50 protein-coding genes, 1 tRNA gene, 1 other RNA gene and 1 pseudogene (2 of these 53 cut by a window edge) are annotated in these 57,010 nt (G+C 72.7%); 17 read left to right on the top strand and 36 right to left on the bottom strand.

Features of this window, described 5'->3' with window-relative positions; genetic code table 11:
* From ABTX81_RS04750 to ABTX81_RS04760, 3 genes are all read left to right on the top strand, one after another.
* Positions 1-620, top strand: partial view of a transaldolase family protein gene (locus ABTX81_RS04750; RefSeq protein ID WP_350541516.1) — the 3' portion only. The gene continues 367 nt to the left of window position 1, outside the view; 620 of the gene's 987 nt are visible here — the last part of the coding sequence; the start codon falls outside the window, past its left edge; the stop codon is at positions 618-620.
* A 21-nt stretch (positions 621-641) separates the two neighbouring features.
* A complete protein-coding gene (locus tag ABTX81_RS04755; RefSeq protein WP_350541517.1) occupies positions 642-1,946 on the top strand; it encodes an MFS transporter in 1,305 nt (434 codons plus the stop codon).
* Between the two features lie 146 nt (positions 1,947-2,092).
* Positions 2,093-2,737, top strand: a complete 645-nt coding sequence (locus ABTX81_RS04760; RefSeq protein WP_350541518.1) for a DUF4937 domain-containing protein — start codon at positions 2,093-2,095, stop codon at positions 2,735-2,737.
* A gap of 75 nt (positions 2,738-2,812) precedes the next feature.
* Here ABTX81_RS04760 and ABTX81_RS04765 read toward each other — a convergent pair whose 3' ends face one another.
* Positions 2,813-4,012 (bottom strand): serine hydrolase domain-containing protein, encoded by a 1,200-nt coding sequence (locus ABTX81_RS04765; protein ID WP_350541519.1) that lies wholly within the window; start codon positions 4,010-4,012, stop codon positions 2,813-2,815.
* Positions 4,013-4,240: 228 nt separating this feature from the next.
* Between ABTX81_RS04765 and ABTX81_RS04770 the strand changes: the two genes are divergently transcribed.
* Positions 4,241-4,969, top strand: a complete 729-nt coding sequence (locus ABTX81_RS04770; protein ID WP_350541520.1) for a GbsR/MarR family transcriptional regulator — start codon at positions 4,241-4,243, stop codon at positions 4,967-4,969.
* A gap of 214 nt (positions 4,970-5,183) precedes the next feature.
* On the opposite strand, the gene ABTX81_RS04775 is transcribed toward ABTX81_RS04770, so the two are convergent.
* The 3 genes from ABTX81_RS04775 to ABTX81_RS04785 form a co-directional block, all read right to left on the bottom strand.
* Positions 5,184-5,390 (bottom strand): DUF397 domain-containing protein, encoded by a 207-nt coding sequence (locus ABTX81_RS04775; RefSeq protein WP_350541521.1) that lies wholly within the window; start codon positions 5,388-5,390, stop codon positions 5,184-5,186.
* Positions 5,391-5,533: 143 nt separating this feature from the next.
* Positions 5,534-5,737: a DUF397 domain-containing protein gene (locus ABTX81_RS04780; RefSeq protein WP_350541522.1), complete on the bottom strand. Its 204-nt coding sequence runs from the start codon at positions 5,735-5,737 to the stop codon at positions 5,534-5,536.
* Complete coding sequence (locus tag ABTX81_RS04785) at positions 5,734-6,561, bottom strand: helix-turn-helix domain-containing protein (RefSeq protein WP_350541523.1); 828 nt, start codon at positions 6,559-6,561, stop codon at positions 5,734-5,736. Before ABTX81_RS04785 ends, ABTX81_RS04780 begins: the two co-directional genes overlap by 4 nt.
* Positions 6,562-6,673: 112 nt before the next feature.
* On the opposite strand from ABTX81_RS04785, the gene ABTX81_RS04790 reads away from it, so the two are divergent.
* The 3 genes from ABTX81_RS04790 (at position 6,674) to ABTX81_RS04800 (ending at position 9,317) form a co-directional block, all read left to right on the top strand.
* Positions 6,674-6,928: a hypothetical protein gene (locus ABTX81_RS04790; protein ID WP_350541524.1), complete on the top strand. Its 255-nt coding sequence runs from the start codon at positions 6,674-6,676 to the stop codon at positions 6,926-6,928.
* A gap of 187 nt (positions 6,929-7,115) precedes the next feature.
* Positions 7,116-7,604 (top strand): NUDIX domain-containing protein, encoded by a 489-nt coding sequence (locus ABTX81_RS04795; protein ID WP_350541525.1) that lies wholly within the window; start codon positions 7,116-7,118, stop codon positions 7,602-7,604.
* 390 nt (positions 7,605-7,994) lie between these two features.
* Positions 7,995-9,317, top strand: a complete 1,323-nt coding sequence (locus ABTX81_RS04800) for a UDP-glucose dehydrogenase family protein (RefSeq protein ID WP_350541526.1) — start codon at positions 7,995-7,997, stop codon at positions 9,315-9,317.
* 47 nt (positions 9,318-9,364) lie between these two features.
* Here the strand turns inward: ABTX81_RS04800 and ABTX81_RS04805 are convergent, their stop codons facing one another.
* Positions 9,365-9,583, bottom strand: coding sequence for a DUF397 domain-containing protein (locus ABTX81_RS04805; RefSeq protein WP_350541527.1), 219 nt, complete (start codon positions 9,581-9,583; stop codon positions 9,365-9,367).
* 96 nt (positions 9,584-9,679) lie between these two features.
* Here ABTX81_RS04805 and ABTX81_RS04810 point away from each other — a divergent pair, with 96 nt between their 5' ends.
* Positions 9,680-9,856: a hypothetical protein gene (locus tag ABTX81_RS04810; RefSeq protein WP_350541528.1), complete on the top strand. Its 177-nt coding sequence runs from the start codon at positions 9,680-9,682 to the stop codon at positions 9,854-9,856.
* A 6-nt stretch (positions 9,857-9,862) separates the two neighbouring features.
* Here the strand turns inward: ABTX81_RS04810 and ABTX81_RS04815 are convergent, their stop codons facing one another.
* Entirely contained in the window at positions 9,863-12,562 is a 2,700-nt protein-coding gene (locus ABTX81_RS04815) for a helix-turn-helix transcriptional regulator (RefSeq protein WP_350541529.1), read from the bottom strand.
* A gap of 151 nt (positions 12,563-12,713) precedes the next feature.
* Here ABTX81_RS04815 and ABTX81_RS04820 point away from each other — a divergent pair, with 151 nt between their 5' ends.
* The 3 genes from ABTX81_RS04820 to ABTX81_RS04830 all read left to right on the top strand — a co-directional run bounded on the left by ABTX81_RS04820 (position 12,714) and on the right by ABTX81_RS04830 (position 16,579).
* Positions 12,714-13,091, top strand: coding sequence for a nuclear transport factor 2 family protein (locus tag ABTX81_RS04820; protein WP_350541531.1), 378 nt, complete (start codon positions 12,714-12,716; stop codon positions 13,089-13,091).
* 42 nt (positions 13,092-13,133) lie between these two features.
* Positions 13,134-14,591 (top strand): MFS transporter, encoded by a 1,458-nt coding sequence (locus ABTX81_RS04825; RefSeq protein WP_350541532.1) that lies wholly within the window; start codon positions 13,134-13,136, stop codon positions 14,589-14,591.
* 104 nt (positions 14,592-14,695) lie between these two features.
* Positions 14,696-16,579 (top strand): S9 family peptidase, encoded by a 1,884-nt coding sequence (locus ABTX81_RS04830; RefSeq protein WP_350541533.1) that lies wholly within the window; start codon positions 14,696-14,698, stop codon positions 16,577-16,579.
* On the opposite strand, the gene ABTX81_RS04835 is transcribed toward ABTX81_RS04830, so the two are convergent.
* The 11 genes from ABTX81_RS04835 to ffs all read right to left on the bottom strand — a co-directional run bounded on the left by ABTX81_RS04835 (position 16,558) and on the right by ffs (position 27,572).
* Positions 16,558-16,908, bottom strand: a complete 351-nt coding sequence (locus ABTX81_RS04835) for a hypothetical protein (protein WP_350541534.1) — start codon at positions 16,906-16,908, stop codon at positions 16,558-16,560. The genes ABTX81_RS04830 and ABTX81_RS04835 overlap by 22 nt on opposite strands.
* 263 nt (positions 16,909-17,171) lie before the next feature.
* Positions 17,172-17,963, bottom strand: coding sequence for an SURF1 family protein (locus ABTX81_RS04840; protein ID WP_350541535.1), 792 nt, complete (start codon positions 17,961-17,963; stop codon positions 17,172-17,174).
* A gap of 82 nt (positions 17,964-18,045) precedes the next feature.
* A complete protein-coding gene (locus ABTX81_RS04845; RefSeq protein ID WP_350541536.1) occupies positions 18,046-19,662 on the bottom strand; it encodes a hypothetical protein in 1,617 nt (538 codons plus the stop codon).
* The gene (locus ABTX81_RS04850) at positions 19,655-20,209 is read right to left on the bottom strand and encodes a SigE family RNA polymerase sigma factor (RefSeq protein ID WP_344345760.1); all 555 of its coding nucleotides are present in this window, start codon (positions 20,207-20,209) and stop codon (positions 19,655-19,657) included. The genes ABTX81_RS04845 and ABTX81_RS04850 overlap by 8 nt, the downstream gene beginning before the upstream one ends.
* 352 nt (positions 20,210-20,561) lie before the next feature.
* Positions 20,562-21,638 (bottom strand): aspartate-semialdehyde dehydrogenase, encoded by a 1,077-nt coding sequence (locus ABTX81_RS04855; protein WP_350541537.1) that lies wholly within the window; start codon positions 21,636-21,638, stop codon positions 20,562-20,564.
* Positions 21,635-22,915: an aspartate kinase gene (locus ABTX81_RS04860; RefSeq protein WP_350541538.1), complete on the bottom strand. Its 1,281-nt coding sequence runs from the start codon at positions 22,913-22,915 to the stop codon at positions 21,635-21,637. Before ABTX81_RS04860 ends, ABTX81_RS04855 begins: the two co-directional genes overlap by 4 nt.
* A 299-nt stretch (positions 22,916-23,214) precedes the next feature.
* Complete coding sequence (locus ABTX81_RS04865) at positions 23,215-23,946, bottom strand: DUF5063 domain-containing protein (RefSeq protein ID WP_350541539.1); 732 nt, start codon at positions 23,944-23,946, stop codon at positions 23,215-23,217.
* Complete coding sequence (recR, locus tag ABTX81_RS04870; RefSeq protein ID WP_350541540.1) at positions 23,939-24,538, bottom strand: recombination mediator RecR; 600 nt, start codon at positions 24,536-24,538, stop codon at positions 23,939-23,941. The genes ABTX81_RS04865 and recR overlap by 8 nt, the downstream gene beginning before the upstream one ends.
* Positions 24,539-24,770: 232 nt before the next feature.
* Entirely contained in the window at positions 24,771-25,109 is a 339-nt protein-coding gene (locus ABTX81_RS04875) for a YbaB/EbfC family nucleoid-associated protein (protein WP_350541541.1), read from the bottom strand.
* 128 nt (positions 25,110-25,237) lie between these two features.
* Positions 25,238-27,409, bottom strand: coding sequence for a DNA polymerase III subunit gamma and tau (locus tag ABTX81_RS04880; RefSeq protein ID WP_350541542.1), 2,172 nt, complete (start codon positions 27,407-27,409; stop codon positions 25,238-25,240).
* Positions 27,410-27,475: 66 nt separating this feature from the next.
* An RNA gene (ffs, locus tag ABTX81_RS04885) (signal recognition particle sRNA small type) lies at positions 27,476-27,572 on the bottom strand.
* Between the two features lie 131 nt (positions 27,573-27,703).
* Between ffs and ABTX81_RS04890 the strand changes: the two genes are divergently transcribed.
* Positions 27,704-27,788, top strand: a tRNA-Ser gene (locus ABTX81_RS04890).
* Between the two features lie 190 nt (positions 27,789-27,978).
* Here ABTX81_RS04890 and ABTX81_RS04895 read toward each other — a convergent pair.
* Positions 27,979-28,485: pseudogene (locus ABTX81_RS04895) on the bottom strand (transposase); the annotation flags it as partial.
* A 705-nt stretch (positions 28,486-29,190) separates the two neighbouring features.
* Here ABTX81_RS04895 and ABTX81_RS04900 point away from each other — a divergent pair.
* Complete coding sequence (locus ABTX81_RS04900; RefSeq protein WP_350541544.1) at positions 29,191-31,797, top strand: tyrosine-protein kinase family protein; 2,607 nt, start codon at positions 29,191-29,193, stop codon at positions 31,795-31,797.
* A 378-nt stretch (positions 31,798-32,175) separates the two neighbouring features.
* Here the strand turns inward: ABTX81_RS04900 and ABTX81_RS04905 are convergent, their stop codons facing one another.
* From ABTX81_RS04905 to ABTX81_RS04925, 5 genes are all read right to left on the bottom strand, one after another.
* A complete protein-coding gene (locus tag ABTX81_RS04905; RefSeq protein ID WP_350541545.1) occupies positions 32,176-32,610 on the bottom strand; it encodes a YdeI/OmpD-associated family protein in 435 nt (144 codons plus the stop codon).
* A gap of 11 nt (positions 32,611-32,621) precedes the next feature.
* On the bottom strand, positions 32,622-33,035 hold the full coding sequence (locus tag ABTX81_RS04910; protein WP_350541546.1) for a VOC family protein: 414 nt from the start codon (positions 33,033-33,035) through the stop codon (positions 32,622-32,624).
* 66 nt (positions 33,036-33,101) lie between these two features.
* Positions 33,102-33,596 (bottom strand): helix-turn-helix transcriptional regulator, encoded by a 495-nt coding sequence (locus ABTX81_RS04915; protein WP_350541547.1) that lies wholly within the window; start codon positions 33,594-33,596, stop codon positions 33,102-33,104.
* A gap of 54 nt (positions 33,597-33,650) precedes the next feature.
* The gene (locus ABTX81_RS04920; protein WP_350541548.1) at positions 33,651-34,061 is read right to left on the bottom strand and encodes a VOC family protein; all 411 of its coding nucleotides are present in this window, start codon (positions 34,059-34,061) and stop codon (positions 33,651-33,653) included.
* Between the two features lie 192 nt (positions 34,062-34,253).
* A complete protein-coding gene (locus ABTX81_RS04925) occupies positions 34,254-36,446 on the bottom strand; it encodes an MMPL family transporter (protein ID WP_350541549.1) in 2,193 nt (730 codons plus the stop codon).
* 261 nt (positions 36,447-36,707) lie between these two features.
* Between ABTX81_RS04925 and ABTX81_RS04930 the strand changes: the two genes are divergently transcribed.
* Together ABTX81_RS04930 and ABTX81_RS04935 are read left to right on the top strand one after the other, a co-directional pair.
* Entirely contained in the window at positions 36,708-37,943 is a 1,236-nt protein-coding gene (locus ABTX81_RS04930; protein ID WP_350541550.1) for a sensor histidine kinase, read from the top strand.
* Positions 37,940-38,647: a response regulator gene (locus ABTX81_RS04935; RefSeq protein WP_350541551.1), complete on the top strand. Its 708-nt coding sequence runs from the start codon at positions 37,940-37,942 to the stop codon at positions 38,645-38,647. The genes ABTX81_RS04930 and ABTX81_RS04935 overlap by 4 nt, the downstream gene beginning before the upstream one ends.
* Before the next feature lie 45 nt (positions 38,648-38,692).
* Here the strand turns inward: ABTX81_RS04935 and ABTX81_RS04940 are convergent, their stop codons facing one another.
* The 4 genes from ABTX81_RS04940 to ABTX81_RS04955 all read right to left on the bottom strand — a co-directional run bounded on the left by ABTX81_RS04940 (position 38,693) and on the right by ABTX81_RS04955 (position 43,679).
* Positions 38,693-39,115, bottom strand: a complete 423-nt coding sequence (locus ABTX81_RS04940) for an RNHCP domain-containing protein (protein ID WP_350541552.1) — start codon at positions 39,113-39,115, stop codon at positions 38,693-38,695.
* Between the two features lie 29 nt (positions 39,116-39,144).
* The gene (locus ABTX81_RS04945) at positions 39,145-39,531 is read right to left on the bottom strand and encodes an RNHCP domain-containing protein (protein WP_350541553.1); all 387 of its coding nucleotides are present in this window, start codon (positions 39,529-39,531) and stop codon (positions 39,145-39,147) included.
* Positions 39,532-39,889: 358 nt separating this feature from the next.
* Positions 39,890-40,723, bottom strand: a complete 834-nt coding sequence (locus tag ABTX81_RS04950) for a hypothetical protein (protein WP_350541554.1) — start codon at positions 40,721-40,723, stop codon at positions 39,890-39,892.
* Between the two features lie 1,423 nt (positions 40,724-42,146).
* Positions 42,147-43,679, bottom strand: coding sequence for a PLP-dependent aminotransferase family protein (locus tag ABTX81_RS04955; protein WP_350541555.1), 1,533 nt, complete (start codon positions 43,677-43,679; stop codon positions 42,147-42,149).
* Between the two features lie 162 nt (positions 43,680-43,841).
* On the opposite strand from ABTX81_RS04955, the gene ABTX81_RS04960 reads away from it, so the two are divergent.
* The gene (locus tag ABTX81_RS04960) at positions 43,842-44,330 is read left to right on the top strand and encodes an Lrp/AsnC family transcriptional regulator (RefSeq protein ID WP_350541556.1); all 489 of its coding nucleotides are present in this window, start codon (positions 43,842-43,844) and stop codon (positions 44,328-44,330) included.
* Between the two features lie 46 nt (positions 44,331-44,376).
* Here the strand turns inward: ABTX81_RS04960 and ABTX81_RS04965 are convergent, their stop codons facing one another.
* A complete protein-coding gene (locus ABTX81_RS04965) occupies positions 44,377-45,231 on the bottom strand; it encodes an isocitrate lyase/PEP mutase family protein (RefSeq protein WP_350541557.1) in 855 nt (284 codons plus the stop codon).
* Positions 45,228-46,625 carry a cytochrome P450 family protein gene (locus tag ABTX81_RS04970; protein ID WP_350541558.1) on the bottom strand — a complete coding sequence of 466 codons (1,398 nt, stop codon included), beginning with the start codon at positions 46,623-46,625 and terminating at the stop codon, positions 45,228-45,230. Before ABTX81_RS04970 ends, ABTX81_RS04965 begins: the two co-directional genes overlap by 4 nt.
* 64 nt (positions 46,626-46,689) lie before the next feature.
* Here ABTX81_RS04970 and ABTX81_RS04975 point away from each other — a divergent pair, with 64 nt between their 5' ends.
* The gene (locus ABTX81_RS04975; RefSeq protein WP_350541559.1) at positions 46,690-47,394 is read left to right on the top strand and encodes an ArsR/SmtB family transcription factor; all 705 of its coding nucleotides are present in this window, start codon (positions 46,690-46,692) and stop codon (positions 47,392-47,394) included.
* A 46-nt stretch (positions 47,395-47,440) separates the two neighbouring features.
* Here ABTX81_RS04975 and ABTX81_RS04980 read toward each other — a convergent pair whose 3' ends face one another.
* From ABTX81_RS04980 to ABTX81_RS05010, 7 genes are all read right to left on the bottom strand, one after another.
* On the bottom strand, positions 47,441-47,950 hold the full coding sequence (locus tag ABTX81_RS04980) for a DinB family protein (protein WP_350541560.1): 510 nt from the start codon (positions 47,948-47,950) through the stop codon (positions 47,441-47,443).
* Entirely contained in the window at positions 47,947-48,750 is an 804-nt protein-coding gene (locus ABTX81_RS04985) for a VOC family protein (RefSeq protein ID WP_350541561.1), read from the bottom strand. The genes ABTX81_RS04980 and ABTX81_RS04985 overlap by 4 nt, the downstream gene beginning before the upstream one ends.
* Before the next feature lie 215 nt (positions 48,751-48,965).
* Positions 48,966-51,443, bottom strand: a complete 2,478-nt coding sequence (locus ABTX81_RS04990; RefSeq protein ID WP_350541562.1) for a terpene synthase family protein — start codon at positions 51,441-51,443, stop codon at positions 48,966-48,968.
* A gap of 140 nt (positions 51,444-51,583) precedes the next feature.
* The gene (locus ABTX81_RS04995) at positions 51,584-53,209 is read right to left on the bottom strand and encodes a hypothetical protein (RefSeq protein ID WP_350541563.1); all 1,626 of its coding nucleotides are present in this window, start codon (positions 53,207-53,209) and stop codon (positions 51,584-51,586) included.
* A 5-nt stretch (positions 53,210-53,214) separates the two neighbouring features.
* The gene (locus tag ABTX81_RS05000) at positions 53,215-55,164 is read right to left on the bottom strand and encodes a hypothetical protein (RefSeq protein WP_350541564.1); all 1,950 of its coding nucleotides are present in this window, start codon (positions 55,162-55,164) and stop codon (positions 53,215-53,217) included.
* Positions 55,161-55,958, bottom strand: coding sequence for a TIR domain-containing protein (locus ABTX81_RS05005; protein ID WP_350541565.1), 798 nt, complete (start codon positions 55,956-55,958; stop codon positions 55,161-55,163). Before ABTX81_RS05005 ends, ABTX81_RS05000 begins: the two co-directional genes overlap by 4 nt.
* Before the next feature lie 82 nt (positions 55,959-56,040).
* Positions 56,041-57,010, bottom strand: the 3' portion of a protein-coding gene (locus tag ABTX81_RS05010) for a helix-turn-helix domain-containing protein (RefSeq protein WP_350541566.1). Its footprint extends 377 nt past the window's final position; the window shows 970 of its 1,347 coding nt (coding positions 378-1,347); the start codon falls outside the window, past its right edge; it ends in the stop codon at positions 56,041-56,043.

The raw sequence follows: 57,010 nt of genomic DNA on the forward strand, positions 1-57,010 counted from the left end.
CCCTGACCACCCTGCTCGGCGAGGGCATCGGCGTCCGGACCGGCCCGCTGCACTCCGTCGCCCGCTACCGGCAGGCCGTCCGCGCCCACCTCGACGGGCTCGAACTCGCCCGCTGGCGCGGCCTCGACCTCGCCGGCCTTACCTCCGTCGCGGCCTTCGGCGTCGGCGGCATCGACGTCGAGATCGACGCCCTGCTCGACCGGGCCGGCAGCCACGAGGCCAAGGCCCTGCGCGGCATGGCCGGCACCGCCACCACCCGGCTCGCCCGCGGCGTCCACGCCGACGCCCACTGCGCCGAGGACTCCACCCGCTGGCGCGCCCTCGCCGCCGCCGGCGCCCGCCCGCAGCACCTCGTCTGGACCCAGCTCTACCACGGCGTGCCCGGCCACCGGACCGCCCGCTACCTGGACGCGCTCGCCGCCCCGGGCGCCTGCGTCGAACTGTGCGCGCCCACCCTGGAGGCCCTCGACGGCACCTCCGAGATCCGGACCCTGCGCAGCACCCGCGAGGAGCAGGACGCGCAGGCGTTCACCGAGCGGCTGATCGCCTACCTGCGCTGGTTCGACATCTGCCACGAGTCCGTCCTGCGCTCCCTCGACGCCGCCCACGCCCACCACTGACCGCCCTTCAGGAGTTCGCCCATGGCCCCGCAGCTCCACCTGGACCTCACCCCGTCCCCGTCGGACGCGCTCCCCTCGCCCCCGGTGCGGCGGATGGCCCTCGCCACCGGCGTGGTGGCGCTCGGCGGGCTGCTGTTCGGCTTCGACACCGGCGTCATCTCCGGCGCGCTGCTCTTCCTCAAGGACCAGCTGGCGCTGAACTCCTTCCAGGAGGGCGCGGTGATCTCGGCCCTGCTGCTCGGCGCCGCCGTCGGCGCCCTGGCCGGCGCCCGCCCGGCCGACCGCTTCGGCCGCCGCAAGGCGCTGATCGGCATCTCGGCCACCTTCACCGTCGGGCTGGCGCTGGCCGCGGTGGCCCCGGACTTCTGGACGCTGCTGGCCGCCCGGGCCGTGCTCGGCCTGGCGGTCGGCAGCGCGTCGACGATCGTGCCGCTCTACCTCGCCGAGATCGCGCCGCCACGGCTGCGGGGGCGGATGATCACGGTCAATCAGATCCTGCTGACGGTCGGCATCCTGGTGTCCTACCTGGTCAACCTGGCCTTCGCGGGCGGCGGCGACTGGCGCGCGATGTTCGCCGTCGGGCTGATCCCCTCGGTGGCGATGCTGGCCGGCACCTTCTTCATCCCGGAGACGCCGGCCTGGCTCGACGGCCGGACCTCCCGCCCCCGCGCCGGCCGGCCGCGTGCCCTGCTCACCACCCCCGGCGCCCGCGCCGCGCTGCTGATCGGCGTGACGCTGGCGGCGGTACAGCAGTTCGGCGGCATCAACTCGATCATCTACTACGCCCCGAGCATCATGGCCCGGGCCGGCCTGCCCGCCACCAGCTCCATCGGCTACTCGGTCGCCATCGGCACGGTGAACGTCCTGCTGACCGTCGCCGCCATCCCGCTGATCGACCGCGTCGGCCGCCGCCCGCTGCTGCTCTGGTCCCTCGCCGGCATGGCCGTCTCCCTCACCGCCCTCGGCGTCGTCCTCGGCCCCGCCCACCCCGGCCCGGTCGGCAACGCCGTCGCCCTGGTCGCCATGACCTCCTACGTCGGCGCCTTCGCCATCGGCCTGGGCCCGGTCTTCTGGATCCTCGCCGCCGAGATCTTCCCGCCCGAGTCCCGGGCCCGCGGCACCGGCCTCTGCGCCCTGGTCAACTGGGCCGCCAACTTCGTCGTCGGCCAGGCCTTCCTCCCCACCGCCGACGCGGTGGGCGAGCGCTGGGTCTTCTGGTTCTTCGCCGCCGTCTCCCTCGCCGCCGTCCTCTTCGTCACCCGCCGCGTCCCCGAGACCAAGAACCGCTCCCTGAGGGAGATCCAGTCCGCCCTGGCCGCCCGCTGACAGCCCCGGCCCTGTCACGGAGTAGGACGTCGGCCGGCCCGACCTCCTACTCCGTGGCCGCACCCGCGACCCCTTGACGTCCGGCCGCGAACGCCGCCGATCATGGTCCGGTACCCGGTACCGGATCGCCAGGAGGTCGGCCGCGCTTGTGGGGCAAGTGGATCGAGTGCGAGGTGCCGACGGAGGGCCGGGAGCGGTTCGCCGACGCTCAGCGGGCCTGGGCGGCGATCGGGGACCAGCCCGGGCTGGTCGGGCAGGTGGGCGGGTGGGACCGCGGGTGCGCCCGGGTCCTGGGCCTGTGGGCCGACGAGGAGGCGTACGGGCGGTTCATGCGCGAGCGGCACGACGCGGTGGTCGCCGCGAGCGGCCAGGGCGGAACGTACGCGGCGATCGGGACCGCCGCCGGGGCCGTCGTCCAGGAGATGGCCGGGGACGCGCCCGACCTGTCCCGGGCGATGGAGACCGCCGCCCTGCTGCGCGTCGCCGACTGCCGTCTGCGGCCGGGCCGGGCGGCGCACTTCCTCGATGTGCAGCGGAGGGTGTGGGCGCCCGGGATGGCGGCGTCCGGGGGCATGCTCGGCGGCGTCGTCACCCGACTCGGCCCGGAGCGCTACCTGGTCACCACCCTGTGGTCCGGCGCCGCCGCCCACCGGCGCTACGCCGCCGAGGCGTTCCCCGCCCTGCGCGAGCGCGCGGCGCCCGGGGACGACGTGCGCGCGCTGTCCGGTCACCTGCTGCCCCTGGAGCCGGCGTGGACCGTGCTGCCGGTCAGGCGGCCGGGGCTTCGTTGATCGTGCGGGTCATCCTGTCCTGGTCGGTCAGCGTGAGGGACATGATGGTGTGCTCCTTCGGTGTCGTGGGGTGGTTCAGGCGTCGACGGACTGGTAGACGGTGGTCCAGAAGTCGTGGATCAGCCGGGCCGCGTTCGGGACGGTCATCCCGACCTGGGTGAGCAGGAGGCCGGTGATCCCGTTCTCCGGGTCGGCGTACGTGGAGGTGCCGCTGCCGCCGTCCCAGCCGAACTGGCCGATCGGCGCGTAGTCGCCGCGGTAGGTGCGCACCGCCATCCCGAGGCCCCAACCCCCGTGCTGGCCCTGGCCGTACGAGAGGTGGACGTTGTCGCGGGCCAGGACCTCGCGGGCGGCGGTCTGCTCGGCGGTGAGGCGGTTGGTGGTCATCAGCTCGACGACCGGGCGGGAGAGGATGCGCTCGCCGCCGTGCTTCCCGTGGTTCAGCAGCATCCGGAAGTAGGCGTGGAAGTCGTCGACGGTGGAGACCAGCCCGCCGCCACCGCCCGGGAACGCCGGGGGCCTGCTCCAGCGCCCCGACGCCGGCTCGTCCCAGACGTGGAACTCCCCGGTCTCCGGGTCGGGGGCGTAGAGGGGCGGCAGCCGGTCGATCTTGTCGGCCGGCACGTGGAAGCCGGTGTCCCGCATGCCCAGCGGCCCGAAGACGCGCTCGTGGAGGAAGGCCTCGAACGGCTGCCCCGTCACCCGGGCCACGAGCACGCCCAGCACGTCGCTGGCGATCTGGTACTGCCAGCGCTCGCCGGGGTGGTTCATCAGCGGGAGCGTTCCGAGGTGGCGGATCCACTCGTCCGGCTCGGGCATCGGCTGCGGCAGGTCGGGCGTGAGGCCGTTCTCGATGATCGCGGTCATGATCGGGGTGCCGAGGGCCGTGATGTCCATGCCGATGCCGAAGGTGGAGGTCAGCACGTCCCGGACGGTGACCGGCCGCCGGGCGGGGACGGTGTCGTCGAGCGGGCTGTCGATCCGCTTCAGCACCCGGCGGTCGGCGAGTTCGGGCAGCCAGGTCTCGACGAGGTCGTCCAGCCGGATCCGGCACTCGTCGAGCAGGATCGCGGCGGCGGCCATGGTGACCGGCTTGGAGGTCGAGGCCATCCGGAAGATCGTGTCGCGCGTCATCGGCGCGCCGCCGTCGTGGCTCATGGTGCCGACGGCTTCGACGTGGGTCTCGTCGCCGTGGCCGACGAGGGCGACGACGCCGGGGATGTCGCCGGAGTCGACGTGACGCTCCAGGACGGCGCGCAGCTTGTTCTTGTCCATCATGAGTCTCCCCACTCATTGCTGTTCGAGAACCTCTGAACAATGACGAAGCTACATTGCGTTCATGAATCAGTCAACGCGCAATGGCCAGACACGGCAAGGCATCTAGGGCTTCTATTGCAATGAGCATGAGCCTGAATGCAATGGAGGATGCGATCGCCTTTGCAATGAGTTCCGAGTGAATGCATACTTCGCAGCACGTGGTCGACAGACGGAGGACGAGGACCGATGCCCGGAGGCAGACTCACCAGCGAGGACCGTCAGCGCATCGCCGCGGGCCTGGCCGAAGGACTGGGGTACGCCGAACTCGGGCGGCGGCTGGGGCGGCCGGCCTCGACGATCATGCGCGAGGTCACCCGCAACGGCGGCCCGGAGGGCTACCGGGCGGAGCGGGCGGAGGAGGACACCGCGACGCGGGCCCGGCGGGCGAGGAAGGCCCAGCCGGTGGCGCCAGCCGTACCGGACAGCGGGTACGGGCGGGATCCGGAGGCGGTGCAGGGGTTCATGGAGACCTTCACCGCAATGCTCGCGCAGTCGGGTCTCCCGAAGATGGAGGCGAGGGTACTGGCCGCGATCTTCACGACGGACGACGGCAGTCTGACGGCGGCCGATCTGGTCCAGCGGCTCCGGGTGAGCGCCGCGTCCGTCTCCCACGCGGTGGGCTTCCTCGAACAGCAGGGGCTGGTCAGGCGGGAGCGCGTGCCCGGCGAGCGCCGCGAGCGCTATGTCACCGACGACGAGATCTGGCTCCGCTCCCTGCTGGGGGCGGCGGAGATGAACGAGACCCTGGCGGGCATGGCTCGCCAGGGTGCCGATGTTCTGGGCACGGACACGCCTGCGGGCGCCCGGTTCGCCTCGTCGGCCGAACTCTTCGTCATCATCGGCCAGTCCATGCGGGAGCTGCTGGAGCGGTGCCGGCAGCACCTGGACGCGCAGAAGGCCGAGCGGGAGACGTGAGCTTGGTGGCGCACCATGACACGGGGCGCCATGATCAGCGGATGAGCGAGTACTCATGGCCGTGGGACCACGAGAGATCCGCTTACGGAGGCAGTGCGGCTCCGCACTGTTGACCTCGAACGGCCTCGGATGCTCCTGTCGTACGAGCCCGAAGCAGCCCGGACGTGACGATGGCCCTGACCGTGAAGCGGTCAGGGCCATCGGAGTTCGACGGTCAGATGGCGCCGAACTCGCCTGCCTGAACGGCGGTGACGAAGGACCGCCACGCGTCGGCAGGGAAGACAAGCGCAGGGCCGGACGGGTCCTTGGAGTCACGGACAGGGACGAGGCCGGGGAAACCAGGGGCGACTTCAACACAGGCCCCGCCATTCTGGCTGTACGTGCTCTTGTGCCAGTTGGCACCGGACAGATCAACATCCATGGCCTTCAGGTTCCCTCCATCCCAGCGGATCCACGCTCTGTCCACGGTAGACGCGCAGAGAAGCCCGGTGAACTCCGGAACCGGCCGTGCAACGAGAAGGGGCCCTGACCGGCGAAGCGGTCAGGGCCCCCAAGACACGGTGGTCAGATGGCGCCGAACTCGCCTGCCTGAACGGAGGCGATGAACACGGCGAACGCGGAGGACGGAAAAAAGAGTGCGGGTCCGTGAGGGTCCTTGGAATCGCGGACCGGGACGATGCCGTCGGCGGCAAGGTTCCGCGCGACCTCGACGCAGTCGCCGCCGTTGCTGCTGTACGAGGACTTGAACCACTGAGGATCGGCGGTCACGGGAGTTCCTTCCTTAACTGGCGGATCAGGGCCACGGACTCAGCCTGGGAGAGCGCGAGGGCCTGTAGCTGATAGTAGGACGTCAGCACCGGCAGCACCGCCTCGCTGTCCCGCTCCAGATGCCCCTGCTGGGCGGATTCCGCGTAGGACATCAAAGCGCGGCTGGGAAGCGTCAGCACGTTCACCGGCAGGTCGAACGACCGGTCCTCTCCTATGGCGTACGGGGCCACTTGGAGAACGGTGTTCGGCAGTTCGGCGAAGTCCATCAGATGATCCAGCTGCGCAGCCATGACCGACGGGCCACCGACCGGCCGGCGGATGCAGCTCTCGTCCATGACCACGTGGACCAGCGGGGACGGCTCACGGCGCAGTTGGGCCTGCCTGCTGGCCAGGACTTTCACTCGCTCGTCAGCCTGCTCCGGCGTGATGCTCCCCCGGCGAACCGCCCCGGCGGCGATGGCCGCCGCGTACTCCTTGGTCTGGAGCAGGCCCGGCACGATGCCGAGCACGAAGAGTCTGAGTTCGACCGCACGCCGCTCGTGGGTCACGTACTCCGGGAATCCCTCCAGCAACGCCGAGTACTTCACGTCGCCGGCCCGCCGCTTGAACACGCCATCTGTTCCGAAGGTGAGGTCAAGTCTCAGCGCGAGGCGCGTGGTTGGCGGACGCCGGCCAGTTTCCACGGCCGAGATATGCGTCGCCGAATAGCCCGTCGCCTCCGCCACTTCGTCCTGGGTCCACCCTCGGGCCTCGCGTGACGTGCGGAGGAAGGCGCCGAACGCCGCTGCGGGAGATGAATCCGGGTCCAGCTCAACCTTGTTCACGAACCAGCGCCCTAACTATTCGAGCACGCCTGACACGTTGAAGACTGCTTCGACTGTACGCCACAGTGAGTCGCCCCGGGTAGTGAACCGACTACGGAAGGGAGCGACCGTTATGTCGCGAAAGAATTCGACCCCCACCTACCAGCCCCACATCGGCGAGGTCGTCCGGGACCTCGGGCACCGGGACTTCACCGGCCAGCCCGTCGAGGGCGTCTACATGGACACCCTCACCGGGCTCGTCTACCTCCGCCCCCTCGCCGGCGGCTGCGAGTGGACCACCAAGCCCGAAGCCGTCCAGCCCCTCCCCTCACCCCGCTTCGTCAGCGTCCAGCACCCCAGCCGGCCGCGCACCGCCGACGTGGCGTGAAGCTGCTCGCCACCGTCCTCGGCGTTGCCGCCCTCTCCGCCCTCACCGCCGCCCTCTCCTGCTGGCCCATCCACAACGGGCCGCTCGCACCCCAACTCCTCATATCCGGGCTGATCCTCACCGCCGGCATCTCCACCGGACTGCCCGCCTGCTTCACCTGGCTCTCGCCGAACAGGAGCACCCCCTCATGCTGCACAACCTCCCCACCATCCTCACCAACCCCCCGCGCCGACGCCTCGGCCACCAGGCCCTCATCCTCAACCGCGACGGCGCCGTCCTCCTCATCGGAACCGCCTACAAGTCCGGCCTGATGCTCCCCGGCGGCAGCGCCGAGGCCAACGAACTCCCCCACCTCGCCGCCCGCCGCCACACCGAAACCGAAACCGGCCTCGTCCTCCCCCTCCGCCACATCCTCGTCACCGACTACGTCGACGCCCAGACCCTCCCCGAAGGCATCAACTTCGTCTACTGGGGCGGGACGCTGACCAGCGCGCAGGAAACCACCGTCGCCCGCCACCGACCCCCCGCCACCATCACCGCCGTCCACTGGCTCCACCCCCACCAACTCGCCGACGCCATGCCCCCCGACCAGTACCGCCGCACCACCCACGCCCTCACCGCCCTCACCCGCGGCATCCACCTCCCCTTCCTCCTCCGCGGCATCCCCGCCGAATAGCCACAGCACGACGCCGTCCTTGAATCCCTGCCGCCCTCCTCACTCCGGGCGGCAGGGACCTCCGTCCGCTCAGAAAAGCCGCGCGCACGGAGCTGGTGGGGCGGCGTCCAGTCGCCCGACCAGCGCGCGAAGCACTCGTACGCCTCCGCCGCCCGCTGCAACTCGCCCAGCCGGACGACCGCTTCGACAAGGTCCGGCATCGCCCGGGCCGCGCCCACGCGGTGCCGGTACGGCCTGGTGGTGAGCGCGTGCAGCCGGTCCGCGGCCACCGCCACCCGCCCCCGTCCCAGTGGCGGGCCATCGAATCCATCCGACCGGCCCTCCAGCAACCGGTAGCGTCATGGGCACACCGAGTAACGGTGTGCCCATGCGCCAAGACAAGGACCCTCCATGCGCGTCTCCGTGATCGGCTGCGGCCACCTCGGCATCCCGCACGCGGCGGCGATGGCCGACCTCGGGCACGAGGTCATCGGCGTGGACGTCGATCGCGACAAGGTGGAGCGGCTCAACAACGGCGAGTGCCCCATCTTCGAACCCGGCCTGCCCGAACTCCTCGCCACGCACATCGCCGGCGGGCGCCTGCGCTTCACCACCGACATCGCCGAAGCGGCCGGCTTCGCCGAACTGCACTTCATCGGCGTCGGTACCCCGATCGACGCCGACGGGCGCTCCTACGACAACGGCCAGGTCTTCGGCGCGATCCGCCAACTCGCCCCGCACCTCACCACGGCCTGCACGATCGTCGGCAAGTCGACGGTCACCGTCGGCACCACCGCCGAAGTCACCGCCCTCGCCCAGCGCCTGGCCCCCGCCGGTACCGAGGTCGAGGTCGTCTGGAACCCGGAGTTCCTTCGCGAGGGCCACGCGGTGGAGGACACCCTGCGCCCGGACCGCATCATCGCCGGGGTCACCAGCGCGGAGGGCGAGAAGGCGATCCGCACGGTGTACGCCGCAATCCTGGACACCGGAGTCCCGCTGTTCGTCTGCGACCCCGCGACGGCGGAGCTGGCGAAGGGCGCGGCGAACACCTTCCTCGGCCTCAAGATCAGCTATATCAACGGCGTCGCGGACATGTGCGAGAAGGCCAGCGGCGACGTCGCGAAGATCGTGGAGATCCTGGGCATCGACCCGCGGATCGGCGCGGGCGGCATGCAGCCGGGAATCGGCTACGGCGGCGGCTGCCTGCCCAAGGACGTCAGGGCGTTCACCGCCTCCGCCCGAATGCTCGGCGCCACCGCCGCAGCGGATCTCCTGCTCGCCGCCGAGAAGATCAACGAGTCCCGCACCGGCGTCGCCGTGGACCTCATCATCGACGCCCTCGGAGACCGGCCGCTCCGGGGCACCCGCGTCACCGTGCTGGGCGCCGCGTTCAAGCCCAACACCAGCGACGTCCGCGAGTCCCCTGCCTTGGCCCTTGCCCTGGCCCTGCACCGGGCCGGCGCCGTCGTCACCGTGCACGACCCCCGGGCCGTGGCCAACGCCATGGTCCGCAACCCCGAACTCGACTCCACCACGGACCTCACCGCCGCGCTCACCAACTCCGAACTGGTGGTCCTGGCAACCGAATGGCCCGAGTACCGACAGGCCGACCCCGCCGCCTTGGTGGACCTGCCCGCCAACCCGGTGCTGGTCGACTGCCGCACCACCCTCGACCCGGCGCCCTGGCGCACCGCGGGCTGGCGCATCCACCAGCTCGGCCGGCCGGGGAAGTAGGTGGTCGGCGATGTGCCTCGACCTTGAGGCACATCGGCGAGTAGGCCTCAGATGGTGCCGAACTCACCGGCCTGGACGGCGGTGACGAAGGAGCGCCAGGCGGAGGTGGGGAAGACGAGCGCGGGGCCGGTGGAGTCCTTGGAGTCGCGGACGGGGACGATGGCCGGGAAGCCAGGGGCGACCTCGATGCAGTTCCCGCCGTTCTGGCTGTAGCTGGACTTCAGCCAGGCGGCGCCGGTCAGGTCTACGGGGGCGGTGCGGCTCATGATCGGAGGTCCTTCCGGGCTGCACGGATCATTTCGAGGGATGCCACATTCGAGCTGGATCCCACCTGAAGCCGATCGTAGTCTCTAGCCCACAGGGTGACTGTCTGCCCGCCACCGGCCCCCGCCACCATCACCGCCGTCCGCTGGCTCCAGCCCCACCAACTCGCCGACGCCATGGAGCCCGAACAACAGCGCCGTACCACCCACGCCCTCACCGCCCTCACCCGCGGCATCCACCTCCTCTTCCTCCTCCGCGGCATCCCCGCCGAATAGCCCCGCTCAGAACAGCGCCGTCAGCTCCGTGCGCGAGGCGATCCCCAATTTCGGATACGCCTTGTACAAGTGGTGCCCCACCGTCCTCGGGCTGAGGAACAACTGCGCCGCGATGTCCCGGTTGGTGAGCCCCTGGGCCGCCAGCCGGGCAATCTGCAACTCCTGCGGTGTGAGTGCCGTCAACGCCCCCGCCTCGGCCGTCGGCGCGGCGGTGCCGGTGGCGGTCAGCTCCCCTCGCGCCCGGTGCGCCCACGGCTTCGCGCCCAGCCGCTCGAACGTCTCCAGTGCCGCGCCCAGGTGCGACCTCGCATCCGTCCGCCGGCGCTCCCGTCGCAGCCACTCCCCGTACAGCAGCGCCGTCCGCGCCTGTTCGAACGGACGGTGGCTGCCCTCGTGCAGGTCGAGAGCAGCCAGATAGGCAGCCTCGGCCAACTCGTCCAACCCCAACAGCGCCTGGCAGCGCAGCCGCAGCGCCTCCGCCCACGGCGTCCCCGCCGCGCCCGCCCAGCGTGCGAAGCGCTCGTACGCCTCCGACGCCCGCTGCGGCTCGCCCAGCCGGACGGCCGCCTCGACCAAGTCCGGCACCGCGCGGGTCGCGCCCACGTGGTGCTGGTACGGCCCCGTGGTGAGCGCGTGCAGCCGGTCGGCGGCGGTCGCCACCCGTCCCCGCCCCAGGTCCAGCAGCGCGAGCGCCCACCGCGCCCACGGCTCGCCGGCGGCGGGGGCGGAGGAACCGGAGGCGAGCGCCTCCGCCGCCAGCTCCGCACACCGCTCGTCGGCTCCGCCGAGTGCAGCCAAGCACGCCAGTATGGAGGCGAGTTGGCTGGTCCACTGATGCTGACCGGTGTCCCGCGCCAGTGCGTACCCCTCCGCCGCCGTGACCTCGGCGTCGCGGTGCCGGCCGTGGAACAACTCCGCCTCGGCGAGGAAGAACTGGAGCGTCGACAGCACCCCCACCGTCCCCTTGGCCCGCGCCTCCGCGACCAGCTCCGCCGCCAGCTCCAGCGTCTCGTGGTCGCGCCCGAGGACGAGCGCCGCCCCGCACAGCTGCACCAGGTCGACGGGGCTCTCCGCCCCCGCCCTGCGCGCCGCCTCCACCGTGACCCGCACGTCCGGCACAGGAGCGGCCGGCCGCCCCAGCGCGGGCAGCACGGCGGCCGGCAGGTGCCGGGCCAGCGGGGCGAGCGGCTCCTCCGGACCGAGCGGCAGGGCCGCCAGCCGGTCGAGCACGGTGGCCACCGGCTCCTCGCCGACGTACCAGGCGGCGTGGAAGGCCTGGAGCAGCATCCGCGCCGCGTGCGCGGGTTCGATGTCGGTGGCGGCGGCGTCCAGCAGCAGCCGGTACGCGGCCGGGTAGGCGCCGCGCCAGAAGTGGGCGACCGCCCGGACCTGGTCGAGCAGCGCGTGCGCGAAGACGCTGTCGGTACGCGCTCCCGCCCGGTCGGCGAGCGCCTCCGCCTGCTCCAACTTGCCTTCCTCGGTGGCCGCTTCGGCGGCGAGCACCAGCCGGCGGGTGGCGCCGTCGCGGTCCGGGGTGAGCCCGGCGGCACGCTCGTACGCGGCCGCCGCGCCGCCGTGGGCGCCGCGCGCCTCGGCCCTCAGCGCCGTTCGCTCCAGCGCGTCGGCGAGCTCGGCGTCGGGCGCGGTGGCGGCGAGCGCGAGGTGCCAGGTGCGCCGGTCGCCGTCCTCCAGCGCCTCGCCGATCGCCCGGTGGACGGCCAACCGCTGCTGCAGGGGCGCTCGTTGGAGGACGGCGGCGCGCAGCAGCGGATGCCGGAAGGCGAGCCGGCGGTCGGCGCCGACGGCGATCAGTTCCGCCCGTTCGGCGGGGGCCAGCGCGCCGGTGTCCACGCCGAGGGCGGCGGCCGCGGCCAGGACGACGTCCAGTTCGCCGTTCTCCTCGGCGGCGGCGACCAGGAGCAGCGTCTGGGTGGCCGCCGGCAGGCCGGTGACCTGGCCGTGGAAGGCGATCTGCAGCCGGCTGGTGAGCGCGAGCCCTCCGGAGCCGAAATCCACCTCGGAACAGGGAAGTTCGACGAGCGCCAGCGGATTCCCGGCGGCCTCGGCGAGCAGCCGCCGGCGGACCGGTTCGGCGAGCGCCCCGCCCGCGCGGTCGGCGAGCAAGCGGACGGCGTCCGCCTCGGCGAGCCCGGCCAGCCGCAGTTCGGGCAGCCCGGCGAGCGGCAGCACGTCCGCCCCGGCCCCCGCGTCCCGGGCGGCGAGCAGCAGGGCGACGCCCTCCGCCTGGAGCCGGCGGGCCGCGATCAGCAGGGCGTCCAGCGACGGGCGGTCCAACCACTGCACGTCGTCGACGACGCACAACAGCGGCTGTTCGGAGGCGAGTTCGGCGAGCAGCCCGAGCGTGGCCAGCCCCGCGAGCAGCCGGTCCGCGCCGCCGGACGGCTCGCCGAGCCCGAACGCGCCCTCCAGCGAACGCCGTTGCGGACCGGGCAGGGCGTCCAGCCGGTCGATCCCGGGCGCCAGCAGCAGACTCAGCCCCGCGAAGGGGAGTTCGGCCTCGTACTCGACGCCGGTCGCCCGGATCACCCGGACGCCGTCCCCGGCCGCCGCCACCGCGTACTCCAGCAGGGCCGTCTTGCCGATCCCCGGCTCGCCGCGCAGCACCAGAACGCCGCTGCGGCCGGCCCGCGCCCCGTCGAGCAGCGCGTCGACGGCGGCCCGCTCCCGTTCCCGCCCGTACAGCATCCAGGCTCCCCTCCCGTTGCCCCGACCCTACTGGCGGCGGCCTACGTACGCCCTACCTATCCATGACGGATTCGCCCGCCGCCCGCCGTCCGTACCTTTTCGACCAGCGGGAACGGCCCGCCAACAGCCCCACCGGACAAGGGAGAAGACCATGACCACCACCCAGCCGACCGTGCTCCAGCAGCTCGCCGCCCGCTACCTCGCCGCCTGGAACGAGACCGACCCGGCCGCCCGCCGGAAGCTGATCGACGAGGCCTGGGCCGAGGGCGGCACCTACACCGACCCGCTGGCCGCTGTCACCGGCCGCGCGGGCGTCGACGCGCTGATCGGCGCCGCCCAGGCGCAGTTCCCCGGGCTGGTGTTCACCCTCGGCCCGGTCGACGCCCACCACGACATCGCCCGTTTCACGTGGAACCTCGGCCCGGCCGGCGAGGAGCCGCTGGTCATCGGCTTCGACGTGCTGGTCGCCGACGCCGAGGGCCGGATCGCCTCGGTGTACGGCTTCCTCGACCGCGTCCCGGGCGCCTGAGCCGGCCGAACCGGGCACCAACCCCCCACAGGAGATGAAGAGTTGTCCAGCACGCTCACCCCCCGAGCCCCCCGAGGCCCCCGAGCCGCCCGAGCCGCCCACGCGATCCGCCCGGCCACATCGACCGCCGCACCCGCCCCGCGCGGCCTGCTGCCGGTCCTGCTGACCGCGACCTTCATGACCGCCCTCGACGTCTTCGTCGTCAACGTGGCCATCCCCTCCCTCCAGGCCGACCTCGGGGCCGGGCCCGCCGCCGTCCAATGGGTGGTCGCGGGCTTCGGCCTCGCCCTCGCCACCGGACTGATCACCGCCGGCCGGCTCGGCGACCGCTACGGCCGGCGCCGTGTCTTCGGGCTCGGCCTGGCCCTGTTCACCCTGGCCTCGGCCGCCTGCGGCCTGGCCCCGACGGCGGGCGCGCTGGTCGGCGCCCGGATCGCCCAGGGGCTGGCGGCGGCGCTGATGGGCCCGCAGGTGCTGGCCATCCTGCGGACGGCGTACAGCGGCGCGGCGCAGGCCCGGGCGTTCTCGATGTACGGGCTGACCATGGGCCTGGGCGCCGTCCTCGGGCAGCTGATCGGCGGGGTGCTGATCCGCGCCGACCTGTTCGGCCTGGACTGGCGCACCTGCTTCCTGCTCAACCTCCCGGTCGGCCTGGCCGCCCTGGCGCTGGTGCGGCGCTGCCTGCCCGAGTCGCGCGCCCCGCGCCGGCCGGGCCTGGACCCGGTGGGTGTCGCGCTGGTCACCGTCGCCCTGACCGGCCTGGTGCTGCCGCTGATCCAGGGCCCCGGGGCCGGCTGGCCGCTGTGGACCTGGCTCGGCCTGGGCGGCTCGACGGTGCTGCTCGCGCTCTTCGCCGTCCACCAGCACCGCAGCGGCCGGGCAGGCGGCTCGCCACTGGTCGACACCCGGCTGTTCGCCGACCGGGTGTTCACCACCGGCCTGCTCGCCCAGCTGGCCTTCTGGCTCGGCCAGGCGTCGTTCTTCCTGGTGCTCGCCCTCTACCTGCAGACCGGCCGCGGTCTGGACGCGCTCGGCGCGGGCCTGGTGTTCACCCCGATCGGCGTCGGCTACCTGCTGACCTCCACCACCGCGCACCGGGTGGTCGCCCGGCTGGGCCGGCGGACGATCGCGCTCGGCGGGCTGCTGATGGCCGCCGGACTGGGCCTGCTCCAGCTCGCGGTGCACGCCGCGGGCACCACCGGCGGCGTCTGGTGGCTGGCGCCGGGCCTGTTCGTCGACGGGCTCGGGATGGGCCTGGTGGTCGCCCCGGTGACGTCGGTGGTGCTGGCGGGCGTCGAACCGCGGCTGGCCGGCTCGGCGGCGGGCCTGGTGGCCACCGTCCAGCAGGTGGCGGGGGCGCTCGGGGTCGCGCTGCTCGGCATCCTCTACTACGCCGCCGACGACCCGGCCGCCGCGTTCGGGCACAGCCTCGCGGCGCTGGCGGTGCTGGAGGTGCTGCTGGTGGGCCTGGTGCAGCTGTTGCCCCGACGGGCGGGGTGAGCCCGCGCCGGGGCGCCGGCGGGGAGGACCGCACCACGGTCCTCCCCGCTTTCCGTTTCGCCCTCCCGTTCCGTTTCCTCCCCCCGATCGGGTTGGATGGGTGGATGAGCGAGGAGAAGAGCGCCGTACCGGCGTGGGAGCAGCGGTTCAGGGCGGCACGGGTCTCCCTGCCGGACTGGGCGGAGGACGCCCCCGACCGGGCGCTGTACGTGTCCAACGCCAGCGGCACCTACGAGGTCTACGCCTGGGACCGCGCCACCGACACCCACCGGCGGGTCACCGACCGCCCCAACGGCACCACCGACGCCGAGCTGTCCCCCGACGGCGAGTGGATCTGGTGGTTCGACGACAGCGACGGCGACGAGTTCGGCATCTGGCGCCGCCAGCCCTTCGCCGGCCGCTCCGAGGGCGCCGAGGGCCCCGACGAGGAGGCCGTCCCCGGCCTCGCCCCGTCCTACGAGGCGGGTCTCGCCCTGGGCCGGGACGGCACCGTGGTGGTCGGCCGGTCCACCGACGACGGCGGCACCACCCTGCACCTGCGCCGCTCCGGGGCGGCCGAGGCCGTCGAGATCTACCGGCACGCCGAGTACGGCGGCGTCGGCGACCTCAGCCACGACGGCACCCTGCTGGCCATCGACCACACCGAGCACGGCGACGCCATGCACGGCTCCATCCGCGTCGTGCGGCTGCCCGCCGACGGCGCCGAGGTGACCACCGTGGCCGAGCTGGACGAGGTCACCGGCCGCGACGAGCCGCGCGGGGTGGCCTGCCTGGGCTTCGCGCCGCTGGACGGCGACACCCGGCTGCTGGTCGCCCACCAGCGCACCGGCCGCTGGGAGCCGATGATCTGGGACGTCGCGACCGGCGCCGAGACGGCGCTGCCGCTCCGCGACGAGCAGGGCCGCGAGCTGCCCGGCGACGTCTCCGCCCAGTGGCGGCCGGGCGCCCGGACGCTGCTGATCGAGCACGAGTACGAGGCGCGCAGCGAGCTGTTCTCGTACTCCCTGGACGAGGGCGTGCTGACCCGCCTGGACACCCCGCGCGGCACCGTCGGCGGGGCCAGCCCGCGGCCGGACGGCACGGTGGAGTTCCTCTGGTCCTCCGCCGCCGAGCCGTCCGCCGTGCGCTCCACCGCGGGCACCGTCGTGCTGCGCGCGCCCGGCGCCGTGCCGCCCGGCTCGGTGCCGGTCGAGGACGTCTGGGTGGAGGGGCCCGGCGGGCGGGTGCACGCGCTGGTCCAGCGGCCGGCCGGGGCGGGCGAAGGTCCGTTCCCGACCGTGTTCGAGGTCCACGGCGGCCCGACCCACCACGACAGCGACTCCTTCGCCGCCGGACCGGCCGCCTGGCTGGACCACGGCTTCGCGGTGGTCCGGGTCAACTACCGCGGCTCCACCGGCTACGGCCAGGCCTGGACGGACGCGCTGCGCGAGCGGGTCGGGCTGATCGAGCTGGAGGACATCGCGGCCGTCCGGGAGTGGGCGGTGGCGAGCGGGCTGGCCGACCCGGAGCGGCTGGTGCTGTCCGGCGGCTCCTGGGGCGGCTACCTCACGCTGCTCGGGCTCGGGACGCAGCCGGAGCTGTGGAGCCTCGGCGTCGCCGCCGTGCCGGTCGCGGACTACCTGACCGCGTACGACGACGAGATGGAGGCGCTGAAGGCGATCGACCGCACCCTGTTCGGCGGCACGCCGGAGGAGGTGCCCGAGCGCTGGGCGGCGTCCTCGCCGCTGACGTACGTCGAGCGGGTGCGGGTACCGGTGTACATCAGCGCCGGGGTGAACGACCCGCGCTGCCCGATCAAGCAGATCGACAACTACGTCGAGCGGCTGGAGCGGCTCGGCAAGCCGCACGAGGTGTACCGCTACGACGCCGGGCACGGGTCGCTGGTGGTGGACGAGCGGATCAAGCAGCTGCGGCTGGAGATCGACTTCGTCCGCCGGCACCTCGGCGGCCCGGCGGTGGGCGAGAATCAGGCGGACACGGAGCAGTAGGGGACGTAGGAGAACGGGGGGTACGGGGTGAGGCGTCTGCTGACGATCGTGGGGGCGGGGGTGGCCGGGGTGCTGGTGCTCACCGGCTGCTCGGGCCAGGACGACGACGGCGGGGGCGGGAGCGCGGCCTGCCCGCCGCCGCCCTCGCCGACGGTGTCGTCCTCGCCGTCGGCCGCCCCGTTCCCGTCCCCCACGGTGAGTTCCACGGTGGTGAAGGCGGCGTTCGGTACGACGGAGGAGGGCGTGGTGGTGCTGGCCAAGTCGGGCTCGAAGGGGTCCGGCGGGTCGAGCGGGTCGAAGGGGTCCAAGGGCTCCAAGAGCGGCCGCACGACGCGGCACCACAGCGACACGTACGACTCCGACAAGAACGGCAGCGGCAGCAACGGCAGCGGCCGCAAGTGCGACTACGCGCCGCCGACCGCCTCGCCGTCGTCCGGCGTTCCGTCGTCCGGCGCTCCGTCGCCCGGCGTTCCGTCTCCTGGTGCTCCGTCCGCTGTGCCGACGCCGGCCGTTCCGACCGTGCCGGCACCGGGCAAGCCGGCCGTTCCGCCGGTGAAGCCGTCCCGCTGATCAGCGGGTCACGGCTGCGGCGTCAGTCGAGGACCGGGTCCAGTCCGAGGGCCCGGTCCTGCTCCGCCTCCGCCTCGCGGCGCAGCAGGCGGAACCACATGAACACCACGAAGCCGCCGAAGACGAACCACTCAAGCGTGTAGCCGAGGTTCTGGAACGCGCGCAGGGAGAGGCCGTCGCCGCCCTGCGGCTGCACGGTCGGCACCGGGGTGAGGCCGTCCGCCGCGCTGTCGGCGGACACCCAGCCGTCGTACCAGCCGTCCAGCGCGAGCTTGTTGACCAGCGCCGCCCGGTTGATCGTGCCGAGCTGCCCGTCCGGGAGGCCGCCGGCCACGGCGCCGCCGCTGCCGCTGTTCTCACCGGCCTGGAGGCGGCCGGTCACGGTCACCTCGCCGGTCGGCGCGGCCGCGATCCCGGTCGCCCCGGCCGGGGGCGCGCCGGCGGCCCAGCCGCGGACGACGGCGGCGGTCCGGCCGTCGGCGGTGCGCAGCGGGGTGAGCACGTAGTAGCCCTGCTTGCCGTCCACCACCCGGTTGGGGACGAGCAGTTGGTGCTCCTGCTCGAAGGTGCCGGTGACCGTCACGGCGCGGCCGACGGTGTCGGTGGTGACCTGCGGCCGGTCGGCGGCGAGCAGGTCGTCGAGCGGCCGGGGCGCGCCGGCGTCGGCCGCCGCCCGGCTGATCTCCTGGTGCGAGGAGACCCGGTCCTCGAACCGGCCGAGCTGCCAGGAGCCGAGCCAGACGCACACCGCGACGGCCGCCACGGCCAGCGCGGTGCCGCTCAGCCAGCGCGGGGTGAGGAGGAACCGGTACACACCCCCACGGTAACCACTCCTCACACCCGGCCCGCTCCCAGGGCCCCGGTGCGCCCTTCGCGCCGCGTTCCCCGCCGGCCGCTCAGCCGGCCGACGGGGAGGTGCCGGGGGCGGGGGCCGCGGCGTCGGCCGGCAGGAGCTGCGGCGTCGTCCGGTAGACCGTGCCCGCGCAGGCGCCGGGCAGGACGGCGGTCGCCGCGGCCGGGTTCCCCGGGGCCGGGGTGTGCGCCAGGGTGATGCTCGCCGGGGGCTTGCTCGGGCCGGGGGTCACGGTCGCCGACGGGCTGGGCGCCCCGGTGGGAGCGCCGGTCGTCGTACCGGTCGGCCGCGGCTGCGCGGTCGGCTCCCCGGTGCGGAAGGCCGCCGGGACCGCCGCGGGCACCCCGCTGGTGCCGCCCGCCGACGTCCCCGGGCCGACGCTCTCGGTGCCGGGACCGGCCCCGCCGCCGCTGCCCGTCGTACCGCCGCCGCCGGTGCCACCGCCGGAGGAGCCGCCGCCCGTCGCCGAGCCGCCCGTCTCGCCGCCGGAACCGGAACCCGCGCCGCCACCGGAGCCGGAACCGCCCGAACCCGGCAGCGCACCCGAACCCCCGGGCCCGCCGCTCGCGGTGCCGGTACCGGTACCGGGACCGGCCGTGCCGCCGCCGCCGCCCGTCGTACCACCGCCACCGGTGCCACCGCCGGAGGAGCCGCCGCCCGTGCCGGTGCCCGGCTGCCCGGTGCCCGCGGACGCGCTCGGCGAGGCCGAGCCGCCGGGCACGGCGCAGCCGGCCGGGTCCGGGAACCAGGCGAAGTCCACCCGGTACCCGGCCCTGGGCGCGAGGACGGGACCGTCGCTCCCCGCGTCCTTCCCCGTCGCGGGGCCGGACGCGGGCCCGGGTGCGGGCAGCTCGGTCGCCGGGTCGCCGGCGGTGTGGAAGGCGATCCGGATGCGGCCGGCGTCCGCCGCCGGGATCCCGGTGACGGTGACCGAACCGGGCCCGCCCAGCTGGCAGCTGCGCCCCGAGACGTTGGTCACGGTGAAGGAGCCGTAGATCCGCCCGTCGGCGTCCGCGGTGCCGAGGCGCGCGGCGCCCTGGCCGAGGTCGGCGCGGGTGCACAGCGCCGGCGCCGGGGCGTTCGCCCCGCCGGCGGAGGCGGCGGCGGACGGCGCCAGGGTGCCGGGCGCGGGGAGGACGGTGCTCGGCCCCGCGCTCGGCGCGCCGCCGACGGTCCCGGACGGGCTGCCCGGGACGGACGGCACCGCGGTGTCGGCGGTCGGCGGGAGGGCGGGCGTGCCGGTGGTGCCGCCGGGGACGGCGCCCTCGACGCTCGCGGAGGCGCTGCCGCCCGCGGTGCCGGGCGAGCCGGGGCCGCCGGACAGGCCGAGGTGGTCCGCGGTGTGCAGGGCCGGCAGCAGCAGGGACGCGGCGGCGGCCACGGCCGCGGCGCCGGTCCAGGCCCCGCGCCGGACGGCCCGCCGGCGCGGCACCGCCCGCCGGATGTGCTGCAGGCCGCCGGGGGCGGGCTGCACCTCGGCGACGGCCCGCTGCATCAGCTCGCGGATCAGCCGTTCCTCGCGGTCAGCGGGGTCCTCCCCACCGAGCGGGGAGGCCGCGCCGAGCGGGGAGGCCGCGCCGAGCGGGGAGGCCGCGCCGAGCGGGGAGGCCGCGCCGAGCGGGGAGGCCGCGCCGATGCCCTTGGGATCGTTCTCAGCCATGTCCGGCCTCCATCTGGACCCGCAGCGCGGCGAGCCCTCGTGAGCCGTACGCCTTCACCGAACCGAGCGAGATTCCCAAGGTCTCCGCCACCTGCGCCTCCGTCATGTCCACGAAGTAGCGCAGCACCAGAACCTCCCGCTGACGGCGTTGCAGACCCCGCAACGCGACCTTCAACTGGTCACGCTCCAGCGCATCGTAGGCGCCCTCCTCTGCGCTGGCCATGTCAGGCATCGGCTTCTGCAGCAACCGCAGCCCGAGGATCCTGCGCCGCAGGGTCGAGCGGGACAGGTTGACCACCGTCTGCCGCAGGTAGGCCAGCGTCTTCTCGGGTTCGCGCACTCTCCGCCGGGCCGCGTGCACCCGGATGAAGGCCTCCTGGACGACGTCCTCGCAGCTCGACAGGTCGTCGAGGAGCAGCGCGGCCAGCCTCAGCAAGGATCGGTAGTGCGCCTGGTAGGTCTCGGTGAGCAGATCTTCGCTGGTCCCGGCCGCGGTACCGGCGGTACCCGCGCCGGAATCCGCGGCGCCGGGTGCGACTGCCGTCATCTGGTTATCTTCCGGCCTATCCGCAGGCCACTGGACACGCGACGGGAAGGTCACCGCGGCTGCCGCCGAGATTCCCGTCCCTGCCCCCACCATCACGTTCGCCACGCCCGTTGGACACTCGATCCCCTGTCATGGTTGCCCAGCCCGGCGGACATTCTTCCGCATGGACGGAACGCCCCTCCAGGGGATTCGGCGAGGATTCCTCGCGAGCTCGGCGAACATCCCGCGCAGAGCGGGGCTCCCGTCCCTCACACCTCGTCCGGAACGGGGCCGCGGGCGGCCGGCCTCGGGGCGTGGACGCCGTGGGCTCGGGGCGTGGGACGTCCGGGCTCAGGCCTCGGGACGTCCGGGCTCAGGCCTCGTCGTCGGCCGCCGCCGCGGCCGCGCCCTCGGCGGCCACCAGCTCGGCGATCTGAAGCGCGTTCAGCGCCGCGCCGCGCCGCAGGTTGTCCCCGCAGAGGAAGAGGTCCAGCGCGTTCGGGTCGTCCAGCGCCCGCCGCAGCCGCCCCACCCAGACCGGGTCGGTGCCCACCGCGTCGTTCGGCGTGGGGAACTCGCCCGCCGCCGGATCGTCGTACAGCAGCACCCCGGGGGCCTCCGCCAGGAGCTCCCGGGCGTGCTCCTGGGTGACCTCGCGCTCGAACACCGCGTGCACGGCGAGCGCGTGGGTGCGCACCACCGGGATCCGCACACAGGTGGCGGAGACCTTCAGCCGGGGCAGGCCGAGGATCTTGCGGGACTCGTCGCGCACCGTGCGCTCCTCGGACGACCAGCCGCCGTCCGTCAGCACGCCGGCCCAGGGCACCGCGTTGAGCGCGAGCGGGGCGGCGAACGGCCCGTGGTCGTCGATCACCGCGCGCAGGTCGCCGGTCTGCTCGCCGACGTCGGTGCCGGCCACCTGGGCCAACTGGGTGCGCAGCGTGTCGGCGCCGGCCCGGCCGAGCCCGGAGGCGGCCTGGTAGGAGGCGACGACCAGCGACTCGAGCCCGTACTCGGCGTGCAGCGCGCCGATCGCCGCGATCATGGTCAGGGTGGTGGAGTCGGGGCTCGCCACGATGCCGCGCGAGCGCATCCGGACGGCCGCCGCGTTGACCTCGGGCACCACCAGCGGCACGGCGTCGTCCAGCCGGAACGCGCCGGAGTTGTCGACCACCACGACACCCTTGGAGGCCGCGATCGGCGCCCAGCGGGCGGCGACCTCCTCGGGGACGTCGAACAGCGCGACGTCGATCCCGTCGAACGCCTCCTCGCCGAGCGCGACCACCTCGACGGGCTCCCCGCGCACGACCGCCTTGCGGCCGGCCGAGCGCGGGGAGGCGACGAGACGGATCTCGCCCCAGATGTCCTGGCGGAGGGAGAGCAGGCCGAGGAGCACCTCGCCGACCGCGCCGGTGGCGCCGACGACGGCGAGGTTCGGCCGCCGGGTCATCGCCCGGTGCCTCCGTAGACGACGGCCTCGTCCGTCTCGCTGTCCAGCCCGAAGGCGCTGTGGACGGCCTGGACGGCCGCGTTGACGTCCTCGGCGCGGGTGACCACCGAGATGCGGATCTCCGAGGTGGAGATCAGCTCGATGTTGACGCCGGCCGCGGAGAGCGCCTCGAAGAAGGTCGCGGTGACGCCCGGGTTGGAGCGCATGCCCGCGCCGACCAGCGAGATCTTGCCGATCGCGTCGTCGTAGCGGAGCGACTCGTAGCCGATGCCCTCGCGGACCCGGTCGAGCGCGTCGATGGCCTTCTGGCCCTCGGTCTTCGGCAGGGTGAAGGAGATGTCCGTCAGGCCGGTCGAGGCCGCCGAGACGTTCTGCACCACCATGTCGATGTTGATCTCGGCGTCGGCGATGGCACGGAAGATGCGGGCCGCCTCGCCCGGCTTGTCGGGGACGCCGACGACCGTGACCTTCGCCTCGGACGTGTCATGGGCGACTCCGGAGATGATGGCCTGCTCCATCTCGCCCCCTTCGGGCTGGTTCGGGTTGTCGTTGCTGACGATCGTCCCGGGGAGGCCCGAGAAGGACGAGCGTACGTGAATCGGGATGTTGTAGCGGCGCGCGTACTCCACGCACCGGTCGAGCAGCACCTTGGAGCCGGACGAGGCCAGCTCCAGCATGTCCTCGTAGGCGATCCAGTCGATCTTGCGGGCCTTCTTCACCACGCGCGGGTCGGCGGTGAAGACGCCGTCCACGTCGGTGTAGATCTCGCAGACCTCCGCCTTGAGGGCGGCGGCGAGGGCGACGGCGGTGGTGTCCGAGCCGCCGCGGCCGAGCGTGGTGATGTCCTTGCTCGACTGCGAGACGCCCTGGAAGCCGGCCACGATCGCGATGTTGCCCTCGTCCAGGGCGGTGCGGATGCGGCCCGGCGTGACGTCGATGATGCGCGCCTTGTTGTGGACGGAGTCGGTGATGACGCCGGCCTGGCTGCCTGTGAACGACTGCGCCTCGTGGCCCAGGGATTTGATCGCCATGGCCAGCAGCGCCATGGAGATGCGCTCTCCAGCGGTCAGCAGCATGTCGAACTCGCGGCCGGCGGGGAGAGGTGACACCTGCTCCGCGAGTTCGATGAGCTCGTCCGTCGTGTCGCCCATCGCGGACACCACGACGACGACCTCATGGCCGGCCTTCTTGGCGTCAACGATTCGACGGGCCACGCGCTTGATGCCCTCGGCATCCGCAACGGATGAGCCGCCGTACTTCTGCACGACAAGGCCCACGTGCGCTCCTCGACTTGTGTCGTCTTCGGGGGCGATCGGCCCCCGCACCCCCGGGTGGCGGGGGTAGTGCGGTCGGCGCCAGTCTACCGAGCGGGGGTGCTCCGACCTCGGCTTTCCATATGATGAGACACGCATTTCAGCAGGTGAGCGGGGGTGCGGGCGGCCGCACCGGCAGGTCTGCTGGCGAGCCCCCGTCGCCCCGGAGAATCGGCGGACGAACGGCCGGACGCCTCCGGGATTTCCTCTCCGCGCGGGAGAGTGAGGCTTCCGTCACAGTCCGCGTGGCCGTGCCCTGCGGGCTAGCGGCCCAGGCCCAGCTCCGCCGCCATCAGGTCGCCGGCCTGCTGCTCCAGCTGCTCGTCGGTGAGCCCGTCGTTGTCGGTGTCCGCGCCGTCCGGCGCCGCCCCGATCGGGCTGTCCAGCCGGACGTGCGCGATCAGCGACTGCAGCGCCCGCAGGACGGCCGTGCAGGTGGTGCCCCAGTTGGACAGGTACGAGAACTGCCACCACCAGAGCGCCTCGCTGACCCGGCCCTCGCGGTAGTGGGTCAGCCCGTGCTGCAGCTCGCCCACCACCCCGGCCAGGTCGTCCGAGATCCGGAAGGCGTTCGGCTTCTCCGGCGGCCCGTACGGGTCGAAGACCTCGTGGTAGACGTCGATCGGCGCGAGCAGCTCGGCCAGCCGCTCGCGCAGCTGCTCGCCGTCCGGCTCCGGCCCGGCGTCGGGCTCGAAGCGGTCGTCGGGGACGACGTCCTCGATGGCGCCCAGCCGGCCACCGGCCAGCAGCAGCTGCGACACCTCCAGCAGGAGGAGCGAGACGGCGCTGCCGGGCTCGTCACCCTTGGCGACCTCGGTCACCGAGAGCACGAAGCTCTCCACCGAGTCCGCGATCTGCACCGCGAAGTCGTCCGGCTCCGAGCCGTGACCGTGCGTGTGCGGGGTGTGCGGGGCGTCCTGGGGGGTGCGCCGGTCCTGCTCCGGCCCGGCCTGGTGGGGCGTGTGGGGCTGCTGGTTGATCGTCCGGTCAGACATCGAGCAGTCGTCTCCCTTCGAAGGCGCGGCCGAGCGTGACCTCGTCCGCGTACTCCAGATCCCCGCCGACGGGCAGGCCGCTCGCCAGACGGGTCACCTTCAGGCCCATCGGCTTGCAGAGCCGGGCCAGGTAGGTGGCGGTCGCCTCCCCCTCCAGATTGGGGTCGGTGGCCAGGATCAGCTCGGTGACCGTGCCGTCGGCGAGCCGCGCCAGCAGCTCGCGGATCCGCAGGTCGTCCGGTCCGACACCCTCGATCGGGCTGATCGCGCCGCCCAGCACGTGGTAGCGGCCGCGGAACTCCCGGGTGCGCTCGATGGCGACGACGTCCTTGGGCTCCTCGACGACGCAGATGACACCGAGGTCACGGCGCGGGTCGAGGCAGACCCGGCACTGCTCGGCCTCCGCGACGTTGCCGCAGACGGCGCAGAACCGGACCTTGTCCTTGACCTCCAGCAGCGCGTGCGCCAGCCGGCGGACGTCGATCGGGTCGGCCTGCAGGACGTGGAAGGCGATCCGCTGCGCGCTCTTGGGCCCGACGCCGGGCAGCCTGCCCAGTTCGTCGATCAGGTCCTGAACCACGCCCTCGTACAACGTCGCGCCTTCCCTCGGGTTGGACCGGTGGCACCCGCACGGGGGGTGCTCCGGTGCCATCATCCAACGAATCGGACGCCGGGCACACCGCCCGACGCCCGACTCCCGCATAAATCACACAGGTCCATCGTCTGAACTTCGGACCATCATGGCCCGGCATCCCCGGACCGGCCCGTCGAAGCCGGGGCCGCCGGCCTCGGTGCCGTCCTCAAGCGGTGCCTCAGGGGCGATCTCAGAAGGGCAGGCCCGGGATCCCGCCGCCGAGCCCCTGGGTCAGCGGGCCCATCCGCTCGGCCTGCATCTTCTGCGCGGCCTGGTTGGCGTCCCGGACGGCCGCCAGCACCAGGTCCGCCAGCGTCTCGGTGTCCTCCGGGTCCACCGCGGCCGGGGCGATGGTCAGCGCCACCAGCTCCCCGGAACCGGTCACCGTCGCCTCGACCAGGCCACCGCCCGCCGAGCCGGTCACCTTCGCCTCGGCCAGCTCCTGCTGCGCCTGGGCGAGGTCCTGCTGCATCTTCTGCGCCTGCTTGAGCAGCGCCTGCATGTTGGGCTGGCCACCACCGGGAAACACGGCTCACTCCTTGCGTTCGGTCTGCGCCTCGGGCGTCGTCTGGTACGCCCTGCTACGCCCTCGGGTCTGTCCTCGGGTCGGTCCTCGGGCAAGCCCTCTGGTACGTCCCCGACGAGCCTACGTGCTGGTCAGTTCCCACCGTGCCGGATCTCCTCCAGCACCGTGGCGCCCAGCTCGCGGATGATCAGCTCCTGGCCGGAGAACGCCTCCTCGTTGAGATCGGGGTCGTCCTCCTCCGGGATGTCGTCCTCCGGGGCCACCGCCCGCACCGGGCGCGCCGGGGCCGGCTGGGCCGCCGGGGGCATCGGGGGCGGTGCCTGGACGGGCGGGGGCACCGGTGCGACCGGCGCCGCCTGCGGCTGCGGCACGGGCGCGGCCACCGGTGCGGGCGCCGGCGCGGCGGGCTGCATCGGGGGCGCGGACGCCGCCGGACGCGCCGGTGGGGCACCCCAACCGCCCCCGCCTGCCGCGGGCGCGCCGCCACCGGCGCCGCCGCCCGCCCCACCCGACGGGTCGACGATGCACTCGATCCGCCAGTCCACGCCCAGCGCGTCCGCCAGCGCGGACCGCAGCACGTCGTCGCTGTTGCTGCTGACGAAGCTGTCGCGGGCGCCGGCGTTGATGAACGAGACCTGGAGCACGCTGCCGTCGAAACCGGCCACCTGGCCGTTCTGGCTGAGCAGGATCCAGGTGAACCGGCGCCGGTTCTTCACCGCCTCCAGGATCTGCGGCCACAGCTGCCGCACCTGCCCGGCGCCCTGCTGCGCCGCCGCCGACGGCTGGCCGCCGCCGGGCGCCGCAGCGGGCGCGGGCGCGGGGGCCGCCGGGGCGGGCGCGGGGGCCGGCACCGGAGCGGGCGCCGCCGGGGCGGGCGCGGGGGCCTCCCCGGCCGACGGGAAGCTCCGCTTGATCGGCCAGGCGCCGGGCGCCGGCCCGGCCGGCGGCGCGGGTGCGGCTGCGGGCGGCGCGGGTGCGGGCGCGGGGGCCGGCTGCACCGGTTGCGGCACCGCCGCCGGCATCGCCACCGGCTGCTGCGCCTCCGGCATCACCACCGGAGCGGCCGCCGCAGGAGCGACCACCGCCGGCCCCGCGGCCATGCCTCCGACCATCCCCGCGGCCATCCCACCGGCCATGCCGCCCGCCGCGGCCCTGCGCTCCAGCTTGTCCAGCCGTGCTTGCAACGACAGCTCGTCGCTGTACGCGCCCGGCAGCATCACCCGGGCGCAGATCAGCTCCAGCTGCAGCCTGGGCGCCGCATTGCCGCGCATCTCGGTCAGCCCGGTGTTGACGATGTCCGCCGCCCGGCTCAGCTCGGCCGCCCCGAAGGCGTCCGCCTGCGCCTGCATCACCGCGACCCGGTCCGCCGGGGCGTCGATCAGCCCCTTCTCCCCGGCGTCCGGCACTGTGGCGAGGATCACCAGGTCGCGCAGCCGCTCCAGCAGGTCCGTGACGAACCGCCGCGGGTCGTGCCCGCCCTCGACCACCCGGTCGATCACCTGGAACACCGTCGCCCCGTCGTGCGCGGCGAACGCGTCCACCACCTCGTCCAGCAGCGCCGAGTCCGTGTACCCGAGCAGCGCGGTGGCCATCTGGTAGGTGACACCGCCCTCGGTGGCACCGGCCAGCAGCTGGTCCATCACCGACATCGAGTCACGCACCGACCCGGCGCCCGCCCGCACCACCAGCGGGAACACCGAGTCCTCGACCTGGATCCCCTCCCGGCCGCACACCTCGGCCAAGTAGTCGCGCAGCGTGCCGGGCGGCACCAGCCGGAACGGGTAGTGGTGGGTCCGGGACCGGATCGTCCCGATCACCTTCTCCGGCTCGGTGGTCGCGAAGATGAACTTGAGGTGCTCCGGCGGCTCCTCCACCACCTTCAGCAGTGCGTTGAAGCCGGCCGAGGTCACCATGTGCGCCTCGTCCAGGATGAAGATCTTGTACCGGCTGTGCACCGGCGCGAAGAACGCCCGCTCACGCAGCTCGCGCGCGTCGTCCACGCCACCGTGCGAGGCCGCGTCGATCTCGATCACGTCGATCGACCCGGGCCCGCCCGTGGCGAGGTCCTGGCAGGACTGGCACTCCCCGCACGGCGTCGGCGTCGGCCCCTGCTCACAGTTCAGACAGCGGGCCAGGATGCGCGCGCTCGTCGTCTTGCCGCAGCCGCGCGGGCCGCTGAACAGGTACGCGTGGTTGACCCTGTTGTTGCGCAGGGCCTGCTGGAGCGGAGCGGTCACGTGCTCCTGCCCGATGACCTCCGCGAAGGTCTCGGGGCGGTAGCGGCGGTACAGGGCTAGGGACACACCACCGACGATATCGGGACGGACCGACAAACGCGTCGTCCCCCGATCCCCCACCACCCCCGGGAACGCAAAGACCCCTCGCGCACCCGCCAGAGCTCTCCTACCCTTGCTGCCTTCCGGCCCTGGGGGGGTTCAAAAAGATGGCGCCACACGAGGGGCTGTCCCCCACAGTACCGGATCCCGACCCCACCCCTCCACCACCACCCCCACCCCAGCATCCGCAGGCCACCCCGATCCCTCACCTGCGACATACGTGGTCGCGACCACCCCGAAACATGTACTAAGCTCTCCCTCGGAGGATTCGCCTAGAGGCCTAGGGCGCACGCTTGGAAAGCGTGTTGGGGGCAACCCCTCACGAGTTCGAATCTCGTATCCTCCGCCTTGATCGAAGGCCCGGACCGTTCTCACGGTCCGGGCCTTCGTCGTTCTTGCCCCCGACCGGCTTCCGCACGGCAAGGCCGTCCTCCTGGATGGCGGATGTCCTCATCGGCTAGTGCCAAGGGTTCAGTGGTCGTAGGCGGCCAGCGAGCGCATGACGAGCTGACCGGTGTGGTCGTAGTGCCGATCTCTAGTTCGGCGAGCTCACGCTCGAACGCGGCGCCGTAGGAGTTCTTTTCCCCGATCAGGATCTGACCGGGGCGGGCGGCCACGAGGTTGGTCTCGGTGTCCAGGATGTCCAGCAGGGTGGTGCGCCCGTCGGCATTGGCGCCGGTGAACACGAACGTGACGGGCAGACCGTGCAGGATGCACACCAGGTGCAGCTGCAGGCCCCAGAAGAACCGCGAATGGCTGGCGTAGCAGCCGTATGCGACCCAGCCGGCCAGGTCGGAGCGCTTGACCGTCTCGTGGGAACGTCCGCTTTCGATGGGGGTGGAGTCGACCACCCAGACGTTGTCCGTCCACAGGCTGGTGTCGGTGGCCAGCTGCCGGTTGACGCGGGCGATCAGGTCCGCGGCCTTGCGCTGGCGCCGGTTGTAGCCGGACTGCCCTGGAGAGTACGGGAACAGGTGCTGGAGCTTGGAGTGGGCGTAGCGGATCCAGCGGCGCTTGGAGACGAAGCCGACCATCACAGCCATCCGGCCGGGTCGCCATGCTGGTGGCCACGGCACCCGAAGCCGCCCGGGAGCTCCTTGATCGGCAGGCACATCAACCTCCGGGGCGAGCGGCTTCATCTGGAGCGACCGATGCCGGTCGCAGGCACGACGTTGAGGTGGCGTCACCGGCCGGGGGTCTTAACGTCTTGGTCTCTGATCCAGTCCACCATCCGTCCGTCCCCGCCTTCTGCACACAGGGCTCTGGAAACGCTCCGCGCCAAGTCAAACGAAGCTACGATCGGCTCCTCAGCCCTGAGAGGGAGGGAAGGGCATGAGCAACTTCCATGATGTTGCCGCACTGCGGGCTGCTGAGGTGCATGTTCTCACCAGTGCAAAGCAGACCCTCGGCGCCGTGTACCTAGCCGGATATGTCGTGGAGTGCCGGTTGAAGCACTACCTGCAACTACGAGGCATCCGGTTCCCACGCAGCGGCAGTGAAGGCCACAACCTGCGAGCGCTGTGGGCAACTGCTGAGTTCCCAAGACCCGCCGGGCACGGCGGACTTTTCATTGACCACTGGGGCACTGAGCTCCGCTACACGATCGTTCTCCCTACGGGTGTCAACTCAGAGGACTTACTCAAAGGGGGACGGGACCTGGCAGGGTGGGTGTCCACACGCATCCGGCAAGTCGGCTCCCGAGGTCACAGCACGGGAAGGGCTCCCCGGTGAACGAAAGGCCAGCGAACATGTCAGAGCTTGAGACAGCCATCCGGGCCGCAGTCCCGGATGCCGCTGTCGCGGTCGTACCCGACGCCGGCGGCTTCATCGTGCGTGTCATTTCTGAGCACTTCGTTGCCGTTCCCGAAAACGATCGTCGCTCGTCCTTGCTGCAGGAACTCGCACCGGGGACCGCCATCGGAGTCCACACCTGGGAGTTGCTCACGCCATCCGAAGCCGAATGGTTCGGCGATCTGACGACGGAGCCCGCCCCTCCGCCGGGCTGGTCAGCGGCATTCAACCGCGCAGAGAGCACCGACCCCGCGGAGGTCACGTTCGCCAGCGACCTTGACGAGAACCTCGATTCTGCACCCGTGGTGACGTTCTACAGCCTGAAGGGTGGTGTAGGACGGAGCACTGCTCTAGCGGCGGTGGCACGACGTCTGAGCTCCGAGCACGGGTTGAGGGTCCTCTGCGTGGACATGGACCTCGAAGCGCCGGGCCTCGACTCACTGTTCGGTATCACCCATAAGGGCGAATCCGATCGAGGTGTCGTGGCAGCTCTATTGCAATACGAGTTCGACGATGAGGTCTCGGTATTGGACCACGTCGTCCCAGTCGATGACACCGGCCGCTTGTACTGCATGCCGGCAGGTAGGCTCGACAGCACATACGCAGCGCGGCTGCGGTCCCTGGAACCCGAAATCTGGTATCGGGAACGCATTAATGCACTGCACCGCCTCATCGACGATGCTCGCCGGTCCAACCTGCAGCCAGACGTAATCCTCATCGACTCGCGCACCGGTGTAAGCCCGGTGGCGGCTCCGCTGCTGTTCGATGTTTCCGACATGGCCGTAATTTGCTTCCATCCCCACGACCAAGCCAGAGTCGGCACGGAACTGCTTTCGAGGGCTTTGCTCAGATCCACCACGCGGCGCCATGCGCACGTGAATCTGACGCCCGAACCCCGTTTCGTGGTATCCCCCATGCCGCCCGGCGTGAGCGCGGCGCGCTTGGCCGATCGCGCAAGGTCCTGGGTTGACGAATGGCTGGCGCCGTTCCGCGCCACCCGCGCCGATGCTCCGCGACTGGCCGCCGAGGAGATCACGCACATCGTTCCTTACAATGCCGAGGTAGCCTTCGCCGACACCGTCACCACGGACAAGGAGCGACTCTACCCCTACGCCAGAATCGCGGATTGGATCGTGCAGATCGTGCCCGAGCCTGCTCCCGAGCCTGCCCTTCAGCATCGAACGTCGGCGAGTAAGAAGGGGGCTTTGGGGGAGCTATCCTTCTCCACAGACACGGCCGAGCGCCTGGATAACGAAGAGTTTCTCCAGGACTACGTGGTAACTCGCCAAGTGAGTGAGACCGCCGACCCGGATACCCCCCTCATTCTCGGTCGCAAGGGCACCGGAAAGACCGCGCTATTTCGCTGGCTGGCTGCTGGCGAGCTAAAAGGGTGGGCGCCGGTCTGCGTAACGACTCCCGACAGGTTCGATCAACGCCCCGACTGGTCTTTCGGCCCGGATAACTATGCAGCCATTGATGCTCAGATCTCCAAGGTCGGCCTGGACTGGGGCACTTTCTGGCAGACACTGATGGCGCTAGCCATCTACCGAACCCAGACAATGGGTGGACTCGGTGCGCCGCATCCTGCCATGGAATCCCTCGAAAGTGGTGACTTCGCCGCCACACGTGCGGTCTCCGAGGTACTCAAGGACCCAATGGGGCCCCTGCAATGCGCTGACTGGCTGCGTAGGGTCGATGCACACGGAGAGCAGCGCCTTCTGCTCCTATTCGACGGACTTGACACTGCCTTCGGCCACACCCCGGATCAACGCAGGCGTCGCTCTCACGCTATCGCCGGCCTCTTGGCCAGGCAGGCAGATCTGGCTCCTAAACTCAAGCGGCTGCGCCTCAAGATTTTCGTTCGCCAGGACATCTGGTCCAATCTCCAGTTCGAGAACAAGAGCCACTTCTACGGCATTACACGCCGACTTCAGTGGGAGGACCAACGGGAATACTTCAAGGTCGTTCTCAAGAGGGCCGTACGGTCCGAAGCGTTCCGGGAGATTCTCCGTGCGGTGGATCCATCGCTCACCGCGAGCGACGTAGCGTCCTGGAGTTCCGACCAGGTCGACCAGGCGTGGAGCTCATTGGTTGGGGAGCGTATGCGGGGGGAGCGCACCGCATTCACGTCCAACTGGGTCTGGAATCGACTTGCCGATGGCAACGGAGACCACTCACCACGCGCCCTGTTGCAGCTGTTCGCCGCCGCATTGGACTGGGAACGAGACGAGGAAAAGCGCAGCACATACGACAGGTCGGTACTCCGACCTCGCAGCCTGGCTCTCAGCCTTGAGCAGGTGAGCGACCCTGCCCTGTCAGCCTTGCTTGACGAGGAATTTCAGGAACTTCGCCAAGTGGCGACGGCACTCCGGGAATACGGCCGCACACCGATCGGCGAGGACACCCTCCGGGCCGCTCTCGGAAACACCCCGGAAGACCTCATTACTCTGGCGAAGGAGGCCGGTCTCATCACGGTGAGCGAGAGTGATGGGACGTCGCGTGCCTTTCGAGTGCCTGATCTGTACCGCTGGGCTCTCAGTGTCACCCGGAGGGGTCCCATGTAGTCGCCGTGTTCGCACGGCATCAGCGTGGTTGACCGTTGCTCCGCCAACCGGGACCAACAGAGTCACGGCTTGTTCACACTCTCGGGGTCGGCGCCACCTCGCAGCGGGGTGGCGCATCGCCGTGGTCTCAGTCCTGGTTTCATTCATCGCTGTCTTCCTGGGTACGTGCCCCAACTCTGGCCTGGCTCCGCCGCAGGTCAGGACGGGTGCGACCCTCAGTGGACGGGGTTCGGGAGAATTGGAAAGCGTGTTGGGGGCAACCCCTCACGAGTTCGAATCTCGTTTCCTCCGCCTTGATCGAAGGCCCGGACCGTTCTCACGGTCCGGGCCTTCGTCGTTCCGTGGTCCCGGCCGGGCCGGCGGAGTGGTTGTCCGGGTTCAGTCCCGGAGGGCGGCGATGGCCTTCTCGATGCGCCGCAGGCGGGTCTCCGGCTTCTTCGCGCTCTCGACGGCGCGCACGTGTTCGCGCTTGCGGCTGTCGGTGAGGGCGTCGAAGGCGGCGCGGGCGGCCGGGTCGTCGTCGAGGGCGCGGGCGAAGTCCTCGGGTTCGACGACCACGCGCGGCTCGGTGTCGAGTTCCAGGTCGACCTCGACCTCGTCGCCGGTCGCGACGCCGGCGGCCCGGCGGTTGGCGTTGCTGAGGCCGAGCAGGTGGCGGCCGCGCAGGATGGCGACGCGGCTCTTCCAGCGGTGCCCGTGGACGGTGATCGTCACCGGCGGCCGGGCGCCCCCGCCGAGCGCCTCGACCACCTCGGGCGGGACCTCCAGGCCCCGCATGGGCTCGGGCGGCTCGACGAGGGCGCGGAACTTCACGACGTGCTCCTCTACTCCGCGTAGGGCTGGTCGGCGCCCTGGGCGCTGTAGCCGAGGCTCCAGACGTAGCCGTCCGGGTCGGCGAAGGTGCCGCCGTACCCGCCCCACGGCAGGGCGCCGGCGGGCTTGAGGACGGTGGCGCCGGCCTTCGCGGCCTCCGCCATCACCTCGTCGACCCGGGCCTCGCTGCGGACGACGTAGGTGAGGACCAGCCCGCTGAAGCCGCTGCCGTCCGCGCCGGTGCCCACCAGGTCGGCGAGGCCTTCGCGGTTGTAGAAGCCGACCGGCGAGGCGCCGTCCGACTCGAAGAACACCGAGATGCCGTAGTCGCTCTGGATCTTCCAGCCGAGCCCCTCGGTGTAGAACCGCTTGGCGGCCTCCATGTCCCGAACGCCCAGCAGGATCGAACTCACGTGCGCCTTCATGTCGTCTTTCCATCCATCGGAGGTGTGTGCTGCATGAACCGTCGGGTCATGTGGCTGCTGTGACCATCACGCTAGGGGCTGCGCGGCCCCCGGGACTTCTCGATTCCTGACCGGTCTCGCGACCTGCTTCGCGACGCACGCCGGCATCCCCTCCACCGTGATCGCCGTGTCCGGCTCGTGGGCCGCGCCCGCGGCCGCCCGGCGCCGGAAAGCCCCGGGCGACATCCCGACCAGCTCGGTGAAGCGGGTGGTGAACGTGCCCAGCGAGGCGCAGCCGACCGCGAAGCAGACCTCGGTGACGCTGAGGTCGCCCCGCCTCAGCAGCGCCGTCGCCCGCTCGATGCGCCGCGTCATCAAGTACGCGTACGGCGAGTCACCGTAGGCGGCCCGGAACTGCCGGCTCAGGTGCCCGGCGGACATGTGCACCTCGCGGGCGAGCGCCTCCACGTTCAGCGGCTGCGCGTACTCCCGGTCGATCCGGTCACGGACGCGGCGCAGCCGCGCGAGATCGTTCAGACGCTGTGCCTGGACCCGCGCACGCCGCCATTCAGGCGGACACATGGGCACCTCCCCTTCGGTCGTAGGTCTTCGAGCGGCCCGCCCCACCTGCGGGGGTCAGCGCAGCTCCTGGATGCGGACCAGGTTGCCCGCGGGGTCGCGGAAGGCGCAGTCCCGGACGCCGTACGGCTGCTCGGTCGGCTCCTGGACGACCTCGGTGTCACCGGCCTGCACCTTCTCGAACGTGGCGTCGAGGTCCGGGGTGGCCAGCAGGATCCACCCGTACGTGCCCTTGGCCATCATCTCGGTGATCATGCGCCGCTCGTCCTCGGTGATACCGGGATCGGCGGCGGGCGGCGCCAGGAGGATCGACGTGTCGGGCCGGCCGACCGGGCCGACCGTGATCCACCGCATCCGGCCCTGCCCCACATCGCTGCGGACCTCGAAGCCGAGGACGTCGCGGTAGAAGGCGAGCGACGCGCCCGGGTCGTCGTGCGGGAGGGCGGTCGTGTGAATGGTGATGTCCATGGCTGGCAGGCTAGACGCGACTCCTCGAGCTGCGCTTATCGATTCCTGATCCGATCCGCACGCGTCATGCCGCTCAGTCGCTCCTGCCATCGTTCGCCCTGAGGCCCGACAGTCACCGACAGAGGTCGGAGGCCCGGCCCTTTCGGGGGTGGGGCCGGGCCTCCGTGGGCGCCCTGGGCAGGCGGGCGCCGATCAGGGGGTGGGGGCGTAGTGGGTGGGGGCGGGGGTGTGGGTGGGGGCGGCGGGGGTCGGGGTGGGGCGGAGGGGCCACCAGAGGGAGCGGCCGAGGAGGGTGGCCAGGGCGGGGACCAGGGCGAGCGAGAGGACGACGGCGGAGAGCAGGATGCCGAGCGTCAGGGCGAAGGCGATCTGCTCGCTGCCGGGGGTGGTGGCGAGGGAGGCGAAGGAGCCGGCGAGGACCAGGCCGGCCGTGGCGATGGCGGGCGTGGTGTGGCGGACGGCGCGGGCGACGGCGGCGCGGGCCGGGCCGGGGTGGTGCATCTCCTCGCGGATCCGGTCGGTGATGAGGATGTTGTAGTCGGTGCCCAGGGCGACGACGAAGAGGAACAGCACCAGGGGGAGGGTGAAGCTGACGCCCGGCTCGTCCAGCAGGTGCTGGAACAGCAGGGTGGCGGCGCCGAGGGTGGCCGCGAAGCCCAGCCCGACCGAGAGCATCAGGACCAGCGGGGCGAGCAGGCTGCGCAGCAGGAGCAGCAGGATCAGGCCGATGAGGGCGGCCGCGACCGGGAAGACGATGGCGAGGTCGTGGTCGACGGCGGCGGAGATGTCCGCGAAGATCGCCGCCGTGCCGCCGACGTGGGCGCTCGTCCCGGACGGCTTGTGGGCGGCGACCGCGGCGCGGACCGGGCCGGACGCCAGGTCGCGGGCCCGCTGGCTCTGCGGGTCGGCGGTCAGGTAGACATCGATCCGGGCGGCGCGGTGGTTCTCGTTCAGGACGATGCCGCCCACCTGGCCGACGCCCTCGACGCCGGCGAGGCCGCGGGAGAGGCCGTCGAGCCGGGCCCGGTCGAGGGTGCCGCCGTCGTCGGCGGTGATGTAGACGCTGGTCGGGTCGGAGACGCCGGCCGGCAGCGAGCGGGAGATCTCGGCGGCGGTGGCCGCGGCCGGGGTGGTGGAGCCGCCGCCCAGGCCGTAGTCCATCCGGATCCCGGTCATCCCGGCGGCCAGGGCGCCGAGCAGGGCGACGGAGGCGAGCAGCAGGGCCAGCGGCCGACGGGCGACGAGCGCGCCGTAGCGGGCGGCGAAGCCCTCGCGCGGTTCCCGGCGCAGGCTGCGGGAGGGCCAGAACATCTTGCGGCCGCAGACGGCGAGCAGGGCCGGCATGAGGGTGAGGCTGCCGAGCAGCATGACCAGGACGGCGACGGCGATGGCCGGGCCGAGCGAGCGGAACTGGCCGAAGGTCGCCACGCCCAGGGTGGCGAAGGCGGCCACGATGGTCAGCGCCGCCGAGGTGATCGCGGTGCCGACCCGGCCGGACACCTGGGCGGCCGCCGCGCGGGCGGGCTGGTCGGGCCGGGCCCGCAGGTGCTCGCGGAACCGGAAGAGCAGGAACAGCAGGTAGTCGATCCCGATGCCGAGCAGCACCACGTTGATCAGGCCCGGCGTGGAGGCGTCCAGTTCGAGGCCGGTGAGCGCCGCGGTGCCAGCGACGGCTCCGGTGGCCACGCCGCCGATCATGGTGACGGCCAGCAGCGGCAGCACGGCGGCGAGCACGCTGCGGAAGACCAGCACGTTGAGCAGGATGATCAGTCCGGTGACGAGGGCGCCGCCGACCATCGTGGCGGTCCGGTTGGCGTCGGCGGTGTCGGCCGCCTCGGCCAGGCCGCCGGTGAACCCGGTGCGCATCCCGGCGTCGGCGAACTGCGCGCGGGCCGAGTCCCGGAAGGCGCGGTAGACGTCCTGGACGCCCTCGTCCACGGCGTTGCCGGTCAGCTCGACGGAGAGCAGCTCGAAGCTCCGGTCGGGTGCCGTCATCGCCGGGACGACCCGGGGGGTCTGGGAGCGGTCGGGGACGAGGAAGGCCGGCTCGTCCTCCTTCCTGGGCATGACGACCCGGCGCTCGCCGAGCTTGGCCGCCTCCGCCTCGATCCGCTGCTGGTCGGCGGCGGTGAGCGCCTTGCCGTCGGTGCGGGCGACCAGCACGGTGACCGTGGTGGCGTCGGGCTTCACCCCGAACTCCTCCTCGGCGATCCGCAGCGCGGCGGCCGAGTCGTAGCTCCGGGGCAGGAAGTCACCCGTCTGGGACTGGGTGACGCGGCCGATCAGCACCGGCCCCAGTACGCCCAGCCCGATCCCCAGCACCGCCCACAAGGCGATCACCTTCCAGGCGTTTCTGGTGGAGAATCCGGTCAGTGCGCGGATCACGGTTTGCCCTCCGGCGGATGGACGCGAACGTCGGCCTCGTCGCCGGGGGTTCCCGGCCTGCTTCCAGACCATCAGGTGAGGGGGCCTCCGGGCGTCCGAGCAGCGAACGATCCGGGTCGGGGCCCGCGCTCCCCCCACCGGCCCGGGACCGGGACCGTGGTCCTGGTCCGTCCGCCCGTCCTCGGCCGGAGGGACCATCCGGGGCGGAGCGGGCCGGTGCCAGAATGGGGGCATCAGCGCTGGTCGGCCGGGAGGACGAGGATGGAAGGGCGTCGGCGCCCCGGAGCGGTCGTGGACGAGGTGCCGCAGAACCGTGTGAACGGCCTGCCGTGGAGCCAGGCCGACGCGCTGGTGGCCGTCGGCGCCGGCATGCTCGACCTGGTCGCCTACCTGCTCGTCAGCCAGGTGGACGGCACCGGGAGCGTCAGCGTGCCGGGTTTCGTCTTCCTCGTGCTGGCGGCCCTGCCACTGCTCGCCCGGCGCCACCGTCCGGTGCAGGCGCTCGCCGTCGTCCTGGCGCTCCAGTCCGTGGTCAACGTGCTCGCTCCGATGGGCCCCCACTTCGGCGCCGTCCTGACAGTGGCGCTCTACTCGGCCGCCCGGCACCGCACCTGGCCGGTCACCGTGGGCGCGGCCGTGGCGGCGGCGGTGACGACGATGCTGAGCCAGAGCATGTTCCGCGTCCCGTCCGGCGAGGGCGCCATCTCCGCCTTCGGCGCAAGCACCCTGGTGGCCGGCGCCGGCCTCGCCGTCGCCCGCTGGCAGCGCGAGGTGGCCGCCAACCGCCGGCTGCTGGCCGACCGCGCGGTGGCCGAGGAACGCCGCCGCATCGCCCGGGAGTTGCACGACATCGTGGCCCACCACATCACCACCATGCAGCTGATGGCCGGCGGCGCCCGCGCCAACCTCGCCGACCAGGAGGTGGTCCGGGACGCCCTGATCACCCTGGAGTCCTCCGGCCGGCTGGCCCTGCGCGAGATGCGCCAGTTGCTGAACGTCCTGCGGGCCGGGGACGAACCGGACGCCGCCCCGCCCGCGCCCCAGCCCGGGGCCGAGGACCTCGAACGGCTGGTGGACGAGTCCCGCCTGGCCGGGCTGCCGACCGAGCTCGACGTCCGCGGGCCCCGGCGGCCGCTGCCGCCGACCGTCGGGCTGACCGTGTTCCGGATCGTTCAGGAGGGCCTCACCAACGCCCGCAAGTACGCGGGGCCCGCCCGCGCATCCGTCCGGCTCACCTACGGGCCGGACCGGGTCACCGTCGAGGTGCTGGACGACGGCGCGGGCGTACCGCCGCAGGACGCCGCGCCGTCGGCCGGGGACCGGGGCGGGTACGGGCTGCTCGGCATGCGCGAGCGCGTCGCGCTGCACGGCGGCACCCTGGAGGCCGGTCCGCGGCCGACGGGCGGCTTCGCCGTCCTGGCCGACCTCCCCCTGGTGGCCGAGGAGTCGGCCGAGGCCGCCGTCCAGCGTCAGCGTGGAGAGGTGGTGTACCGGTGACGGCCGCGACGCCCGGGATCCGGGTCCTCATCGTGGACGACCAGCCGCTGGTGCGGCGCGGTCTGTCGTTGATCCTCTCCCCGGACCCCGCCTTCGAGGTGGTCGGCGAGGCCGAGGACGGCGAGCAGGCCGTCGCGCTCGCCCACCGGCTGCGCCCCGACGTCGTGGTGATGGACATCCGGATGCCCGTCCTGGACGGGGTCGCCGCGACCGAGGAGCTGGCCCGCACCCTGCCCGGGTGCCGGGTGCTCGCGCTCAGCACCTTCGACATGGACGAGTACGTGGTGGCCGCGCTGCGCGCCGGCGCGCACGGGTTCCTGCCCAAGGACGTCTCGCCGGAGGACCTGGGCGCGGCGATCCGCACCGTGCACACCGGGGAGGCGGTGGTCGCCCCGCGCCTGCTCACCCGGCTGATCTCCGCCTACGTCCGGGCGCCGCTCGGCGCCCCGGCGCCGCCGGCCGTCGCGACGGGGGAGCTCACGCCGCGCGAGGTGGAGGTGTGGCGGCTGATGGCCACCGGACTCGACAACGCCGGGATCGCCCGGGCCATGGACATCAGCCAGTCCACGGTGAAGAACCACATCACCAGCCTGTTCGGCAAGCTCGACGTGCGCGACCGCGCGCAGGCGGTCATCGCGGCCTACGAGTCCGGCCTGGTCACCGCCCGTACGGGGGGCGGGGACCAGGCCGGCGGGACGGTCTAGCGCGGGGCTGCTCGGGTCACTCGGCGCAGAACGCCTCCCCGGCTGCTACAGGTTGAGCAGGGTGCGCCGGGCGAAGTCCGCGTCCCGCAACGGCTTCAGCGCGAGCCGCAGCAGCGGTAGCGGATTGTCGTCGCCGGCGATCCGGTTGGTGCTCAACTCGCCGCAGGACAGGCACTGGTGGACGATCAGCCACTCGCCGTCCGCGCGGACGGACATGCCCAGCGCCTCCATCCGGCCACGGCAGTCGGCGGCCCGGTCGCCCGGGACGCGGCGGTCGACGTGGAGGCTGGCCAGGCAGTTCGGGCAGTGGTTGCGGTGCGCGGTGCCCGGGGCGTCCACCGGGACGTCCAACCGGCAGCCGACGCACCGGAAATCATTGGCCCGGTGCCCGCCCCGGTCGTGCAGCACGTCCTTGGGACGCTGCCGACGGCGCGGGCCTCGGCCGTTCTTCTGTCGCGCTCGCGGCACGGCCGGGCTCCCCTCTCGCGTACGGCGGTTCACAGGGACCCGAACGCTTCGAGCGGGAACGGCGGCTGGGCGAGCGGCCGGACGGCGATGCGCATCAGGATGAGCTGGTTGTCGTCCGGGCAGACCGGATTGGACGTCAGCTCGTCGCAGCGCACGCAGCGGTGGACGACCATCCAGTCACCGGTGCGCAGCACGGCGATGGCGATCGGCGACATCCGCCCGTGGCACCCGCTCGGACCGCCCTCGACCTGGTCGAGGACGTGCCGCGAGTGCAGGCAGGACGGACAGTGGTTCCGCCGCGCGCCGTCGCCGGCGAACGCGGACACGGTCAGGCCGCACCAGGCACAGCCGAACGTGGCGGTCTTCTGGGCGCTGCTGGTGGTGGTGGTGTTGCGCGTGTGGGAGGTGCTGGACACCCGGGGTGCTCCTTGCTGGAGGTCAACGATGACAGCAAGAGCAGGCCGAGCGGCCTCGACGACGATCCGTCAGGCAGTGTGGCGAGGCGCACTCGGCGCGGTCCGGGACATCAAGACACCCTCTCGAAAACACACGGAGCCATCACGGCTGCGAACGTACGGAGCGGCGAGCGTAACAACGCCGCCGACGCCCGTGCCACCGAATTACCCCGCCCCCACTAGCCTGAGGTCGCATCACGTGAGACCGGACGGCCGAGCGCGGGAGCGGCCGTCCGGGCGCAGGGGAGTAGTGTGGCGGCTCTCCGAGATACCGCAGCTGCCCGACTCCTGCGCGGCACCCCCCACGCCGGCACCTTTGTCACGGAATCTGGAGCTGCCCGGCACCGATCTTGGTGATCTTCGGCATCTGCTCCTTGGGAGACCTCCGGAGAAGCTTCAGTTCACGCCCTTCCACCCAGGCATTCCAGGCCTTGATGTAGTAAAGGAGATGCTCCCTCGAGTCATCGCTACGTCGGTAGCGCTTGCCTGCGGCAAGGCCCAGCATCGTGTTTCGGAACGTGAGTCTCGGATCCCCCGCTTCCAGACCCGCCCCAGTGATGAGCTTCTCGAGCCAGTTCGTCTGGTCGATGTCCGGGCGCGCCATGGCCGTGACGTACCAACCGATCGCAGAGGCCGTCACTGTGATCTTGATGGCACGATTCATGGCGAGGCCTCGGTTGAGGGCCTCGCGCATACCAGGGTGCGCCTCCAGAACCCCGAGAAGCTGGTCATTCGTCGTCCACGCAGAGCCACTGGACCAGGAGACATCGGGCTGGTTCAAGTAGTTGTGCAAGCCTCGCAGCGCTGCCGCAAGATGCGTACTGTTGCTCTCCCCCGCCAAGGACAGGGCATCGCTTCCCGTCCGCTTTCGCCCCGTGTCCATGACTGTGAACGCCGAGCGGGAGACGCCGCGGGTCACCGACATCTCTACGGCGATGTTTGCCTTCACAACCGCCGCCAGCCTGTGCTGGCCGTCGATCAGGGTGTCGTCTTCGTCGAATGCGATGCCCTGGTGCGTCAACTGCCACTCACCGCGCTCGATCACCCGCGTGAGCTGGGCGACCGCCTGACGACTCAACGGACGGTTGGTCAGATTTCGCTTGAGCCACTCACTTGCCAAAGTGGGTGTCACCAGCAGGACTTCGGTGTACAACTCTACTCCTCGGATCCACTACGATGCGGCCGAAACACTGCGCTCGCACCGACCGCTCCAATGATCTTTGGCTACTTGCCACAACAGCCGGACCCTCCGCACGACATGGCTCGGATCGCGATTGGGATCGCACATGACGGCGAGAGCCATGGCAATCGACTCTACGATCGGCCACTTCGGCGGGGCGGATTCAACCAACAGTGCCTGTCGGATGGTCTCGTGGCTCGGCACCACGGCATGACCAGACCTACGCGCAGTCCTACTGATGTCCCGTAGGCTCGGGCTTCCGGCCTCTCGCCGCAGCTCCACAAGCGCCCCGATAAAGGCCCTGCACGGGTCTGTTTCGGCGGCGCCCACGTCCCTTGCCATGGGACCTCCGTGACTCTCCATTGACTCTTCAACTGCCCATCAGTCTAGGGCCGTCGACGAGACACCACCGTCGAGTTTGCTCATCGAATATGTCCAGTTGTGTCAAGTCTGCAGACCTGTCGAGAAGATCCGATGGGGCGCTGGCATCGAGAGCCCGACACCCTGACGGCATGAGAGTCGCCGACATGAATGCCGCTGCGGGCGAAAGTCCGTCACAGTCATCGCACATCACCCTTGAGCAGTCGCCGTCGGGGCCTTCGATGCTTCCGCCAGTCCTGCTCCGGCTCCCCCTAAGGCAGTTGGGTGTCGACCGAGCGAGTCACCCCGAGCACTCAAAGGTCATGAGCGTCCGCGGGCCACAGTACCCGACGCGGCGCCGGGCTACGATCGGCCGCGCTCGCAATGCTCAACTCACTAAGTGTCATGCGCTGATGATCGATGCTGACTCGATTCGGCGAGACGCAGCCCGCCCAGCCCCGCCATCTGGTCACTGCAGTCGACGGCCGTGAGCGGACGCGGTGGTCGAAGCATGGGAACAGCCGGCCGGCCAGGACAACGATCACGGTCTGCGATAGCCCGGCGGCCCCCTCGATCAGATGCCCAAACATCCGCAGGATCAATGGAGTTGACAAGGCCGCGAACCTGGTCGCGAACCATGCGGATCTGGGAGTCCGCAGACAGTCGCGCGCCCGCGAGGGTTCTGCCCGACACTTACGAGGCTGCCGCCAGGTCTCCGGACTCTTCCGGGCAGGCAGCAAGGAGGATCGGCCCAATGGGGTCCACACCAGTCGACCGTAGTCCTCCATCGTCATGTGGCAGGCTGCATCGGGCTCCCCATCGCACACTCCGCTGACCGGCACATGGCGTCTACAGAGGCGCCGCGGTGTTGCCCCGCGTCCGTCACGTCGAACCGGCCAGACGCCGGGTACGTTCAGTTCAAGTCCGGCCCACCGCCATCAAGGAGGAGAGTGGAGCCACGAACAGGTCGATGGAGAACAGCTGGAACCACAGCGCCTTCGTCACCCGGGATCACGCCGTGCCGGGCATGGCCCGGTCAGGCGGGGGTGGGGAGGAGGGTCGGGTCGTGGGCGAGGTCGGTGAGGAGGGCGTCGAGCTTGGCGCGGTCGACGGAGGGCATCAGGAAGACGTGCGCGTAGTTGCGCAGGGTGGCTGGGTCGCCGGGGGTGGTGAGGACGTTCTCGCAGGAGAGGGACCACTTGGCGACCAGGTCGGCGCCGGGCTTGCGGAAGCGGACGGTGATGGCGCCGGGGGTGCGGGCCGGCCACAGTTCGGCGCCGGTCTCCTGCTCCAGTTCGCGCAGGCGGCGGTCCAGGTAGGCGGCCAGTTCCTGGGAGCGGCGGATCCGGTCGACCTGGTCGCGGTAGGAGTGGCGGGAGAGGTGGTCCCAGAGCACCAGCGGGGAGAAGCCGTTGCGGGAGCCGGCGAAGGTGCTGTCCGGCGCGCCGATGTACTCGGGCTGGGTCGGCGGTTCGAGCTGGTACTTGGCCTTCGTCATGAAGACGCCGCACGGCCACGGCACTCCGGCCCACTTGTGGCCGCTCATCGCGATCGACGCGACCGGGTCGACGTCCCCGGACGCGCGGCTCGGCAGGGTGAGGCCGAAGTCGAACTCCGGTGCGCCGGCGCCGGGCTCCGGCGCCCAGCCGTAGGCCGCCGGGTCGTCGGCCGCCATCCGCAGGAACGGCGCGTACCCGGCGCCGAGCGCGCCGTCGACGTGGATCCAGAAGCCGCGGCGCTCGCCGCTCCCGGCGGCCGGCAGCAGGCCGTGCCGTTCGAAGACCGGAAGCAGCCGTTCGCACGCGCCGCGGACGTCGTCGTGGGCGCCCTTGAACGTGCTCCCGAGGTTGAAGTTGACGAAGATCGGGTGCCCCTTCGCCGCGAAGAACTCCACCAGCGCCGCCAGCGCGTCCACGTCGACGGCGCCGGGCCCGTCCCAGGAGTGGCCGGACGGTCCGGGCAGCGAAGGCACCTCGGCGGGCCAGTCGCCGCCCAGCGGGCACTCGTCCGGGTAGTCCGCCGTGCCGACCGCGTGGAAGGTGTCGACGCCCAGCACCCGGACGGCCTTGGCGAAGGAGTAGTGGGTGTCCTCCGAGTAGAACGCCACCGGACGGAGCCCACCGGGGCGGGTCAGGTAGTCGCGGGCGTTCCAGAGCGCGTACATGTTCCCCTCGGTCGAGCCCATCGAGAGCATGTAGCCCCAGTAGGACTCGGGGTCGGCCGGGTCGTACGGGCGCCCGGCGTGCCAGAGGCGCGCGTAGTAGTCGAGGACGGCGCGTTCGACCACCTTGGTGTTGGGCTTGTAGCCGCCGCTCTGGAACGGGTCACCGAGGTTGTTGATGTTGCTCAGCATGAAGCGGGCGAGGTCGAGGGCGCTGCCCGCGGGGTCCTGGGTGGCCTGGTAGCCGACCAGGTGCCGGCGCTTGCGCGTCAGGTACCCGTCCATCCGGTCGAGGGCGCGCAGCCGCTCGCCGTCGGTGAGCCCCTCGGCGGGTATCGCGAACTCCGCGCTCTCCGGCGCCGCGTCGATGTGGACCGGGGCGGCGGCGTGGAAGGTCGTGGGGCTCATGGGTGGGGCGCTCCGGGTGCACGGGGGACGGGACACGGCCCAGGGCCGCTCGCCCGCCAGGATGGAACTTTCGACCACCCGGGCGAAAGCCTTCCGCAGAAGATTCGGAATCAGCCGTGCCTGCCTTGCGGATCTGCGAAGTGATCGGGGACTCTGAGCGGCGTGCCGAATTTTCCGCAGGCCCACCGGGCCCCCGTCGACGACACCGACCGCGCGATCCTGCGCGTCCTCGCCGAGAACGCCCGCACGCCGAACAACGCGCTCGCCGAGTCCGTGGGCATCGCCCCCTCGACCTGTCTGGCGCGGGTGCGCGCGCTGCGCGAACGCGGCATCATCCGCGCCTTCCGGACCGAGATAGACCCCGCCGCCATCGGGCTGCCGCTGCAGGCGATGATCTCGGTGCGGCTCCGGGCGCACACCCGCGAGCAGAACGAGAGCTTCCGGAGCACCGCCCCCGACCTGCCGGGCGTCCTCGCGGTGTTCCACATGGCCGGGTCCGACGACTACCTGCTGCACGTCGGCGTGGCCGGCCCGGAGGAACTGCGCGACTTCGTCGTGGACCACCTCACGACCCATCCCGCGGTGGCGCAGACCCGGACCAACCTGATCTTCGAGCAGATCCCGGGTCGCCGTTACCTGACCGGCGACTGACGTCGCTCGGCGGCGGCCGGATGACGGGGCCCGACCGGGTTTCGCGCTACCGCCCGTCGGCGTAGAGGGCCTGGACGGTGGCGTAGGCGGGGGCGTCGACGGGGGCGGCGGCCGGGCCCGGGGTGCCGGCGCGGATGGCGAGGGCGGTGGAGACGGCGGCGGCGAGGGCGGTGCGGTAGAGGTACGAGCCGAGGCTGACGCGGGCGACGCCCAGGGCCGCGAGTTCGGGGAGGGTCGGCCCGGTCGGCGTGTAGAGGATGTTCAGCGGGCGGGCGAGGCCGCCGCAGAGCCGCTCGATGGCGGCCGGATCGGTGAGACCGGGGACGAACAGGCCGTCGGCGCCCGCCAGTTGGTAGGCGTCGAGGCGGCGGTCGGTCTCCTCGTCGGGGTCGGGCAGGGCCAGCCAGTGGGTGTCGGTGCGGGCGTTGACGAACAGCGCCGGGGCCGCGGCCTTGACCGCGGTGATCTTGGCGGCGTGCAGGGCGGCCGGAGTGAGCGTGCCGTCCGGGCGGCCGTCCTCCAGGTTGATGCCGACGACCCCCGCGTCCGCCAACTCGGCGGCGAACGCGGCGACTTCGTCCGGATCGTCGCTGAATCCGTTCTCCACGTCGACGGAGAGCAGATAGCGCCCGGAGCCGCCGAGGCGGCGGGCCAGCCGGAGCGTCTCGTCGCGGGTGGCCGCCGCGCCGTCGGGCAGTCCGGCCGCCGCCGCGACGCCGAGGCTGGTGGTGCCGATGGCGGCGAAGCCCTGCTCGGCGAGGACGGCGGCGGAGGCGTGGTCCCAGGCGTTGGGGAGCAGCAACGGCGCGCCGGGGCGGCGGTGCAGGGCGGCGAACGGGGTGTCGAGCGGGGTGTCGAGCGGGGCGCGGTCCAGCGGGGCGTCGAGCGGCGTGGAGCTCATCGGGCAGTGGTCCTCTCGTGCGGGCGGAGGTCGCCGACGGCGTCCGCGTAGTAGGCGGACTCGGCGACATGGAAGGCGATCTGACGGAACGACCAGCCGCGCCCGGGCGAGCGGTCGAGCTGGTCGGGGGTGAGCGCGGCGAGGCGGGCCGCCCAGATCCGGGCCAGCCGGGTGAGCCGGCTGCGGGCCTCGTCCAGGTCGGCCGGGGTGAACGGCGCCAGGTCGGCGGGCGTGGTGGTGGCGGAGGCGTGCCAGTGGTCGGGCTGGGTCGGTTCGCCGGCCAGCCGGGCCTCCACCTCCGCCAGGTGGTCGAGGAGATGGTCGGCGACCCGGCGGATCGCCTTGTGCGGGGTGTACGTGCGGCCGTCGGTGGCGACCGGGCGCCCGTCCCACCCGGTCCACGTCTGCGCGAGGGCGAGGACGTGCTCGACCATGGCGGGGACCAGCCCGACGGGGTCGCGGTCGTCGGTGTCGGGGACGTCGGGGTCGGGAATGCCGGTGGAGGGGACGTCGGCGTCGGGGATGCCGGCGGAGGGGACGTCGGCGTCGGGCACGGACCCGTCCTGCTCCGCCGCCGGCGGGAGGGCGGAGGCGCCGTGCAGGATGCCCGCCGCGAGGGCGAGCGCGTGCGTCCGGCCGGGGCAGGGCCTCGGCGGGGCGCCGAAGGTCAGCGGCGGCAGGTCGGGGCGGCCGGCCTGGGCGGCGGCGATGTCGAGCAGCACGTCCGCCCCGGCCGGAACGGGCACCCCGCCCACCGCGGTCGGCCGGACGGCGCGGCGGCGCATCGTCCGCACGGGCGGGTCGTGCCGCAGCGCGGCGGCGACCGGGTCCGCGGTCCCGGCGTCGGCCGCCCGCGCGTGCTCCACCAGGGTGGCGGTGGCGTCGCAGGCCTGGACGAGCAGCCCGATCCGGTTGGCGGCCCAGGCCGTGTCCGCCGCCCGCGCCGTGTCGTCCCTCTCCGGCAGCATCCGCGGCAGCAGCCAGGCCACCGCCGCGTCGGCCTCCGGGTCCTCGGGCCGCTCCGTGAAGTACGAGCGCGCGACCACCCCGACCGCCCGGGCCACCGCCTCCGGCTCCGCCAGCCCCAGCGCCTGCGCGAGGACGCGGACCGCCCGCACCCGCACATCCGCCTCGAACCCGGCCGCCGCCGCCTGCCGCAGCGCGTCCGGATCGAGCCCGGCGAGGTCCGCCTCGACGAACGCCCGCCGGGCGGCGTGGTGCTCGCCCGCGCTGAACCGGGCCACGGTGGCCCGCAGCCAGGCCATGCCGCCGACCGGCCCGGACTCGGCGGGCGGCGGCACCAGCGCCGGATCGGCGAGCGCGGCGGTCACCTCCTCGTACCGGGCGAAGGAGATCTCGACGGAGGGCAGGAGAACAGCGGTGGAATCGGCCATGCGCCCACGCTAGGACCGGAACGTTTCGGCCCCCGCCGAACCGTGCCCGAGGCACCATGGACCCATGTCACTCGCCCACCTCGCCGGCCTGCTCGCCGACCCGACCCGCGCCGCCTTCTGCATGGCCCTGCTCGACGGCCGCGCCTGGACGGCCGGCGAACTGGCCCGCCACGCGCGGGTGGCGCCGTCCACGGCGAGCGAGCACCTGTCCCGGCTGATCGCCGGCGGCCTGCTGGCCGAGGAGCGCCAGGGCCGCCACCGGTACGTCCGGCTGGCCGGCCCTGAGGTCGCCACCCTGATCGAGGACCTGGCGTCCTTCCCCACCCCGGCCGAACCCACGGACCGGCCGCCCGCCCCCGCCCCCGGTTCGCTGCGCGAGGCCACCCGGACGAGCGCCGAGGCCCGCGCCCGCACCTGCTACGACCACCTGGCCGGCCGCCTGGGCGTGTCCGTCCGCGACGCCGTCCTCGCCCGCGGCCTGGTGACGGACGAGGACGGCCCGGCCCTCACCGACCGCGGCCGTTCCTGGCTGGCCGAGCTGGGCGTGGAACTGCCGCCCCGGGCCGGACGCTCCGGCGGCCGCCCGGTGGTCCGCACCTGCCTGGACTGGACGGAACGGCGCAGCCACCTGGGCGGCGCGTTCGGCGCGGCGCTCTGCCGGACGGCGCTGGACCGGGCCTGGGTCGAGCGGATCGGCTCCGGGCGCGCCCTGCGGGTGACCCCGGACGGCGACCGCGCCCTGCGCGAGCTGCTCGGCGTCGCACTGTGAGCCCACTCGGCCTACCCCCGCACAGCCCAGCGTCTTCGCCCCCCGCTCAGCCCATCGTCTTCGCCCCGTCCAGCGCCTCCCGGATGATGTCGGCGTGCCCGGCGTGCTGCGCCGTCTCGGCGATGACGTGCAGCAGCACCCGCCGCACCGACCAGGTGGCCCCGGGCTCGAACCACGGCGCCGCCGGCAGCTCCTGGGCCCGGTCGAAGTCCGGCAGGCTCGCCACCAGCGTGTCCGTCTCGGCGGCCACCCGCTCGTAGGCGGTGAGCAGCCCGGCCAGGGTCTCGCCCCCGGCCATCCGGAACTGCCCCGCCCAGTCGACCGGCTCGGCCTCCATCGCGGCCGCGCCTCCGACGGCGAACCGCATCCAGCGCGCCTCCACACCGCTGACGTGCTTGATCAGCCCGCCCAGGCACAGCTCGCTGACCGTGGTGCGCCGGGCGGCCTGCTCGTCGGTGAGGTCGCGGACGGTGTACCGCAGGAAGCCCCGGTGCTTGTCCAGGGTCTCCAGCAGGTCCGCCCGCTCCCCTTGCAGCGCGGTACCGCCGGAGGTCACTCCGCCACCATGGCCGGCATCTCCCCGGCCGTCTTCCCGAGGTCGATCACGCCGAACGCCGCGCCCTGCGGGTCCCCGACGGCCGCGAACCGGCCGAACGGGCTGTCCATCGGGCCGAAGTACAGCTTTCCGCCGCGTTCGGTGATCTTGGCGATGGTGGCATCGCAGTCGTCCACCGCGAAGTACACGCTGAGGTAGTTCGGCGCCTGGGGCGGCAGGTCCTTCGGGCCCGCCTGCATCCGGCCGAGCACGGGCTGCTCGCGGACGTTGTAGATCTTGTAGTCGACCTCGCCGGAGTCCATCCGCTTCACCGCGTACGGGAAGACGGCGGGGAAGAAGCCGTCCGCGGCGGCCCCGTCGCGGGTGATCACCTCGGCCCAGGTGTACGCGCCCGGCGCGCCCTGCTTCTCGAAGCCCTCGTGGGTGCCGGCCTGCCAGACGCCGAAGACGACGCCCGCCGGGTCCTTGGCGATCACCATCGAGCCGAACTCGCCGACCGTCATCGGGCCCATCAGCACCTCGCCGCCGTTGCCGCGGATCTTCTCGGCGGTGCCGGCGGCGTCGGGCGAGGCGAGGTAGAGGCACCAGGCGGAGGTCACCTCGCCCCCCTGGTTCGGCATCGGCGGGACGATCGCGGCGACCGCCTTGCCGTCGGAGTAGGCCTGGGTGTAGTTGCCGTACTCGGTGGAGGACTCTCCGAAGGTCCAGCCGAGCACGTCGCCGTAGAACGCCTTGGCGCCCTCCAGGTCGGCGAACATCGCGTCGGCCCAACAGGGCGTTCCCTCGGGTAGCACAGCCATGACGAAGCCTCTCGTGTGACGTTTTGTCCCGATTCGCCACCCTAGCCAGTCCCCCACCCGTCCGCGCGCGCAGAAGCACGCACAGAGGCACGCACAGAAGCGCGCGGAGACGCCCCGGAGACGCCCCGGAGACGCGCCCGTGGACGCGCGCAGAAGGCGGCGGCCCGCCGGGGCCGGAACCCCCGACGGACCGCCGCCCACCGTCCGGCCGGCCGCTACCCGATCGCCACCCGGCCGACCACGCCCGCCAGCGAGGCCGCCGAGGTCCCCAGCCCGGTCGGCCGCGCCGAGAGCACGCCCACCACCCCGCCGCCCGGCTCGACGGCCTCCTCCGCGACGGTGGCCGGCACCCCGGCCGCCTCCCGCCCGAAGTGCCGCAGCAGGTCCTCCTCCCGGTACCGCCGGCATCCCCGGTGCCAGACCAGGATCCCGGCGAGCCAGTTCTCCAGCTCCCTGACGTACCCGGCGAGCACCGCCCTGGCCGGCCCGTCCAGCCCGAAGTCCTCGCTCAGTACCGGGAGTTCCTCGGCCACCACGTGCCGGAACTGGTCCAGGCGCGCGTGCATGAGGTCGTCGACGATCCGCACCGCCGCCGGGTAGTCGCAGGTGAAGAAGTTCTGCACCACCAGGACGGCGTTGTGCACCTCGCCCTCGAACTCGATCTCCTTCTGGTAGGAGAACAGGTCGTTCATCATGCAGGCGTAGTCGGCGGCCGCGTTCTCCAGCGAGCGCATCGGGCCGCTCGCGTAGACCCCGTCCGGTACGACGTTCCCGTGCGCCAGCCGCGCGAGGCTCATGGTGAGGTCCGAGCCGAAGGTGGACCGGCGCATCTCCAGGTAGTCGACCGGGTCCGGGATCCGGTTCTGCAGCTGGTTGTTGAGCTCCCAGATCCAGCTCAGCGTCATCGTCTCGACGGCCCCGCGCAGCGTCCGCCGCGCCGCGGCCGTCATCGGCCCGGCGGTCCGCTCCCAGAGGTCGGCCAGCCCGCGCTCCAACGCGGTGAGCGGCTCCGCGCCCGGTTCGCCGTCGACCGGCATGAGCAGCCGGAAGCGGGCGTGGGCGGCCTTGGCGCCGGCCAGGTCGCCGGTCCGGCCGAACGCCACCGGGAAGTAGTCGTCCGCGTAGGTTCCCCAGGCCAACCAGTCGGTGGTGAGGTCGAGTTGGTCGGCGCTGGCGTCCGGGTGGATGCCGGCCGCGCAGAGCGCGAGGTCGTAGTCCGCCATGCTCTCGGCGGTCCACAGACCCGCGGTCGGGTCGTCCGGCCGGAGCTCCAGCAGGCCCGTCCGGTCCGCCCAGGCCAGCGTGTGCAGCCGCGAGGACTCCAGATAGGGGCTGAGGCCGACCGTGAACGGCAGCCGGAACTCGGGCAGTTGCGACGGTCCGACGGCCTGGAACGGCACATGCGCGTGCGACCGCGCCCGCCGCACCCCCGGATCGACGTCCCCGCGCGAGCCCCCGACCGGGCCGGTCCCGGGTGACTCCAGCGACGCCCCCGTCCCCGGCACCCCGAGCAGCGCGGCCACCGGCGACTTCCCGACCGTCGGCGCCCAGCCCTTCGTCACCGGCCCGGACCGGCTCAACGAGCCCAGCTCATCGGCCAGGTCGTCCAGCGCCCCGCCCGGCTTCAGCACGTCCAGCGCCGACGTCCCCACCCCGCCGATCGCGAACGGGTCCCACCAGGTGGCCGTGTCCGCCGCCGCCCCGCCGCCGTTCATGTACCGGCTGGACCGCATGTGCCACTCGTGCCCGCCGGCCTGCCAGTCCTGCATGCCCTTGACGTAGGCCAGCACCCGGGCGCAGCCCTCCGGGTCCAGCCCGGTGTCCGCGAACAGTTGCGGCAGTTCGGTGACGACGGTGTTCTCGAACTGCTGGAGGCGCGAGGTGAGCAGGTCGTTGACGGCGTTCGCCGCCTCCTGCGTCGTGCACTCCAGGAACTTCTCCAGCACCAGGACGCCGTTGCTGAGTTCGCCCTCGTCCTCGACCTCGCGCTGGTACGAGAACAGGTCGTTGCGCAGATGGACGCCGTCCGAGAAGGCGTCCATCAGCACCCGCAGCGGCCGCGCCCCGGACACCGCCGCCGGCACCTCCGCCCCGGCCGCGTACTCGATCAGCCCGGCCGACCAGGGCGCGCCGCCCACCTTGCGGCGCATCTCGATGTACTCGACGGGGTTGGCGATCCGGCCGGCGTTGATGTTGGCGAGCTCCCAGAGCGACTCGTTGAGCAGGTTCCGGGTGCTCTCCGCGAACCGCACCCGCCAGTCCTCACCCATCGCCGGCACGGTGCGCCGCCACAGGTCCGCCAGCCCGGCCTCGACCGGGTTGGTGGGCTCGGGCAGCTCCGCGTCCGGGTCGGCCGGCATGAACAGCGGCAGCCGGTCCAGGTACGCCTTGCCGCCCACCCGGTCGTTGGTCCGCTTGAAGACCTCCAGGAAGTGGTCGTCGAAGAAGAACACCCAGACGTACCAGTCGGTGACCAGCGACAGCGCCTCCGCGGACGCGTCCGGATGGGTGTACGCGCAGAGCAGCCCGTAGTCATGGGCGTCCAGGTCCGCCCGGGTCCAGATCCCCGACCCCTCCAGCATGCCCATCTCCCGGGCCCATCCGGAGGAATGGGCCCGGGCCTCGTCGAGATGGGGGTTGAGCCGCGCCGGGTGCGGCACGTAGAAGGACGGCAGTTCGAACGGCTGGGACACCGGGCGAGCCTTTCTGGACGCGTCGACGAGGCCGACTCAGCTTTACCCGACTTCAACGATCTCAGCCGGAGAACCGGAACAGTCATATGAGATTGACTGGTCCACTCGAACACCTGCCCAGCTCCACACCCCCGACTAGCTCATCCGTGCGACTGATCGGCCCCACCCCACCCATCCTCAACCGCCCGCCCGTCCCCCCGCGGATCCCCGTTGACGGACCCCCGCAGCACGTCCCACGCCGACGCGACCGGCCCACCGCCGTCGGTGCCGGCGGGGATGTCGGTGGCGGTGGCGGCGTCGGTGTCGGTCGCGCCGTCGGTGCCGGTGCCGGTGTCGGTGCCGGTGTCGGCGTCGGTGCCGGTGTCGGCAGGCCGCACCGGGCCCACCACGAACACCCGCTGCCCCGGCACGCCTCCGGGGGCGTCCGCCGACGCCGTCTCGTGCTGCGACGGACCGGCCGGGTTCCCCCCGGGTCCGCCGCCGTCGGGGATCCCGCCACCGACGCCCCCGTCATCTCCGGAGGCCCCGCTGCCCCCGTCGTCCCCGAGGCTCTCCCAGATCCGCGCCGCCGCGCCGGGCCGCCCCGCCGCCTCGGTGAACCTGGCCACCCGGTGGGCGTAGACGGTCCGGTCACCGTCCTCCCTGAGCTCGATGTCGTCCATCAGGTCGTTCAACGGCCCGACCACCGACGGCCCCCGTTCCGGCCCCGCCGGTTCGGTCCGCTGCCCCGCCGGACCCACCGGCCCGAACGGCCCCACCGGCCCGAACCCCGGCCCCGGCACCCCGCTCGGACCAGCACCCCCCGTTCCTCCCCCAGCCGAGTCCGCGGCGCCCCCCGTGGCCGCCACCGGCCCGGCGATGTCCAGGAACGGCACCTCGTCCACCGCCCCCGCCGCTCCCGTTGCCACCAGGTGCCGGTACAACACGTCCACCGCCTGGTCGTTGGCGGCCGCCGCGAGCTGTGCCAGCGGCCCGATCATGTCGACCGCGCCCTGCACCTCCTCGTCGTTCCGCGCCAGCCACCACACCACCGCGCTACCCGGCGACTTGAGGACGTCCTCGCCGAGGTAGGCGCGCTTGTTCCGCTCGTACCTCCGCTCGTGGTCCCAGATCTCCTCCGCCTTGCGGACCTCCGCCAGCTTGTCCAGCCGCGCGCGGTCCGCCTCGGGAAGGGCGAGACTGACCTGCCCGGCCATCGCCACCACGATCCCGGAGCTGTCCGGGCTCAGCGTTCCGAGCAACCCGTCCAGCCGGTGCCGGACCAGCTCCGGCCGCCCGGGGTGCTCCCGCTCGGTGAGCGCGCCGGCACGGGCCAGCACCGCCTCGATGGCCAGGGTGCCCGGCTCGGCGTGAACGACGCCGCCGGGGTTGGACAGCTGCCGCCACCAGACCGTGGCGGAGAAGATGAAGTCGTAGTCCCGCACCGCGCTCGGCAGCGCCACGCCCGTCACCGAGGTCGTCTGGAAGGGCTGCTCGACCGGCGGCTCCGGGGCCGGGGCCGGGGCCGGGGCCGGGACAGGCGCAGGGGCGGGGGCGGGAGCGGGAGCGAATGACGCGGGTCCGTAGACGCCCGACTCGGACGCCGACAGCCGGTGTGAAGGCGCAGGCGCAGGCCGGGCCCGTGTCATCGAGGTCAGCAGCACCAGCGCCACCGTCGCGGCGGAGCCCGCCACCCAGAGCCAGACGGGCCACTTCAGCCCCACCCCCAAGGAGGCGGGAATCGCCCCGGCGGCGATGGCCAGCGCGGCCGTACGGGTCTTCTCCATTGAGCTCACCTCGTCCTCTCGTCGGTCCGCAGCACCGGGGCCGGCTCGATGCCCTGCGCGCTGTCGATCTTCTGCCAGAGCCGCCTTGCCACTTCGGCCCGCCCGGGCCGCTCCTCGCGGGGACCGTCGGCGGCCCACTCGCGCCCGGTCAGGTACAGCACGGTCAACCGGTCCGGCCGCGCCGCGGCCGCCCCCGCGACGAGGACATCCGTCAACCACTCACCGTTCCCCGGCCCCGTCCGGGCCGCCGACAGCCACCGGTGCACCGTCGCCGTCCATTGCTCCCGGCGGGCCACCGCCAGGACCTTCGCCCAGGTGGCGGCCAGCGCGCCGGCCGGGACCCAGCGCCGCGGCGGCGGCTCGCCGACCAGCTCCAGGAAGAGCGGGACATCCACCAGCCACGGGTCACGGGCCGCCAGCCCCTCCCGGAAGCGGTCCAGCAGTTTCACGTACAACCGCCGGTCCTGCCGGACGAGTTCGTACAACGTCTCCCGCACCACCGCCGGACCGCTCCTCCGTGTGCGGCGCGCGAGGTGGTGGAGGCGGACGACGGCCTGGTCCGGGTGGGTACTGGCCATGACCTCACCGCAGGCCCGGGCCAGCACCACGGCGAGGGCCGGCGCGGGCTGCTGGGTCTTCGCCCACTCGTAGATCTTGGTGCGGAACCCGGCGCCGTACCGGTCGTGGTCGAGGCCCAGCCGGAGCACGGCCAGCGCCTCCTCCGCGCGCTGGGGCACGGCGGCCCACTCACCCGCGAGCCGGTGCAGCGTCCTCCAGTCGTCCGCCCGCAGGCTCTGCTCGGTGAAGCGCTCCACCAACCGTTGCCGGTCCACTTGCGCGAGCGCGGGGTGCGGCTCGTCCACGGCGTCCGCCACCCACTGGCCGAGCCGCTCCCGCATCCACGGCAGATAGGTCCAGAAGTGCGTGCGCACCGCCCCGTCGTACGCCAAGGAGTCGAAGCGGATCCGGCCACGCACATCGATCCTCAGTGGCAGCGCCTTGAGCCGCTCCGCCAGATCGGCCCGCTCCAGCGGCGGCCGCTCGTCGGGCGTGTGCTCGACCAGGCCGAGCAGCCGGTCCGTGTGATGGAAGACCGCGGCCGCGGGCGCTCCGGCCAGCATGGCCGCCACCAGCAGCAGCGCGCGCTGCGGACCCGACGGCAGACCTGCGACCTTCTGGGCCACCTCTCCGGAGCGGTCACTCAGCGCGCCCAGCGCCTGTCGGATCCACTCGGCGGCCGGCCCGGCCGGGTCGGCTTCCTTCGCCCGGGCCACCACATCGGCGAAGCGCTGCATGTCGCGCATCGCGAAGCGGCGCAGCGAGGCGACGAGTTCCTCGCTGCGAAGGTCCGCTGACGCCAGCCGGACCTCCTTCCCCTCCAGGTGCCGGCGGAGCACCGCCACTTCCCTCGGCCGTCCGATCCCGACCACCAGCTGGTGGAGCGCCGGGAGCAGCGCCTCCTGGTCGGCGGAGGGGAGGATGGCGACCAATCGGGCTCCGGCCTGCTCCACCCGGCCCCAGTAGCCGTACAACTGCTGCTGAGCGGCCTCGTAGTCCTCCTCCGCGATGCCGGAGAGGTCCAGCAGCAGCCGGTCCCCGGCCTCCGGGGGCGTGCTGTCCTCGTTCTCCGGAGAGAAGGACAGCTCCACGAACGGAGTCGTCGGATCGTCGGGATCGTGCAGCAGCATCACCGCCGCCGTCCGCCGTCCGCTGCCGGGCGGCCCGGCGAGCAGGACGGTGGTGCCGGGCGCCGTGAGCCGGTTCCGCGCCTCGCCGAAACCGGGCGGCGCGACGAACCTCCGCAGCAGCCACAGGCGTTGGTCGAGAGCCACCCTGGACCGGGCCACCTTGGGCCGGGGCATTCCGAAGTCGCCCCCGAAGAGGTTGTACTGCGGCCCGGGCCCGGTGTGGGTCGGCCCGCGGGCCTCGTCGATCCGGATGCCGCCGTCGGTCACCGGTCCCGGCCCTCGCGTTCGGGCCGGCGGCCGTCGGACCACTGCTGCGCGGTCCCGCGCTCGACGTAGTTGCCGCTGAAGCTGCCGCCGTCGCCGTTGAACTGCACCCCGCCGCTGCGCAGGTCGTTGTGCTGCGGACCGCTGCCGGTGTTCACCGGGCCGCTGGCGTTGTTGATGAAGGTCCCCACGTCCCCTCCGACGTTGCCGATGCCGCCGCTCTGGCGGTGCGTGTAGTCCCGGGCCTGGACGACGCTGCCGTCCACCCGGCCGACCCGGTTGGCGACGTCGCCGGCCGCCTCCGCGCTGCGGGCGATCTCCCGCTCCGCCTCGGCGAGCCGGGGCACCGCGTCGGCGAGGTCGTCACCGATCCGGGTGAGGTCGCCGTCCGCGTTGCGGGTGTCCAGCCGGCGGTACTGGCAGTCGGCCAGCTCGGCCAGCTCCGGCGGCAGGTCGTGCCGGTTGAGCCTGGCCCGGCCGATCAGCACCGGGACGACGAGGGCCCCGCTCTCGAAGGCCTCGACGATCTCCCGCCGGGTCCAGTCCTCCGGGTCGTCCAGCGCCCGGGAGCCGTCGGCGGCGCGGGCGTCGGCCCAGCGCTCGCCGATGACGGCGATCAGCACGCTGCTGCGGCGCACGGCGGTCAGGAGTTCCTGCGGGAAGCGGCGGCCGACCTTGATCGACTTGCTGGCGCGGAACACCCGCTCGCTGCCGAACCGCCGGGAGAGCTCGCGTTCGATCAGGGCGGCGCCGGTGTCCTCGTCGCTGCTGCGGTAGTTCACGAAGATGTCGGGCATGGCGGAATCACCTCTCCGGTGAATGGGGTGCCGGTGGACGGCCGGAACGGGTCGGCGCCGGGGAAGCGCGACGGCGGGGTCCTCAGGACCTGGGGTGGAGTGCGGCGGCGAGCGCGGGCTGGAGCTCGCGCACCGCCCGATTGGCCCGGAACCGGGACAGCTCGCGGTCCAGCCGGGCGACGTCGGTCGCGATCGTCGCCGACCGCAATCCGGGGACCAGCGGGAGCAGTTGGGCGGCGAGCGCGCACGCGTGCTCGACCTCGCCGGCCGCCGCGTGGGCGAGGGCGCGCCGCAGGCCGTACCGGGCGCGGGTGCGCACGGCGTGCGCGGGGATCCCGGCGCACTCGCGGTCCAGGACCTCGGCGGCCCGGGCGGGGCGGCCGAGGTCGTACAGGCACCAGCCGGTGACCACGGCGGCCGGGTCGGCCAGGTTGCTGGTGCCGAGCACCGGCCCGTCGCCACCCCCGTCGGCGACGGACCGGTCGAGCAGCTCGCGGGCCCGGTCGAGGCTGCGCAGGCTGGCGGTGTGGTCGCCGGCCAGGGCGTGCCCCTGCGCCTCCCGCTGGGCGGCGAGACCGCGGATGCGCGCCGGCAGGCGGCCGTCCCGGGCGACGGGCGCGACCAGGCCCACGGTGGCGGCGGCGTCGCCCGCGTAGAAGGTGACCAGGGCGCGGCGGACCCGGGTGTACGAGCCGAGGTCCCGGTCGTCGCCGCCCTCGGCCAGCTCGACGGCGCGGGCGGTCCACCAGAGCGCGGATGGATCGTCACCGGCCTCCTGGGCCATCCAGCCGGCGAACTCGGCGTACCGCGCGGCCAGGCCGAGCAGCCGGACCCGGGCCACCGCGTCGGCCTGGAGGGCGAGTTCGCGCAGGGTGTGGGTCTGCACGGTGAGCATGGGCAGCAGCAGGGCGGGGTCGGTGCTCTGGCCGAGCAGCCGCATCTGGTCGAACTGGGCGCGGAAGATCTCCGTCGGCGAGGCGTCCGCCCGGGGTGTCTCCCGGGTCTCCGCCCGACCCGCTCCGGCCGCTCCCGCGACACCCGTTCCCGCGACG

The sequence above is a fragment of the Kitasatospora sp. NPDC097605 genome (assembly GCF_040302725.1).
Classification (GTDB): domain Bacteria; phylum Actinomycetota; class Actinomycetes; order Streptomycetales; family Streptomycetaceae; genus Kitasatospora.

Coding starts and splice junctions, on each gene's coding strand:
- ABTX81_RS04770 (WP_350541520.1), top strand. CDS start 4,241: ATGCCCGGAGGCAGACTCACCAGCGAGGACCGTCAGCGCATCGCCGCG.
- ABTX81_RS04805 (WP_350541527.1), bottom strand. CDS start 9,583: ATGAGCCGCACCGCCCCCGTAGACCTGACCGGCGCCGCCTGGCTGAAG.
- ABTX81_RS04765 (WP_350541519.1), bottom strand. CDS start 4,012: ATGGACAAGAACAAGCTGCGCGCCGTCCTGGAGCGTCACGTCGACTCC.
- ABTX81_RS04795 (WP_350541525.1), top strand. CDS start 7,116: ATGCTGCACAACCTCCCCACCATCCTCACCAACCCCCCGCGCCGACGC.
- ABTX81_RS04920 (WP_350541548.1), bottom strand. CDS start 34,061: ATGGACATCACCATTCACACGACCGCCCTCCCGCACGACGACCCGGGC.
- ABTX81_RS04955 (WP_350541555.1), bottom strand. CDS start 43,679: ATGAGCCCCACGACCTTCCACGCCGCCGCCCCGGTCCACATCGACGCG.
- ABTX81_RS04820 (WP_350541531.1), top strand. CDS start 12,714: ATGACCACCACCCAGCCGACCGTGCTCCAGCAGCTCGCCGCCCGCTAC.
- ABTX81_RS04965 (WP_350541557.1), bottom strand. CDS start 45,231: ATGAGCTCCACGCCGCTCGACGCCCCGCTGGACCGCGCCCCGCTCGAC.
- ABTX81_RS04970 (WP_350541558.1), bottom strand. CDS start 46,625: ATGGCCGATTCCACCGCTGTTCTCCTGCCCTCCGTCGAGATCTCCTTC.
- ABTX81_RS04910 (WP_350541546.1), bottom strand. CDS start 33,035: ATGAAGGCGCACGTGAGTTCGATCCTGCTGGGCGTTCGGGACATGGAG.
- ABTX81_RS04815 (WP_350541529.1), bottom strand. CDS start 12,562: ATGCTGTACGGGCGGGAACGGGAGCGGGCCGCCGTCGACGCGCTGCTC.
- ABTX81_RS04790 (WP_350541524.1), top strand. CDS start 6,674: ATGTCGCGAAAGAATTCGACCCCCACCTACCAGCCCCACATCGGCGAG.
- ABTX81_RS04850 (WP_344345760.1), bottom strand. CDS start 20,209: ATGACGGCAGTCGCACCCGGCGCCGCGGATTCCGGCGCGGGTACCGCC.
- ABTX81_RS04915 (WP_350541547.1), bottom strand. CDS start 33,596: ATGTGTCCGCCTGAATGGCGGCGTGCGCGGGTCCAGGCACAGCGTCTG.
- ABTX81_RS04755 (WP_350541517.1), top strand. CDS start 642: ATGGCCCCGCAGCTCCACCTGGACCTCACCCCGTCCCCGTCGGACGCG.
- ABTX81_RS05005 (WP_350541565.1), bottom strand. CDS start 55,958: ATGCCCGACATCTTCGTGAACTACCGCAGCAGCGACGAGGACACCGGC.
- ABTX81_RS04975 (WP_350541559.1), top strand. CDS start 46,690: ATGTCACTCGCCCACCTCGCCGGCCTGCTCGCCGACCCGACCCGCGCC.
- ABTX81_RS04995 (WP_350541563.1), bottom strand. CDS start 53,209: ATGGAGAAGACCCGTACGGCCGCGCTGGCCATCGCCGCCGGGGCGATT.
- ABTX81_RS04865 (WP_350541539.1), bottom strand. CDS start 23,946: ATGTCTGACCGGACGATCAACCAGCAGCCCCACACGCCCCACCAGGCC.
- ABTX81_RS04930 (WP_350541550.1), top strand. CDS start 36,708: ATGGAAGGGCGTCGGCGCCCCGGAGCGGTCGTGGACGAGGTGCCGCAG.
- ABTX81_RS04800 (WP_350541526.1), top strand. CDS start 7,995: ATGCGCGTCTCCGTGATCGGCTGCGGCCACCTCGGCATCCCGCACGCG.
- ABTX81_RS04775 (WP_350541521.1), bottom strand. CDS start 5,390: ATGGATGTTGATCTGTCCGGTGCCAACTGGCACAAGAGCACGTACAGC.
- ABTX81_RS04855 (WP_350541537.1), bottom strand. CDS start 21,638: ATGACCCGGCGGCCGAACCTCGCCGTCGTCGGCGCCACCGGCGCGGTC.
- ABTX81_RS04985 (WP_350541561.1), bottom strand. CDS start 48,750: ATGGCTGTGCTACCCGAGGGAACGCCCTGTTGGGCCGACGCGATGTTC.
- ABTX81_RS04830 (WP_350541533.1), top strand. CDS start 14,696: ATGAGCGAGGAGAAGAGCGCCGTACCGGCGTGGGAGCAGCGGTTCAGG.
- ABTX81_RS04845 (WP_350541536.1), bottom strand. CDS start 19,662: ATGGCTGAGAACGATCCCAAGGGCATCGGCGCGGCCTCCCCGCTCGGC.
- ABTX81_RS04900 (WP_350541544.1), top strand. CDS start 29,191: ATGTCAGAGCTTGAGACAGCCATCCGGGCCGCAGTCCCGGATGCCGCT.